Source organism: Rufibacter sp. XAAS-G3-1, assembly GCF_013623775.1.
GTDB lineage: Bacteria > Bacteroidota > Bacteroidia > Cytophagales > Hymenobacteraceae > Nibribacter.
In genome coordinates this window covers 57672-115342 of sequence record NZ_JABFAM010000001.1, presented here as the reverse complement: position 1 = coordinate 115342, position 57671 = coordinate 57672, and the positions used below count along the sequence as shown (strand labels likewise).

Annotated in this window: 49 protein-coding genes (2 of these 49 cut by a window edge); 28 read left to right on the top strand and 21 right to left on the bottom strand. The window is 51.8% G+C overall.

Annotated features, from left to right (window positions below; genetic code table 11):
* Nucleotides 1–283, top strand: the 3' portion of a protein-coding gene (locus HHO50_RS00455; RefSeq protein ID WP_181304039.1) for a cytochrome c. Its footprint begins 119 nt before the window's first position; 283 of the gene's 402 nt are visible here — the last part of the coding sequence; its start codon lies beyond the left edge, outside the window; it ends in the stop codon at nucleotides 281–283.
* A 261-nt stretch (nucleotides 284–544) separates the two neighbouring features.
* Here the strand turns inward: HHO50_RS00455 and HHO50_RS00450 are convergent, their stop codons facing one another.
* Nucleotides 545–979, bottom strand: a complete 435-nt coding sequence (locus HHO50_RS00450) for a hypothetical protein (protein WP_181304038.1) — start codon at nucleotides 977–979, stop codon at nucleotides 545–547.
* Nucleotides 980–1275: 296 nt separating this feature from the next.
* Here HHO50_RS00450 and HHO50_RS00445 point away from each other — a divergent pair, with 296 nt between their 5' ends.
* On the top strand, nucleotides 1276–2379 hold the full coding sequence (locus HHO50_RS00445) for a PA0069 family radical SAM protein (protein ID WP_181304037.1): 1104 nt from the start codon (nucleotides 1276–1278) through the stop codon (nucleotides 2377–2379).
* Nucleotides 2380–3413: 1034 nt separating this feature from the next.
* On the top strand, nucleotides 3414–4553 hold the full coding sequence (locus HHO50_RS00440; protein ID WP_181304036.1) for an endonuclease/exonuclease/phosphatase family protein: 1140 nt from the start codon (nucleotides 3414–3416) through the stop codon (nucleotides 4551–4553).
* 241 nt (nucleotides 4554–4794) lie between these two features.
* On the opposite strand, the gene HHO50_RS00435 is transcribed toward HHO50_RS00440, so the two are convergent.
* Nucleotides 4795–5790, bottom strand: a complete 996-nt coding sequence (locus HHO50_RS00435) for a cation diffusion facilitator family transporter (RefSeq protein ID WP_181304035.1) — start codon at nucleotides 5788–5790, stop codon at nucleotides 4795–4797.
* A 575-nt stretch (nucleotides 5791–6365) separates the two neighbouring features.
* Here HHO50_RS00435 and HHO50_RS00430 point away from each other — a divergent pair.
* Entirely contained in the window at nucleotides 6366–6557 is a 192-nt protein-coding gene (locus tag HHO50_RS00430; RefSeq protein ID WP_181304034.1) for a hypothetical protein, read from the top strand.
* A gap of 334 nt (nucleotides 6558–6891) precedes the next feature.
* On the opposite strand, the gene HHO50_RS00425 is transcribed toward HHO50_RS00430, so the two are convergent.
* Nucleotides 6892–7542 (bottom strand): response regulator transcription factor, encoded by a 651-nt coding sequence (locus HHO50_RS00425; protein WP_181304033.1) that lies wholly within the window; start codon nucleotides 7540–7542, stop codon nucleotides 6892–6894.
* Between the two features lie 297 nt (nucleotides 7543–7839).
* Between HHO50_RS00425 and HHO50_RS00420 the strand changes: the two genes are divergently transcribed.
* Together HHO50_RS00420 and HHO50_RS00415 are read left to right on the top strand one after the other, a co-directional pair.
* The gene (locus HHO50_RS00420; RefSeq protein ID WP_181304032.1) at nucleotides 7840–8202 is read left to right on the top strand and encodes an STAS domain-containing protein; all 363 of its coding nucleotides are present in this window, start codon (nucleotides 7840–7842) and stop codon (nucleotides 8200–8202) included.
* Nucleotides 8203–8253: 51 nt separating this feature from the next.
* A complete protein-coding gene (locus tag HHO50_RS00415) occupies nucleotides 8254–8589 on the top strand; it encodes an STAS domain-containing protein (protein ID WP_181304031.1) in 336 nt (111 codons plus the stop codon).
* A 1206-nt stretch (nucleotides 8590–9795) separates the two neighbouring features.
* Here HHO50_RS00415 and HHO50_RS00410 read toward each other — a convergent pair.
* Entirely contained in the window at nucleotides 9796–12885 is a 3090-nt protein-coding gene (locus HHO50_RS00410) for a PAS domain S-box protein (RefSeq protein ID WP_181304030.1), read from the bottom strand.
* A 431-nt stretch (nucleotides 12886–13316) separates the two neighbouring features.
* On the bottom strand, nucleotides 13317–16304 hold the full coding sequence (locus HHO50_RS00405; RefSeq protein WP_181304029.1) for a CheR family methyltransferase: 2988 nt from the start codon (nucleotides 16302–16304) through the stop codon (nucleotides 13317–13319).
* A 293-nt stretch (nucleotides 16305–16597) separates the two neighbouring features.
* On the opposite strand from HHO50_RS00405, the gene HHO50_RS00400 reads away from it, so the two are divergent.
* Nucleotides 16598–17638, top strand: a complete 1041-nt coding sequence (locus tag HHO50_RS00400) for a chemotaxis protein CheB (RefSeq protein ID WP_181304028.1) — start codon at nucleotides 16598–16600, stop codon at nucleotides 17636–17638.
* A 985-nt stretch (nucleotides 17639–18623) separates the two neighbouring features.
* Nucleotides 18624–18917: a hypothetical protein gene (locus tag HHO50_RS00395; protein ID WP_181304027.1), complete on the top strand. Its 294-nt coding sequence runs from the start codon at nucleotides 18624–18626 to the stop codon at nucleotides 18915–18917.
* Nucleotides 18918–19575: 658 nt separating this feature from the next.
* Here the strand turns inward: HHO50_RS00395 and HHO50_RS00390 are convergent.
* A complete protein-coding gene (locus HHO50_RS00390; RefSeq protein ID WP_181304026.1) occupies nucleotides 19576–20511 on the bottom strand; it encodes an isoaspartyl peptidase/L-asparaginase family protein in 936 nt (311 codons plus the stop codon).
* Nucleotides 20512–21048: 537 nt separating this feature from the next.
* On the opposite strand from HHO50_RS00390, the gene HHO50_RS00385 reads away from it, so the two are divergent.
* Nucleotides 21049–21393, top strand: a complete 345-nt coding sequence (locus HHO50_RS00385; protein WP_181304025.1) for an STAS domain-containing protein — start codon at nucleotides 21049–21051, stop codon at nucleotides 21391–21393.
* A 119-nt stretch (nucleotides 21394–21512) separates the two neighbouring features.
* Complete coding sequence (locus HHO50_RS00380) at nucleotides 21513–21842, top strand: hypothetical protein (RefSeq protein ID WP_181304024.1); 330 nt, start codon at nucleotides 21513–21515, stop codon at nucleotides 21840–21842.
* A 140-nt stretch (nucleotides 21843–21982) separates the two neighbouring features.
* Here HHO50_RS00380 and HHO50_RS00375 read toward each other — a convergent pair whose 3' ends face one another.
* Both HHO50_RS00375 and HHO50_RS00370 read right to left on the bottom strand, forming a co-directional pair.
* Entirely contained in the window at nucleotides 21983–22465 is a 483-nt protein-coding gene (locus HHO50_RS00375) for a phospholipase D-like domain-containing protein (protein ID WP_181304023.1), read from the bottom strand.
* A gap of 151 nt (nucleotides 22466–22616) precedes the next feature.
* The gene (locus HHO50_RS00370; RefSeq protein ID WP_181304022.1) at nucleotides 22617–23393 is read right to left on the bottom strand and encodes a helix-turn-helix domain-containing protein; all 777 of its coding nucleotides are present in this window, start codon (nucleotides 23391–23393) and stop codon (nucleotides 22617–22619) included.
* A gap of 299 nt (nucleotides 23394–23692) precedes the next feature.
* On the opposite strand from HHO50_RS00370, the gene HHO50_RS00365 reads away from it, so the two are divergent.
* The 14 genes from HHO50_RS00365 (at nucleotide 23693) to HHO50_RS00300 (ending at nucleotide 38918) form a co-directional block, all read left to right on the top strand.
* Nucleotides 23693–23914, top strand: a complete 222-nt coding sequence (locus HHO50_RS00365; protein ID WP_181304021.1) for a hypothetical protein — start codon at nucleotides 23693–23695, stop codon at nucleotides 23912–23914.
* Between the two features lie 40 nt (nucleotides 23915–23954).
* The gene (locus HHO50_RS00360) at nucleotides 23955–24353 is read left to right on the top strand and encodes a YbjN domain-containing protein (RefSeq protein WP_181304020.1); all 399 of its coding nucleotides are present in this window, start codon (nucleotides 23955–23957) and stop codon (nucleotides 24351–24353) included.
* A gap of 13 nt (nucleotides 24354–24366) precedes the next feature.
* Nucleotides 24367–24942 carry a hypothetical protein gene (locus tag HHO50_RS00355; protein ID WP_181304019.1) on the top strand — a complete coding sequence of 192 codons (576 nt, stop codon included), beginning with the start codon at nucleotides 24367–24369 and terminating at the stop codon, nucleotides 24940–24942.
* Nucleotides 24943–25229: 287 nt separating this feature from the next.
* Entirely contained in the window at nucleotides 25230–25424 is a 195-nt protein-coding gene (locus HHO50_RS00350) for a hypothetical protein (protein ID WP_181304018.1), read from the top strand.
* Between the two features lie 104 nt (nucleotides 25425–25528).
* On the top strand, nucleotides 25529–26149 hold the full coding sequence (locus HHO50_RS00345) for an OB-fold-containig protein (protein WP_181304017.1): 621 nt from the start codon (nucleotides 25529–25531) through the stop codon (nucleotides 26147–26149).
* Nucleotides 26150–26166: 17 nt separating this feature from the next.
* Complete coding sequence (locus tag HHO50_RS00340; RefSeq protein WP_255478531.1) at nucleotides 26167–28338, top strand: flotillin family protein; 2172 nt, start codon at nucleotides 26167–26169, stop codon at nucleotides 28336–28338.
* 300 nt (nucleotides 28339–28638) lie between these two features.
* On the top strand, nucleotides 28639–29307 hold the full coding sequence (locus HHO50_RS00335) for a hypothetical protein (RefSeq protein ID WP_181304016.1): 669 nt from the start codon (nucleotides 28639–28641) through the stop codon (nucleotides 29305–29307).
* A gap of 226 nt (nucleotides 29308–29533) precedes the next feature.
* Nucleotides 29534–29923, top strand: a complete 390-nt coding sequence (locus tag HHO50_RS00330) for a hypothetical protein (protein ID WP_181304015.1) — start codon at nucleotides 29534–29536, stop codon at nucleotides 29921–29923.
* A gap of 248 nt (nucleotides 29924–30171) precedes the next feature.
* Entirely contained in the window at nucleotides 30172–35163 is a 4992-nt protein-coding gene (locus HHO50_RS00325; protein ID WP_181304014.1) for a DNA repair ATPase, read from the top strand.
* A gap of 23 nt (nucleotides 35164–35186) precedes the next feature.
* Nucleotides 35187–35603, top strand: a complete 417-nt coding sequence (locus tag HHO50_RS00320; RefSeq protein ID WP_181304013.1) for a hypothetical protein — start codon at nucleotides 35187–35189, stop codon at nucleotides 35601–35603.
* A gap of 28 nt (nucleotides 35604–35631) precedes the next feature.
* On the top strand, nucleotides 35632–35982 hold the full coding sequence (locus HHO50_RS00315; RefSeq protein ID WP_181304012.1) for a hypothetical protein: 351 nt from the start codon (nucleotides 35632–35634) through the stop codon (nucleotides 35980–35982).
* 82 nt (nucleotides 35983–36064) lie between these two features.
* A complete protein-coding gene (locus HHO50_RS00310) occupies nucleotides 36065–36571 on the top strand; it encodes a DinB family protein (RefSeq protein WP_181304011.1) in 507 nt (168 codons plus the stop codon).
* Between the two features lie 105 nt (nucleotides 36572–36676).
* Nucleotides 36677–37615, top strand: coding sequence for an alpha/beta hydrolase (locus HHO50_RS00305; RefSeq protein WP_181304010.1), 939 nt, complete (start codon nucleotides 36677–36679; stop codon nucleotides 37613–37615).
* A 217-nt stretch (nucleotides 37616–37832) separates the two neighbouring features.
* Nucleotides 37833–38918: an acyl-CoA desaturase gene (locus HHO50_RS00300; protein WP_181304009.1), complete on the top strand. Its 1086-nt coding sequence runs from the start codon at nucleotides 37833–37835 to the stop codon at nucleotides 38916–38918.
* 319 nt (nucleotides 38919–39237) lie between these two features.
* On the opposite strand, the gene HHO50_RS00295 is transcribed toward HHO50_RS00300, so the two are convergent.
* The 10 genes from HHO50_RS00295 to HHO50_RS00250 all read right to left on the bottom strand — a co-directional run bounded on the left by HHO50_RS00295 (nucleotide 39238) and on the right by HHO50_RS00250 (nucleotide 48475).
* Nucleotides 39238–39663 (bottom strand): alpha/beta hydrolase family protein, encoded by a 426-nt coding sequence (locus HHO50_RS00295; protein ID WP_370457505.1) that lies wholly within the window; start codon nucleotides 39661–39663, stop codon nucleotides 39238–39240.
* Nucleotides 39664–40188: 525 nt separating this feature from the next.
* Nucleotides 40189–40434: a hypothetical protein gene (locus HHO50_RS00290; RefSeq protein WP_181304008.1), complete on the bottom strand. Its 246-nt coding sequence runs from the start codon at nucleotides 40432–40434 to the stop codon at nucleotides 40189–40191.
* A 150-nt stretch (nucleotides 40435–40584) separates the two neighbouring features.
* The gene (locus tag HHO50_RS00285; RefSeq protein ID WP_370457508.1) at nucleotides 40585–40788 is read right to left on the bottom strand and encodes a PIN domain-containing protein; all 204 of its coding nucleotides are present in this window, start codon (nucleotides 40786–40788) and stop codon (nucleotides 40585–40587) included.
* Nucleotides 40764–41039, bottom strand: coding sequence for a PIN domain-containing protein (locus HHO50_RS21465; protein ID WP_181304006.1), 276 nt, complete (start codon nucleotides 41037–41039; stop codon nucleotides 40764–40766). Before HHO50_RS21465 ends, HHO50_RS00285 begins: the two co-directional genes overlap by 25 nt.
* Nucleotides 41036–41239 (bottom strand): hypothetical protein, encoded by a 204-nt coding sequence (locus tag HHO50_RS00275; RefSeq protein ID WP_181304005.1) that lies wholly within the window; start codon nucleotides 41237–41239, stop codon nucleotides 41036–41038. The genes HHO50_RS21465 and HHO50_RS00275 overlap by 4 nt, the downstream gene beginning before the upstream one ends.
* Before the next feature lie 160 nt (nucleotides 41240–41399).
* Nucleotides 41400–41984 carry a hypothetical protein gene (locus HHO50_RS00270; protein WP_181304004.1) on the bottom strand — a complete coding sequence of 195 codons (585 nt, stop codon included), beginning with the start codon at nucleotides 41982–41984 and terminating at the stop codon, nucleotides 41400–41402.
* Nucleotides 41978–42487, bottom strand: a complete 510-nt coding sequence (locus tag HHO50_RS00265) for an RNA polymerase sigma factor (RefSeq protein WP_181304003.1) — start codon at nucleotides 42485–42487, stop codon at nucleotides 41978–41980. The genes HHO50_RS00270 and HHO50_RS00265 overlap by 7 nt, the downstream gene beginning before the upstream one ends.
* A gap of 396 nt (nucleotides 42488–42883) precedes the next feature.
* Complete coding sequence (locus HHO50_RS21150) at nucleotides 42884–45649, bottom strand: class I SAM-dependent DNA methyltransferase (protein WP_181304002.1); 2766 nt, start codon at nucleotides 45647–45649, stop codon at nucleotides 42884–42886.
* A gap of 1048 nt (nucleotides 45650–46697) precedes the next feature.
* Complete coding sequence (locus HHO50_RS00255; protein ID WP_181304001.1) at nucleotides 46698–47738, bottom strand: low specificity L-threonine aldolase; 1041 nt, start codon at nucleotides 47736–47738, stop codon at nucleotides 46698–46700.
* 302 nt (nucleotides 47739–48040) lie between these two features.
* On the bottom strand, nucleotides 48041–48475 hold the full coding sequence (locus tag HHO50_RS00250; RefSeq protein WP_181304000.1) for a hypothetical protein: 435 nt from the start codon (nucleotides 48473–48475) through the stop codon (nucleotides 48041–48043).
* Nucleotides 48476–49117: 642 nt separating this feature from the next.
* Here HHO50_RS00250 and arsC point away from each other — a divergent pair.
* Nucleotides 49118–49459 carry an arsenate reductase (glutaredoxin) gene (gene arsC, locus HHO50_RS00245; protein ID WP_181303999.1) on the top strand — a complete coding sequence of 114 codons (342 nt, stop codon included), beginning with the start codon at nucleotides 49118–49120 and terminating at the stop codon, nucleotides 49457–49459.
* Nucleotides 49460–49930: 471 nt separating this feature from the next.
* The gene (locus tag HHO50_RS00240) at nucleotides 49931–50245 is read left to right on the top strand and encodes a hypothetical protein (protein WP_181303998.1); all 315 of its coding nucleotides are present in this window, start codon (nucleotides 49931–49933) and stop codon (nucleotides 50243–50245) included.
* A gap of 756 nt (nucleotides 50246–51001) precedes the next feature.
* On the opposite strand, the gene HHO50_RS00235 is transcribed toward HHO50_RS00240, so the two are convergent.
* The 3 genes from HHO50_RS00235 to HHO50_RS00225 all read right to left on the bottom strand — a co-directional run bounded on the left by HHO50_RS00235 (nucleotide 51002) and on the right by HHO50_RS00225 (nucleotide 54730).
* Nucleotides 51002–51199 (bottom strand): CsbD family protein, encoded by a 198-nt coding sequence (locus HHO50_RS00235; protein ID WP_181303997.1) that lies wholly within the window; start codon nucleotides 51197–51199, stop codon nucleotides 51002–51004.
* Between the two features lie 163 nt (nucleotides 51200–51362).
* On the bottom strand, nucleotides 51363–52439 hold the full coding sequence (locus HHO50_RS00230; RefSeq protein ID WP_181303996.1) for a J domain-containing protein: 1077 nt from the start codon (nucleotides 52437–52439) through the stop codon (nucleotides 51363–51365).
* Nucleotides 52440–53266: 827 nt separating this feature from the next.
* The gene (locus HHO50_RS00225) at nucleotides 53267–54730 is read right to left on the bottom strand and encodes an aminoacyl-histidine dipeptidase (RefSeq protein ID WP_181303995.1); all 1464 of its coding nucleotides are present in this window, start codon (nucleotides 54728–54730) and stop codon (nucleotides 53267–53269) included.
* Between the two features lie 282 nt (nucleotides 54731–55012).
* On the opposite strand from HHO50_RS00225, the gene HHO50_RS00220 reads away from it, so the two are divergent.
* Together HHO50_RS00220 and HHO50_RS00215 are read left to right on the top strand one after the other, a co-directional pair.
* Nucleotides 55013–55963, top strand: a complete 951-nt coding sequence (locus HHO50_RS00220; protein ID WP_181303994.1) for an NADP-dependent oxidoreductase — start codon at nucleotides 55013–55015, stop codon at nucleotides 55961–55963.
* A 326-nt stretch (nucleotides 55964–56289) separates the two neighbouring features.
* Nucleotides 56290–57671 carry the 5' portion of a GH92 family glycosyl hydrolase gene (locus tag HHO50_RS00215; protein WP_181303993.1) on the top strand. Its footprint extends 913 nt past the window's final position, so the window shows 1382 of its 2295 coding nt (coding positions 1–1382); its start codon is at nucleotides 56290–56292; the stop codon falls past the right edge of the window.

Here is a 57671-nt window from a genome sequence, read left to right as displayed (position 1 = left end):
CCACCTGGAAAACGGAGAGGGGTTGCGAGGGATTATCCCCCCCTTGGTGAATTCTGATTATACAGAGAAAAACCGGGATATTCTGGCCTGTCTTATTCGGCAGGGAATCAAAGGCCCCATTATGGTGAATGGCCGGCAGTACAACCAGGACATGCCCGGCAACCCGCGGTTAACGGAAGCAGATCTCACCAATATCATCAACTACATGCAAAAGGAGTTCAAGTCCCCGGCGGAGCGGGTGTCGCTGGGGGAGATAAGGGAACAGATAAAGAATTGCCCTTAAGGGAAAGGAGGATTTTCCTTAGAGCTTGTTTAAATTTGAGGTTTGCTGGCGAAAACGGCCAGAGAAAGGTTCTGCGGAAGCGTTTTTGGAGCAGCGTAGCAGCGCTACGGTGCGAGAAAAAGGTGAACGCAGGTTCTTTTTATGGTCGTTTGTAGCGCAAAGATGAAATTTAAACATGCTCTTAAAATAAAAGAGCAGCTGGTTGCAAAACCAGCTGCTCTTTTATTTTAAGAGCATGTGAGACAGAAACTGTCTGTGGAATTAACGGCCAGTAGTAGTACCGCCGCCAGTGGTGGTGCCAGTTGTGCCTGTGGTTCCACCGCCAGTCATGCCACCACCGGTTGTACCAGTAGTACCACCACCGGTTGTTCCAGTTGTGCCGCCACCGGTGGTACCCGTAGTTCCGGTTCCGCCGCCGGTCATGCCACCGGTTGTGCCAGTACCACCGCCAGTTGTGCCACCACCGGTAGTACCTCCACCAGTAGTTCCGGTTCCACCGCCAGTGCCCATGGTGTCAGAGCCCATGTCGGTGGTGGTGCTAGTGCCATCATCCATGCCGCCACTTTCTACGGTAGTGTTGTCAGTGGTAGTGCCGTTTGCCTGGTCTTCCTGGTTGCCACCGCCGCCACAAGAAGAGAAGGCCATCATGCCTGCAAGAGCGCAAGCAGCACCCCAATTTAATCCGTTAATTTTCATAGCTAAGTGAAAGGTTAAGTTTGAATATGGTTGATATGACTCTTCCTACGTGATTGCAATTTATTTAGTCTGATTCTTATGGAAATAATCTTATAAAGTAAAGAAAAATACGTATTTACCGTATACGGCCATCCGTGAAAAACCAGAAAAAATTATCATTTTAAACAGTTTAGGCTTCTCCTTTGCCAAGGTCTCAAAGGTGTTCCTCAAAAGCAAGCAAGCTTGTGTCTAGGATCTCTGTTGCTAAAAATAATGGCATAACTTGTTTATGGTGTAAAAAGCTAATATTTTTAGTTATGGAAAACGACCCGTCTACAAACAAGAAAGCAAGCAGGCCCTTCCAGGAGAAGGATCTCACCAAAGGCAGGGGTGCCCAGTACAACCCAACCAATCCTTTCCTGAAGAACGAATATGTGGTGGAGCACCTAGAGGGATTGGATGAGCCCTGGGAGCAGAAATCAACCACCCAGTTTTTCAAGGAATTCCCTAAAACCATTGTGAACGCCATTGACTCGCCAGATCTGGGGCAAGGTTATTCCATGAATCCGTACCAGGGGTGTGAACACGGGTGTGTCTACTGCTACGCCCGCAACACCCATGCATATTGGGGCCTGGGGGCGGGAGTAGATTTTGAGCAGAAGATTATTGTAAAGGAGAATGCCCCTCAGGTGCTGCGCGCGCAGTTGGAGCATCCTAAATGGGTAGTGAAGCCCATCATGCTGGCGGGTAACACAGACTGCTACCAACCCATTGAAGCCAAAAAGAAAATTACCCGGCGCTTGCTGGAAGTGCTTTTGGAGTACCGGCACCCGGTGAGTATTATCACCAAAAACGCCCTTGTCTTACGAGATCTCGATGTGCTTTCTGAACTGCACAGGCACCAGTTGGTACACGTCAATATCTCCGTCACCACACTGGAAGAATCACTGCGGCAAAAGCTGGAACCCCGTACCTCCACCGGTGCCAAACGCCTACAGGTAGTGAAGGCTTTGTCTGAGGCCGGAATCCCGGTGAATGTGATGGTGGCACCCATCATCCCCGGTCTGAACGACCATGAAGTGCCCGCTATCCTGGAAGCCGCCGCCGCCGCCGGTGCCTTGTCGGCGGCCTACACCATTGTACGGTTGAACGGTGCCGTGGGCGAGACGTTTGAAGACTGGATCCACAAAGCCTACCCAGACCGCGCCACCAAAGTGCTGAACCAAATCAAAGCCTGCCACGGCGGAACCCTCAATGACAGCCAGTTCGGGAGACGGATGGCAGGGGAGGGGAGATGGGCCGAGATCATCAAGTCGCTTTTCAAGGTTTCGCTGCACAAACACTTCAAGGGCCGAAGCATGCCCCCTTATGACCTGACCGCCTTCACACCCAGATCAGGAAAACAACTTTTCATGTTCTAAAAGGCACCGACAGAGAGTTTCGCAGTACTTTTCTTAAAACATGCTCCAGGCAAGATTTACGGTTTAAAGTTCTTGTTCAATCAAGAAGTGGCAAATGCCTGGGTTAAAAAGTGGTGGTATGTCAACGATGACAGCATGTCAGGATCTGTTTTGATGCTACCATTGCATGATTGGCGCGCCTTTGAAGGAGCTGGTAGAGTGCCAAAACCCACCCCTCCTAGGAGGGGAATACGCCTTTGCAGGAGATGGGAACGTGTGACAGAGACAAGGCAGTGCCTGGTCTCTACGGGTTCCATCATCACCGCTTCTGCTCCTTTCCCCCGTTCCAGTCTTCCCCGAGCGCGCCTCGCTTTTGGCCCTGGACAGACACTAGCTAAGAGCTAATATCTTCTCAGGCCGAAAGGGCAGTGCGGGAGGGGAAGGCGGGGCCTCGCGGTCGTGAGCGCTTACCGCCAAAGATGGAACAATGCAGCACCTACACCCACGAGAAAAGCGGACAAGCCAAGGGAACAGCAAACTGCGTGCACCTATCTCTCCAAGGAAGCCAGTCCCAGGCAAAGGCCAAAGCGCAGAAAGGAACCGATAAGGCTATGAGGCTGATTTAAGGAAAGTAACCGCTTTTTGGAAATAGCCAAGCAAAGAAACCACTTGGTATAGGCTTTCAAAGCCTTGCCTCAAATGTGCCCTGTAAAGAACCGTTTCCGTAAAGAAGAATCACAAGACAGCGGAAGCAAAAAAAGGGCGTTCCACAGTTAATGGAAAGCAATAATTGGTGAGGGATAAACTATATTGAGTCAGTCCACTAGTCTACCTTAATTGTATTTTTGATTGAAGCAAAGAAAGACGATTCCGCGGGAAAGAAAATAAACCGTGAGGAAAGAAATTTGTTTCCAGTACGTTACTCAAGAAGGTTAGTGATGGAAGCTGTTCTCTGGGAGTACTTTGTTTCGTTTCTTTCTGAATATAACTATTTCTAAAAAGGCGGGCTCTTTGTATCTTTAGGCATGGGCAATACCCTCACTCAAGCAAGTACTGTGGCAGGGAAGAAAATCAAAAGAAGCTTCTTGTTTAAACTCATTGTGTTTTTGAACATTGGTGCGGCGGCTTTATTGATTCTCTCCCATGTGGCCTCTTATGTTAGCCCCAGTGTTTTCTGGGTAGCGAGCCTGGTGGCGTTGGCGTACCCGGGGCTGCTGCTGGTGAACATGCTCTTCGTGCTGTACTGGCTTCTGATCAAAAGCCGGGCCTTGTTCATCTCGCTTTTTGCCATCCTCATCGGGTTCGATAACCTGCGCAGCCAGATCCAGCTGAACCTGTTCAAAACCGAAGTGCCCACCAATGCCCAGAAGCTGCGGGTGCTTAGTTTCAATGCCCGTTTGTTTGACTTGTACGAGTGGACTGGTAACCCCCGCACCCGCGACAAGATCTTTGAGATGGTGCGGGAAGAGGCGCCCAACATTCTCTGCTTTCAGGAATTCTACACCTCCAACCGGCCGGGCCGAAACAACCTGGACACCTTGCTGCTCCTGCAAAAAGCCACCAACTCCCACGTAGCCTACACCGAAACCTTGCGCGAAAGCGATCACTGGGGCATTGCCACTTTCAGTACCTACCCGGTGGTGAACAAAGGGAATATCCTCTTCCATGAGGAAACCAACAACCTCTGTATTTTCACAGACCTTAAAGTAGGGGAAGACACGGTGCGGGTGTACAACGTCCATTTTCAGTCTAACCGGTTTAAACGCGAAGACTATGAGTTTCTGGGCAACCCCAACGCCAAACCGTCTAACGACGAGAAAATCATTGCCTCCAGAAACATCATCAGGCGGCTACAGGTAGGGGCTACCAAGCGCGCCCGGCAGGTGAAAGTAGTGGCAGACCATATTGAAAGCTCCCCTTATCCGGTCATCGTCTGCGGCGATTTCAATGACCCACCCGCCTCGTTCACGTATAATAAAATTAGCAAAGGCCTGGAAGATGCGTTCGGGGAAAGCGGCTGGGGCCTGGGGAACACCTACAACGGGCTCTTCTCCGTTCTCAGAATAGACTACCTGCTCCACGACCCGCGCATGGTAGGAACCGGCTATAAGACCATCAGGAAAAACCTGTCTGACCATTACGCCATTGTCAGTGATTTATGGCTGAAAAAGGCAGAGGCCACGCCGAAGGAATAGAATATTCCTGGGAAACCCAACCCGGCTTGGGCTTCCGTCTACTAACCAGTAGGCTATCCCTATTATCACGTTCCTCCTGACAGACCACCCTTGTGGTTGCCCTTTTCCGTTTGCCCTTCTTTTAGCGGAGCGTGCCTAGTGATGGGAGCAGGCGTTTTGCTGCTGTTTTACAAAATAGAGGCCAGAAACGCCTCTAGTGGCACGCTGATTCAATTGGAGCAGGAAACTTTGAGAATAAGTCCTAAAGCGTGTGTTTCTTGTCTGCGCCCACGTTGGCCAGGCTCCATTCCACGCGGCCTACAAATTCGTGTTCGCGTACGTGGCAGTCTGATTTGGTGCAGAGGCGGCAACTGAGGGGCGGAAGGCAAGGATCCAAGTGCACGAAGAGTTCTACCACATCGCCCATCTCCTCGGTGATCATCTCCTGGAGCAGCTCTACCTCTTTGTGGGCCTCTACCAGGTTGAAATACCAGGGCAGGGTAAGGTGGCTGTCTATGTGCAGTTGGCTGCCGTACTTGATCACGCGCATGTTGTGGAGGTCAATCCAGTTCTCGCGGCGACGCTGGTTCAGGACGGTGATAATGCGCTCCATGAGTTCATGGTCAGCCTCGTCCATTACCCCCGAAATGGAATTGCGCATAATGCCGTACCCCGTGTACGTAATGAAAGAACCGAAAATGACAGCCACCACAGAGTCCATCCACAAGATCTGGGTGAAGTAGATGCAGCCCAAACCAATGACCAGGCCCAGGCTGGAGTACGCGTCTGAAAGCAGGTGCTTGCCGTTGGCGATGATGGTGAGCGAATGGTGCTGCGTGCCCCTCCTGATCAGGTACTTCCCGGCCACGTAATTAACCACGCCCGCTACCAGGGTCAGAAGAATGCCCACATCCATTTTCTGGATAGGTTGCGGGTACAGCAGATTGTAAACAGATTTGCAAATAATGGCGATGCCGGCCACGGTTATGAGCGTTCCTTCCAGGCCAGAGGAGATGAATTCAATTTTGCCGTGCCCGTACGGGTGGTCTTTGTCTTTGGGCTTGGCCGCCAGAAAAACGCTGTACAGGGCCACGCCGCCGGTCACAAAATTAATGATGGACTCCAGGGCATCCGTCAGGATGGCGTTGGAATTGGTCAGGAAGTAAGCGCCAAATTTTACACTGAGCAGCACCAGCGCCACTACCAGCATCAGGGCCATGATGCGAATAGAATTTACCGCCGACGAAGTGGAGGTCATAAGATTGCGGGTTAAAGGAGCTTTCGCCTTTCAAACGAGATGAGAAATGAAAGGGGGTGCAAAAGTACTGCTTTTTTTAACCCGCCCCAGCAAAGGACAAGAAGTTGCCGTGTATCTCTTAAAAGAGTTTACAGATGCGCAGAGATAGAAAGGGCAGTTAAGCGCATGTTTCACCTTTGGTTTTTAGGCTGCAAACGGCCATAGAGAGAACCTTCCTTCGCACTTTTATCTCCTTCATAGTGCTGCTACGAGGCTCAAAAACTGCTTGGCCGCCTGGCTCTTGGGCGGTTGAGCCCACAAACCTTAAACTTTAAACATGCCTTAAGCGGTGGGGCTTAGCTAAAAGATAAGGGACAACAGCCAGGAGACCAAAGAGGCGAGTAAACCCAAAAAGAAAAACAGAAAACCTAATACAGGGTGCATACGTGTGGGCCGTTAGTTAAGTAAAGATAAAAATTTTATTTTGTGCAACAAATTCCTTGAATGAATCATATAAGGACTGTTGTGGGAACAGAACCCATCCCCTAATTTCGCTGTCGGTACATAAATTGAATATTTATATCTGGGAAACGTATATGAACACTTCTGTGAAAAAGGCTGTGGCAGGTAAACCTATCGAAAAGTTATTGAAAAACAGCCTGCTACTGCCCGTAGATGCCGGCAGTATCAATGATTCGCTGTCCAGATTGCAGGAGTTGCGCCAAACGTACATTCAAGCGCCCGTTTCCGGCAAAAATGTTCTAAAACTACCTTCGCTCAAGAAGTAGCCGGTTCCTGCCTAAGAAGCATGTTTTATTTTCCTATCCTATAAACAGGCTTTGCTGCGTATCAGCGGAGCCTGTTCCTTTTTTACGGATGTCTTTTGCGGTAGGTAAGTAGGAGGGAAAATGTGATGCCCTAATTGCTTCTTTCTACGCTTTGGCCTCTGCCAAGAGGCCAAAGCGTAGAAAGAAGCTAAAGCGCAAAAAGGAACCAATAGATTGCCTCACTCATGCAGAGCAGAAAACTTGGTAGATAGAAAACGGGTGCTTCGGTTTCAAGGCCGTTTTCTCAAAAGAAGCCCTAAAACCGAAGCACCCGTTTCAAACAAGAGAAGGAAACTTAATCTATCAAGCCTTCCTGAATGGCGTACTTGATTAACGTGGCAGTGTTGCGGGCCTTTGTTTTCTCAATCAAGTGCTGGCGGTGAGACTCAATGGTGCGTTTGCTGGCAAAGAGTTTATCCGCGATCTCGGCGTTGGTGTACCCTTCGGCAATGAGTTTCAACACTTCCATCTCCCGTTTAGAAAGCTCCGGATTGTTCTTGGAATTGGTGCTATGCGTGGCTCCCTCCGGCTGGTTGGCTTTGTTCAGTAAATTAAGCGCCACTTCAGAAGAAATGAAGGAGTTGTCATTGGCCACGGTTTTAATGGCGTGCACCAACTCGTCACGGCCCGCTGTTTTCAAGACATAGCCCATGGCCCCCGCAGATCTGACCTTGTGGACGTAGCTTTCCTGATCCAGCATGGTCAGAATCAAGACCTTGATAGTAGGGTGTTTCTGCTGCAGGTGCTGCAGGGTTTCAAAACCGTCCATCACGGGCATGTTCAAGTCTAGCATGATCACATCTGGGGTAACGGTTTCCAGAAGATCCAGCAGTTGTTGCCCATTCTCTGCTTCCCCAACAATTTGTATAGTTCTTTCAGATTTAAGTAAAGACTTTAACCCATCTCTGATCAGCGTATGATCATCTACTAAGATTACTTTTATCATCACCTGTTTTTATTATATGACTGAGAGGTTAAATAAATTAAGAAATTTTAATTATATCTAATTGTTGCGGGTTTCCTGCCAAAAGGGAGGCAATAAATATAGTACTAATACGTAGTCGCTTTTAATTAGTCTCAACCTTATGAGTGTTTTTGTTATTAATGCCAGATAATCAGTATTTCTACCATGGATTAAATGGAGTATTAATGACCTTTTTTGGGGAGTTACACCTGCCTACTTTTGGAGAAAGGTTGCGCCTGCTCTGGTATTTCGCAAAGAGATAGGACGTTACGGAAGTTAATGGAAATTTACACCCAACTAACAAGCGCAGGTTTACTGGTGTCCATTAAGGGAGCGTTGGACGGGCTTTCTGAAGATAGAGTAAAGAGGCAGTTAACATCTGTGCTTCAGATGGATAGGAAATATCTGCTCCTTGATTTCTCTGGCGTGACCGAGGTGACACCCGCCGGGTTACGCAACCTGCTGCCCTATGTGCAGCAGGTACAGCAACTCAAGAAAGAACTTATTCTTTTTAACCTGGAAGGCAATATTCATGGGCTCATAAATTCCTCTGGGTTTGATTCTTTGGTAAAAGTGGTAGATTCTTTGGATACTGCCATTAAGTATGCTAAAGGCAGAGATTCAGGCGGATATAACAAATAATTAATTTACTTTTTCCCAGAATAATTGCTTACTTTAAATAAAAAAGAAACCATGAACATAGCCATAGAAGAAGAGTCTAACGCGTATATTCTGCGCCTTAGCGGAGAGCTGGATGCCTCTACTTGCCTGGATTTAGACCAGGAAATACAATTGGCTTTGGGCAAACCTATAGAACAACTCTGGATTGACTTTGAAGCGCTATCGTACATTTCTTCGGCGGGGTTAGGGGTGCTCATCTCCCATATGGGAACATTAGAAGACAGAAACATTCCTCTGGTGCTGTACGGCATGAGCGAGCATGTCAGAAACGTGTTTGAGTTGTTGGGCCTGCACCTAATCATGTGCATTGTCCCTTCCAAAAAAGACGCCATCCTGCAGGAAAAGTAAATGCACAAGTGGACTCTACCCTTAGCCAAAAACTTTTCTTTGTTAGATGGTGGTGGAGATAGTTATATTTTTAGACAGCTCTTTTGTCAAGATCTGAGCCGTTCGCCTCTATTCTTCTGCGTGCATTTCTCCACCAGAACAGAAAAAAGTACGCCCGCCTGGTTATCCAATAAGCAACCCCTTGCTTGCCCCAGGTTCTGGATGATCTACCTATTACCCCTCTATTTTCTGGCCTTCACTACCCAGCCAGACTAAAGGAATTTTGCTTGATTTTAGCATGGGCATTTCTGATTATTCTATTACTGTTTTAGGGCTCCTTTTCTAAAAGAAGGCCGAAAACAGCGGCGTGCCTGGTTCCCTTAGCAGGAGATGGCGGAGCGCCAGAACCCATCCCTTCCAGGAGCTACTCATGTAGGGAATAATGAGCGGCCATTTAGTTTCCGAAACCTCTAAAAACCCAACCTGTTCGCCGCTCTTCCGGAGTTCCACTCCGGGAGCAACCTGCCGGGGAGTTCCATTCCCCTTCTTTGGCCCGCGGTTCCCGGCGGAGTGGGACTCCGCCGCAGGCAGGTTCGGGAGTAGAACTCCCGAACAGCAAGGAAAGGATTTTTCCCTACAAGATCAGCCCAGGAGGGGAATACGCTTTTGCAGGAAAATACAGGTAATGCAACATATACAACCACTCACTAGGGCGCAGATTTACTTCCGTGACTTTCTAAGCATCCATAAGTCACGGAAGTAAATCCGCACCATAGTGCCATAGAAAAAGGGTTCCACTTCTTTCCCCCGTTCCAGTCTTCCCCGAGCGCGCCTCGCTTTTGGCCTTAGATGAACCCCCACTAAGAGAGACAGACTTCCCGGGCCGAAAGGGCAGTGCGAGAGGGGAAGACGGGGCCCCGCGGCCGTGAGCGCATACCGCCAAAGATGAAACAGCAAAGTATTTGCACCCACGCAAAAAGCAGCCAAGCCAAGGGAACAGCAAACTGCATGCACATGCTAATAGCCTACACAACAAGCCGACAAGCCTAGGGAATAGCATAAGGCACGCACCTGCCAATCGCAATATCAATAAACACCCAAACCTCTTCCTAAAGCAGCCAGTTCCAGGCAGAGGCCAAACCACAGAAAACAACCAATAAAAACCTCAAAATAAAGAAAAAAAGAAAGGTGTTTTACCGCTGTTTTCTGTAAAACAGCGGTAAAACACTAATGAGGAATGTCAATGGTGATGCACACGCCTTCACCGGGCGAAGAGTCAATGGACATGGTGCCTTGCAGGAGCTTTACCCGGTTCCGGATGGTGGTGAGGCCCATGCCGCGGGAGGCGGATTTCTCCAGACTGTTTTTAGGCATGCCTTTGCCGTTGTCCTGCACGCGCACGCGCACGGCGGTGCCGCGGTCTACCACCTGCACCAGGGCTTCCGTGCCCTCGGCGTGCTTCATGATGTTGTTGAGGAGTTCCTGCACAAACCCGAACAGGTGGGTTTCCAGGCCAGCGTTGGTGGGTTGGTCAAAGCCGGTGATCACGCAGCGTACCGAAAAGGAGTTGGTGGTAAGGCGGGTGGCCATGTCTTTGAGCGCCGATTTGAGTCCGAAGTCTACCAGCACCCTCGGGATTAGCTCGTGGGCCAGGGTGCGGGTTTCTCTGATGGCTTCCTCCAGAAAGCCCGAGACTTTTTTGAGCGGCGTCTTGCTTTGGCTGGTGCTCTGCTGCTCAGTTTCTATTTCTTCCAGGTTGAGTTTGGCGGCGTACAGGAGTTGGGCCAAGCTGTTGTGCAGGGCCTCGGCAATGCGCTTGCGTTCCTCGTTCTGGGTGGAAAGAATGGCGTCCATGACCAGTTTTTGCTGCGACAGACGGTATTGGGTTTCTTCTTTCTGCCGCAGTTTCTGGTGCGTGGTGTCCCGCACAATGCCTAAGACCCCGGTCACTTCTTGGGCGGCATTGTACAAGGGCGTGAGGTTTACCTCAAAAGAGCGGTCTTGGGGTAGAAAGGGCAGTTTGAAAAGCGTTACCTGTTCACCTTGCAGCACCCGCTCCAGCTTCTTTCTAAGCCTGATTCTGCAAGGAGCCGGAAAAAGGGCCTGTACAGGGGTTCCAATCACCTTTTCATGGTCAATAGAAGTCATTTGCGCAAGGGCGCGGTTCCAGGCGGTTAGGTGCAGGTGGTGGTCTACGGCAAGAATGCCGTGGATGTGGGTTTCCAACAGGTTTTCAGAAAACTCTTTCTCTTGCGTAAGTTGGTTCTGAACCTCATGTAGGTCGGTGACGTCAATGCCGAAGGCAATACAATTCTCTTGGTTCTGATCCAGAAACCCGAAGTTCTGGAAGTAGATTTCCTTGCCTTGGTGCAGAAAAGAGGTGGTGAAGGTTTTTACCTGCCCGCCCAGTATTGCTTCAATGTTCTCTTTTAAGCTGGGTAAAGAATCATTGACTATTTTTCCTTTCAGTTCATTGTCATCAATGCCCATCCTTCTAAGGCCGTTGCCTTTTATTTCCAGGTACCTGCCCTCTTTGTCTATCACGGCCAACACCAGAGGCAGGTATTGGAGCAACTGTTCCACGAGCATGTTGCGGTAACGGGCCTCTTCGGCGGCTTGTTTTTGCTCGGTTATGTCTAAACAGAAACCAATGGCTTCGCCAGAGTGGGTGTCCTGAAACAGGTAAACCTGGTGGTGCACTTGCTCACCGTTAACATCAAACTGGGTCTGAGTGGTGACTTTAGGGCCTTGCAAAGCCTGTTTGATCTGGAGATCCAGTTCTGGGTGAACGTGGGCGAGGGTATTGCCTATTATCTGGTGCTCTTGCAGGCCCAAGGCTTTTAATCCGGCACCTCTTGACTCCAGAATGTGGCCGTCTTTGTCTATGCGCCACAGCGTGACGGGCAGGTTTTGCAGAATAGCGGTGACGGTCTCGTGCAGTTGCTTTAATTGCCGGTCTTTCTTCTTTTTTTCGGTTAAGTCCATGGCCACGCCCACCAGTTGGATAGGCCTGCCGGAAGCCCCACGTTTGAAGACCGTTTCCCTAAACATGATGTTGCGCCAGGTGCCGTCTTTGGCTTTAATGCGCACATGAGATTTCAAGTATTCCCCGTCCTTTACTTCGGCAAACCGGTTGGTGCGGTCAAAAATCAGGTGCGCATCCTCGGGGTGGTAGAGGGTGTCCAGCAGTTCGCGGGGGTGGCCTTTGATATCTGAAGGGGTGTAGCCCAGAAAGGTGAGAAAGTCACGGTTGTTGTAGAGGTTGCGGCCTTGGGTAAGATCTTCCACGTACAGAAAATCGGGCATGGCCTCGGCGGTTTTCCTGATGAGCAGCTGGCTTTCCTGGAGCTTTTCATTGGCAATGCGCTGCTGGGTCACGTTTTCAAAGGTGAGCACAAAGCCATCGCCCAGTTTTACGGCCACGCAGTTGAGCCACTGTTCTTGCCTGTTTTCTTTGAAATGGGCGGTAAACGTAGTGGGCTGGCCGGTTTCCACCACGTTCACAAAAGCATGGAAGTGCCCTTCGGTTAACATGGTGGGCATAATCTCGGTGAGACGGTGGCGGCGCAGTTGCTCCAGGGTGTAATCCAGGAACAGCTCGGCGGTTCTGTTCAGCATGAGCCACTCAAAATCAAGCAGGGTGCCTTTGCTGTCGCGGGTAGCCTTGAACACCTGGATGCCGTTGAGCGAAGAATTGAAGATGGCCGAGAGCAACGCCTCTTTGTTGGACAGTTCTACGTGGGCCGTTTTACGCTCGGTTACGTCTACAAACGCAATGCGGCACTGGTCTGTGTCGTTTTCGCGGCGCAGCAGCATGCCTTCCAGCTGGGCATAGAAAACGGTGCCCTCATGGGAGACTACCTGCAGTTCTACGGTCTGGGTGATGTTGCCAGAGAGCAGTACCTTCTGGAAGAAGCCGTAGTAGGCATCAAGGCTGTCTGGGTGCACAAACTGGCTGAACCGGCGCGCCTTCAGTTGGCTCAGGGAAGAGGCCAGCAGTTCTATTCCCTTGGCATTGGCTTCCTCAATCACGCCGTGCTCGTCTAGGGTTACGTACCCAAACGGCGAGTACTGGTACAGGTCATGGTACTTGGCCCGGGCGGCTTCCAGTTCCTGCGTGGCCAGCTGCAGTTGGTGGTTCTGCATCTCCAGTTCTACCTGGTGGATCTGCAGTTCCTGGATAAGCAAGCGCACGTCATCTGGTGACATCTTCTGCACGTCTGCGGCACTCACGGGCTTTTGCGACTTCTCTGCCCGCTGCCGGAGCAGGGAGAAATCATGGGCCATGCCAATGGGCTCTTTCTTCTCGTCACTCATAAGGAAGGTACTTCTGTGTGAAATTGCTACCCAACCAGGCAGGAACGTTACTTTTATACGCTGAAGTTGTTTAGAGTTTCCTGCCTGTTTCATAAAAACAGGCAGGAAACGGCGGCGCCGGCAGCTGCTTGCGGCAGTGTACAGACAAACCACCTGTTTAAGGCCTGTTTTTATGAAAGTAGCCTAAAAACGACAGCCCAGGCAGACGCTGGCACCAGGGTAATTGCTCTAAGAGCTTGTTTAAATTTGAGGTTTGCCAGCGAAAATGGCTAGAGAAAGGTTATGCGAAAGCGTTTTTTGAGCAGCGTAGCAGCGCTACGGTGCGAGAAAAAGGCGAACGCAGGTTCTTTCTATGGCCGTTTGCAGCGCAAAGATGAAATTTAAACAAGCTCTAAATGCCGGTTTATGAAAAACTCTAAACAGGTTCGCGGTTATTTCTCAAATACCTCTATGGCCAGCAGAATCTTGAACGGTTTGTTCTCTGTCTGCTCTACCCGGCGGGTGTTCAGAATCATTCGGCGGTACCCCAGTACCGGGAACTCGTGTTCCAGGGGCTCGTTTTTGATTTCTTTGCCTTCTTTCAGCACTTTGTTCATGAGGTCTCTAAGCCTGGGAATGTCCCACTGGCCATTGCCCAGGTGGTAGAGCCACTGGCCTTTCAGCTGCTCTGGGATGAGCTGGAACGTTTGGGCGAAGGCGTTGCTGGTGCTCTCTACGCGTAGTTGCCCGTCTAGCACCACCAAGGGCTGCTGAATGATGTCAATGATGTTGGCGGCGTACAGGCTGGTGGCGGCCACGCTTATTTCCAGGTCTTTGAAACTGGTGATGTTGGTGAACGTGACCACCGCGCCGTCTATGAAATTGTCGGCCGTGCGGTAGGGGAGCACCCGCATGGAGTACCACTGCTGCTCGTCTTTGGTTTGCAGGTGCACTTCTTTGCTGCGCAACCGGTCCAGCACTTCTTTCACATCTTCCTGAAAGTTCTGGTACTTGAGGTTGGAGGCAATGTGCGTGATGGAACGCCCAATGTCTGCCCTGATGAGGTTGAATATCTGGGTGGCCTGCGGCGTGAAGTTTCTGACGTTCAGGTCGTTGTCCAGGAAGATGGTGGCCACCTCGGTGCTGTCCAGCAGGTTTTTCATGTCATTGTTGGAGCTGATCAGCTCTTCGGCCTTGAGCTGGTACTGGAGGTTGATGGTCATGAGTTCTTCGTTCAAAGACTGCATCTCCTCTTTGTTGGTCATGGCCTCTTCATTGGTGCTTTGCATTTCCTCATTGGTGCTCTGGAGTTCTTCATTGGTAGACTTAAGCTCTTCCAGCGAGGAGTGCATTTCTTCAATGGTGGTTTGCAGGCGCTGTTTGGTGTAGAGCAGTTCCTTTTCCAGTTCGGCTATGCGGGCGTCTTTCTGCGAGGCTTCTTCAGCGGAGTATTTGCGCCCTTTGAGGGGTTTGGGCGGGGGCATGTCTTCCAAGGCCACCATGAACATATCCGTCAGCAAGTCTGCTTCCTGCAACGGGGTCACGGTCACTTTCACGTACTGGTTGCCGTGGTCTGTTTTTACCAGAATGCCTTGGCCTACGGTTTGTTCATGCAGTACCGCCGCCCGACTCACCAGGTTGTTCAGTTCAAAGGAGAGGCCTTCCCGGGCCATCTCAAACATATTTAGGTTGGCCTGGCCCTGGGCCGGCTCCAGGTATTTGCCGGTGCGCCCGTGTACGTAGTAAATGTTGCCTTTAGGGTCTATAATTAAGGTAGGCGGGGCAAACTGTTGCAGCAGCACGCGTTGTACTACCCGGCTCAGGTTGCTTTCGCGCTTCACGGCAGGGGCCTGCGTTTCTGGTAATGGTTTCAAGGTTGGGAAAGAAGTAAAAGAGAAAGGGAATTCTGTGAGGCGCGTCACCGGCACGGTGCTCTCATCACGGCGCGATATTTTCCATTTGGTGTCTAGGGCGGTAAACATATCTGGGAAGCCCGAAAGCGTTTCTGAGGGGCCCAGGAACAGCAGTCCGTTGGGGTTGAGCGCGTAATGGAACACGGGGAACAGCTTCTTTTGCAGTTCCGCGGAAAGATAAATGAGCAGGTTGCGGCAGGAAAGCAGGTCCAGCTTGGTAAAGGGAGCGTCACGGTTAAGGTTGTGCACCGCAAACACCACCTTTTCGCGCAGTTCTTTTTTGACCGTGTACTCGTTGTCTGCGTACGTGAAAAAGCGTTTCAGGCGCTCTGGCGAGACATCGGCGGCAATGTTTTCCTGGTAGCAGGCGGCCCGGGCCTTGTCAATGGCCACGGGGTCAATATCTGTGGCGAACAGCTGTATTTTCAGGTGCTTGCCCCGTTTCTCTATCGCCTCCTGCAGCAGAATGGCAATGGAATACACTTCCTCGCCGGTAGAGCAGCCCGCTACCCAGGCCCGTACGTAGTCGCCGTCTTGCTTGTGCTGGAGCAACTGGGGCAGGTATTGTTCCTCCAGCAGGGCAAAAGCCTCGGCATCCCTGAAAAACTTGGTTACCCCAATGAGCAGTTCCTTGAAGAGCTGCTCCACCTCCAGCGGGTTGTCTTGCAGGTACTGCACGTACTCAGAGAACTGGGTAATCTGGTGGCTGTTCATGCGCCGCTCAATGCGCCGGAAAATGGTGTTGCGCTTGTACTGCGAGAAATCATGGCCCGTTTTGTCCCGGATAAGGTCAAAGATCTTCTGCAACATCTGGGTAGACCTATGTGACTCTATGAGGGTACTGCTCTTGACGGTGGGCATCTTGGCGTACGCCAGCAGCTTGTTGGGCATTTCCTCTACGGGCAGCACGTAGTCCACAAACTCGGTTTTGATGGCGTTGCGCGGCATGGCGTCAAAGCGGGCGGTGCCGGGGTCCTGCACCATCACCATCCCAAAGTTCTCCATGATCATTTTCACGCCCATCGTGCCGTCTGCGCCCATACCCGACAGGATGGCCCCAATGGCGTGCTCGCGGCGGTTGACGGCCAGGCTCTGGAAGAAGAAGTCAATGGGCATGCGCTGGCCGTTGGGCAGTTCTGGGGCTACCAACCTGAAATGGTTTCTTTCCAGCGCGGTTTCTTTGTGCGACGGCACCACGTACACATGCTCTGGTTCTACTTTAAGGCCATCTGTCACCTCCTGCACGGGCATGGTGGTGTAGCGCCTGATAATCTCGGTCATCATGCCTTGCTGCGAAGGGTCCAGGTGGGGGACTACCACGTAGGCCATGCCGGTGCCCGCCGGCAAATGCTGGAAGAACGCTTCAAACCCTTCCAAAGAACCCGCAGAACCGCCCAAGGCCACAACCTGGAAATCTTGGCTGGGTTTGTCAATCGGGACAAGCTCCTTATGAAACGCCTTCGGCTTGGCCCTCTGGGAATCTGAAGGGGTAGGGGCCCTCGGGTTCCCTGTTTCTGTTCTCTCCATATCGTCTGTACGTAAAAGGAAGCGCCTGGTCTCTTGCCGGTTAGGGCCTGCACAAGATCAACAACGCCGGGGTGGGCGGCATAGACCGGTACGTGGCCTTTCCTTCACTTTTCAAGATACACTAAATACCCCGTAAACTCTCAGGAATGCGGTTTGCCCGCCAGAAAAACCGCATTAATACGTAGCCGGGCCTCATAAATACTTTAACGGTCTAAAAAGAAATTTGCGGGGAGAAGAAAATGGTTGTTTCTGCGTTCTGGCACGTACAAACAAAACAAGCAAACCCAACCAACATGAAACTTCCGCATCACGATATCATTGTGATTGGCACCTCGGCCGGAGGCATGGCCGTTCTCTGTGAGCTGATGGAGCAACTGCCCGCCGATTTGCCCGCTTCCATCTTTATTGTGCAGCACCTGGCCAGAAACTCAAATTCTGATGTACTGGTAGACCGGCTGAACAAGACTTCCAAGCTTATCTGCCAGGTAGCCGCCCACGAACAAACCATTGAACACGGTAACGTGTACTTTGTACCCCAAGACCACCACCTGCTGCTGCAGAAAGGCCGCATGCTGGTGACCAAAGGCCCGCGCGAGAACCTGTTCCGGCCCGCCATTGACCCTTTGTTCCGCTCAGCGGCGGCGGCGTACGGCCCCCGGGTCATTGGCATTGTGCTCACGGGCATGCTGCAGGACGGCACTGTGGGCATGGAAATGATCAAGCGCAGCGGCGGCATCACCCTGGTGCAGCACCCCGAAGAAGCCGAATACCCCGACATGCCCCTGAGCGTGCTGAACGAGATTGAGGTAGATTACGTGGTCAGCGTAGCTGAAATGGGGCAATTACTGCAAGAGCTGGTCTTTGTGCCCGCCTCCTCCTCCGCAGAGGTTCCCGAAGATGTGACCTATGAAGCCACCATTGCCGAGCGCCTCATGCTGGACACCGGCGAGATTGAAGACACCGAGTTAATGGGGCCCCGTTCCCAATTTTCTTGCCCCAGTTGCGGCGGCGCGCTGTGGGAAGTGACCAAAGGCAACGTGACCCATTTCCGGTGCCACGTGGGGCACGCCTTTACCCCAGACGCGTACCTCAACGCCAACGTAGAATCCATTGAGGAAACCCTCTGGATTGCCATGCGCATGCTGGAGGAACGCCGCACCATGCTCAGCGCCCTGGCCGACCAGGACAAGCGCAAAGGCCACAACACCTGGTCAGAAGCCCAGGAAGAGCGCGCCCAGGAACTGAAACAACATATCGCCCGCATTCGGCACCTACTCATGGCCAACGCCAACGCCCGCCACCGCCATGATGCAGAAGAAAAAGAGGTAGGCTGATGGTAGACCCCGTTTAGAGCCTGCTTTCCAGAAAACAGGCGTGAAACGGCTTCTGGTAAGTACGGAGACAGCATTGTATTTGTCCTCCTGAAAGGATCTTGTGGGCGAACTAGAATAGCTTTGATGGAGCGCTATTGCCGTTCGTGACCCAGGCTCCTCTTGTAGGGAAACTTTTGCTGCTGTTCGGGAGTTCCACTCCGCCGGGAGCCACGGGCAAAAGAAGGGGAGTGGAACTCCCCGACCGAGTGCTTCCGGAGTGGAACTCCGAAAGAGCAGGGATGGTGTTTTGGGGAAACGCACCAACCACCCGCTTCCCAGTTTTGCTGAAGGTCACGCTTCTTTCCGCATATGCCACCATTGGTTTAGTTCTGCGCCGTAGTAACTGACGTTGCGCCATCCGGCCAGTGGTTCCCGGCGAGTCTGGAGACTCGCTTCCTCCTTTGGCACGAGATTAAAGTCTCGCGCCAGTTGGTTCTAAACCTGTGAGGTCTCCAAGACCTCACAGGTTTAAGTATTTCCGGCCTGTTTTCCGTAATGCCGCTTGCTCCAAAGACCTCGTAGTGCGCGCCGCTCCTACGAGTGTCTACGCCGATCTCGTTTCCGGCCTGTTTTTACCAAAACGGTTCTAAACCTGTGAGGTCTCCAAGACCTCACAGGTTTCCGCGTTTCCGGCCCGTTTTCCTTGAAACAGCCCTAAAACGCTGGGGCGAAGGGAGGCTATCTGCGCCCGCAGAAAAAAAACAACCGTAGAAAGCAATGCATGCCCTAGACAAGGCAGTGCCTGGTCTCTACTTCTCTCTGACACTCCGCAAAATGAGAACTCTTTCACTGAAATCCTTGTGGGCTGCCCATACGCGCAGTCATGTTGGTAGCCAGATAGTTGGTTTCTGGTGTATACCGTATTTTCTCCATGAAAATGTCCGTATAACTACAACCTAATCGGGGGATGTTCGTTAAGATGGGCATAAAGCATAAAAGGAGAGGTATGAGAGAGGAAGAGAAAGTGCTGAAGACGGTGTATGGCTTAGTGAAAGGAGATCCATCGCCGGTGCATTTGCCGGTGTCACTGGTGACCATGAGCCAGATCGCCGATTTACCGTTGGAACAAGTGCAGAAGTGCTGCCGTGTTCTGGAAAACCACGGTTGCCTCATCAGCGGCAAAGGCATCTCTGAACCCATCTACTACATCACAAGAATGGGCGTGAATGAAGCGCTGAACCCCACCTTGCCTTTCTATATTTATTCATCTGCCATGCCGCAGCTTAGAAAGCGGGCATAAGACTTTTTATTCTTACTGGTAACCTCAACGGCTCGCGTTTAGGGGGTGTTTTCAGGAAAACACCCCCTAAACGCGAGCCGTTGAGGTTTTAAACAGCTTCTCTCGCTCGCCTCCGGCGAGGGTGGGCTACTTTCGGCCTCTGGCCGCTGGGAACATCTTTCTGCCTGGTCACGGATTACCTTAGTAGCGGCGGGACGCCGCGGGTAACCCACCCTCGCCAGAGGTAAGCGAGGGATTTACCTGCCTACGCCTACCGAAATGGAATGGTCGTTTATGACCTGTTTTCTGAAAAACAGGTCATAAACGACCATTGTTAGCGAAACATGCAAGATGTATAAACCGCTCTCGGAGCGGGATTCTGGAGGCAACCTTCCGGGGGTGGAACTCCCAAACAGCAAAGACAGGTGGTTGTATTGCCTTATTCCCCTCCTGAGGCTCATCTTGCAGGGAAAAAGGAACTCTCTTCCTTGGCGTTTCCCCTGACAAGCCAAAATCCATGGATGGCAGGCTGGAAGGCTTTTTTTCCGTCCCGTCTGGGGGGAGGCCGGAGAAGCGGAATAGCTTTCTAGTTTTTGGAGTTTTCCGCTAAAACCTGCGTCATTTCACCTAAAGGCACTTCTTGTTCTTCCCTACATGATGAGTTGGGGTGTTTCTGGGTTTATTCTTCCTTTTCCCAACTGTCCTCTTCTTCCCGCCACAGGGCAAGGTAGGTAGGTTCGTCATTGCGTTTGCAGGCCCTGAACATGAGGCTGGTTTCAAAGCTGAACTCTACGTTGCCTGTGGGGTCTACGGCTATAAAGTTGCGGTCGCCTTCAATGCGATCCCGGTAGATGGTCATGGCTTCTTTGGCGGCTTCTTTGAGCGGAAGCCCTTTGTATTTCATGAGGGCGTACACTTCATGGGCTACGTTAGAGCGCATGATGCCTTCGCCGTCGCCGGTGCAGGAAACGGCCACCACGTCATTGTTCGCGTACACGCCGCTGCCAATAATGGGAGAGTCGCCCACCCGGCCCGGAAGCTGGTTAACCAAACCTCCGGTAGAGGTGGCGGCGGCCAGGTTGCCGTGCATGTCCAGGGCTACGGCGCCCACGGTGTCATGGCCTGTCACAGAGGCTTCCTTCTTCGCCTCTTTGAGGGATTTCTCTTTTTCATCGGTCAGGAAATAGGCGTCTGCTTTCAGCTCCAGGTGATGGTCGCGGGCAAATTCCTCGGCCCCGGGGCCAACCAGCATCACGTGTTTAGATTGTTCCATGACGGCTCTGGCCAGCGTAATGGGGTTCTTGACGTGTTGTACGCCCGCCACCGCGCCTGCCTGCATGGTTTTCCCGTCCATAATGGCGGCATCAAACTCGGTGGTGTGGGCACTGGTGAGGCTGCCCCCTTTGCCGGCGTTAAAAAGCGGGTTGTTTTCCATGCTGTTCACGGCCGCCTCTACGGCATCCAAGGCGTTGCCGCCGTTCTTTAAGATATGCCAGCCGGCCATGAGCGCATTTTCCAGGCCTTGCTCATAGGCGGCCTGCTTGGTTTCACTTAACTCCTCCTTGCTCTGGTTCTCGGCTCCGCCGTGAATGGCAATCACCCACTTGTTCTCCATAGGTTGTTGTGTCTTTAGGTTGGGTTGTCTGGTCTGGGGCTGGTGCCCAGGGTGCTTGAATGTACGGCAGAGTGCTGGGCCGGTTGGCCTGATAAATACGGAAAAGGGACGGGTGTTTTACGGATGCGGGTTCAGTTTTGCTTTCATCAACCGTTAAAATTGAATAATGGCAGAATGTACCTCCTTCTGCAAGCCAGATCTGGCTGTTTATGCGGCTGGGTGTAGAAAAATTCCGTGTTTTATCGGCTAGAATGCCGTGTTTTTTCAGCCGCTGCACAAGGGTGAAACCGCGTATACCTACCTATAGCTAAGACGCCATGGTGGCGTGTGCAGCGGTTCAGCTGGAGGCAGCCTTCACCCACAGTAGTATGACCCAACATCCCAGATATTATAAAACGTGGAGAAAAAGACCGGCAACCGGAAAGATAGGAGAACGCCGGAAACCTTGGCGCGCGCTGTCGGCGGGCCTGTTGGGTGCGGAGGAAAAATCCGGGGCGGGCGACTTGTTCCACGCTCACGTAAAACCTGAATAACGGTATGCAGAAGATCATTACAGAAAAGATTGGCGGGAAAGTGATTCTTCTGTTGCAGGAAGATCTTGATACCGCTGACCAGCGGTTGACCCGGTGTTTGCCAAGTCTGTGCCAGGCCGCCCCGGAGTTGAGTGTCTGGATTGACTGCTCCAGCCTGGAGTGCATCAAGGCTTATGGGTTCTGCCACTTCGTGAACCAGTTGTTGGTGCTCAAATCTTACGGGATCTCTGTGACGCTGCTGCACCTGAGCAGGCAACAACAGCAGCTTTTACGCTTGCTGCAGGTAGATGCTCTGGTTGCGGTAGTGCCAGATGTTGCGGAGGCGTACCAGTTGGCGCAGGCTTCTTAGTTTTGGATGGCCTTTCCTGGGGCACGCAGCAGGGCAACGGAATAGCACAGAGCAAAAGGAGGTGAAAAGACGCTACAGTCAATAACTTAGAGCGAGAGGAGCAAAGAGGCAGTATGGGGTTGGATCAGTTCAACGATTTAGAGGAGGCGCTCACTTATTTAGGGAAGCAGGGGTATTCCCATTCATTTACCTGCTGCCCCCAAGGGTGGCAGTGCAAAGAAACCAAAGAGATCTTCTCGCCAGATGAGTTGCGGGTGGAGAAATGCCACCGGTTCCATCAAAGCCGTGGGGCTCACAAAGTAGCGGTTCTGTACGTGGTCGCCGCCCCCAACGGTACCAAAGGGCTTATCATTGATAATTTCTCTACCTACGGCAACGCCCTGTTCGGGGAGTTTCTGGTGCGCATGAAACTCTATCAAATTCCCGCAGACAGGCGTAGAAAGGCATAGACTTTATCCCGTACCCAGTGTCATTCTGTGAGCTTTTATGCTCACTTACTTTAGCGTCTTTTGGCCTGTTTTCCTAAAAACAGGCCTAAAACGAAGGCGCAAGCAGACGTTCTCGCCAGAAGGCACCTTTTGCTTGGCTTTTATTTATAGAAGGACATCTCCTCCCATAACCGGTTGAATTCTTCGGCATAGCTAGCCACCACGTGGGCATCTGAGGTAACCAGTACGTTTTCATGGTTGTACAAAGCCGCGCTGCGCGTCCAGTTATAGGAGCCGGTGAGGACGTGCGTGTGGTCAATTATGGCAAATTTGTGGTGCATGTGGTTGGAGGTGTTGTCTACTTTGACCTTCAGGCCCGCCTGCGCCAACTGCCTGATGTCTGAGCCTTTGTCAAACAGTTTCTCGTTGTCGGTGAGCAGTTGTATTTTAACGCCTTTGCGGTGCGCCAACAGAAGAGCGTTGGTAATGCGGTCATCTGAGATGGTGAACACGCAGATTTTCAAGGAGGACGTGGCCGCGTGAATGCACTCCAAGATGGCAGTCAGACATTCTTCGCCGGGGCTGAAATAAACCGCATTCTGAATAGCAGAAGTGTTCTTAAAGAGGGAGAAGACAGTTTTCAAGCAAAAGGAATTAAGTGGTTCAGCCGGAAAGATACAAACTAACCGCAGACTTGCGCTTTCACCTCAAACAATGTCAATTCAGGCCTGCCCCTTTTCCGCCTCCTTTTCAAAAAACAAGCCAAAATCTACCTTCACTCCATCATTCCATCTCTCACTCACTCGTAAACTTCTGCACCAAGCTTTCCAGTCTAGTCAAACGTTCTTCCAGAGAGGACGGTGATTTCAGATAGGTGCTGTATACGCCGTCAACATGCCAGATTTCGGTGGCATCCGCTACCGGCACGGAAAGGTGGTCATAATCCGGGTTGTCTGCTTTGAGCAGGAGAGCGCTGTCTTCGGTGAGGCCCTGGAAACGGCGGGTAATCAGTTTGTGCTGCGTGACTACTACATAGACTTCATTCGGCTTTAGCAGGGAAGCATCTGTGCCCACCGCGGAACAGTACAGGATATCGCCGTGGCGCAGGCCGTGTTGCTGGTACTGCATTTCTGAACCGGTGTGCTCAAAGGCGCGGTGCAGTTGTTGTGCTTCGCCGGGCAAGATCAAGGAGGGCAGGGCGTCTATGAATTGCTTTTCCTGGCGGTGCGCGAAATACGCCAGTTGCTGGTTTGCCATCACCAATGCCGTACGGTAGGCAGGGGCTTCTGCGGATTCTGCTACTTTTATGAGCAGGTGGTCAGGTTGTAAATCCCGTTTAAAGATATCAAAGCCGTATAAATCATTAACGGTCAGTTCTTTGGTGATTAAAAGATCCAGGCTGATGCCGAAGTGCCGGGCTATCTGAACCAGCGTTTCAATCTTGGGTTCTGATCTTCCTTCCTCGTAGGCTCCTACGCTAGGGCGCGCCAAATCAAAGAGTTGCGCAAAAGCAGCTTGGCTCAAATTCTTGACCGTCCTGATCTTCTTGATGTTCTTCCCGATGCACGACATAAAAAATATTTTAAAAATAAACCTGCTACAATTTTGAGCGTATCTATTTTTTGTAGTATAATTGCCTTTGAAATCAGGGCAAGATAAGCAGTAAAATTGATAGATGCTATAAGTATGAGCAGAAGCAGCGTTTCTAGGCTATATTCTTGAAACTAGGCGAAAACTAGAAGGGCAGGAAATATTGTCAGGATTATGAGCCATTTAGCTTGAGAATAGGAGGAGGCGCTTCTTTGCGAGTAAGATCGGCTATTCAGAGGAATAGAATGAAAATTGATGTCGTCACTAAAGTCAGAAACCAAATGGAAAATAGTACCTGGAAAACTCGATTACTTCCCCTTCTTATCACCTTCGTGGTGGTAAAGCTGGTGCATCACCTGGCCGGGTTTGACTATGATATCTTCCTGGAAGGGGTATTCACCGTGAGGTTTTTGCTTGATATTGGGACTTGGGTGGCGGTGTATGTAGTGGTCTCTTTCCTATTGAAGAAAGTATTCCCATCAAAGGAGGCAACGGATAAATGAATTGGCTGGCGTAGCTTAGAAACAGAATTATAGATAAACGATGAAACAAAACTACTTTCTGCAAGTGAGAAACTACTTGGTGGAACTGGACTACCAGATTACCCTGGAAGACACGCACAACTGCGTGTTTGTGGTGGAGAAGGAGAGCCTGGGCATCAAGAACCTGGTCATTGGCTGTACCGATCCGCTTTTGATCATGGAGCAGTACATTCTGGAACTGCCCAAAATCACCGTGGAGATCTGCCAGAACCTGCTCCAGAAAAACCGCGACATCATTCACGGGGCCTTTGTGCTGGATGAAACGGGCCGGCGGCTCATCTTCCGTGACACCCTGCAAATGAGCAAACTGGACTTACATGAATTGGAGGCTTCGCTTAATTCCCTCGCCCTCTTGTTGAGCGAATATGCCCAGCAACTCCATCAATTCTCTAAAAGCTAACACCCTGCCTACCATGAATATTCTGCAACGAATTCTAAAAACCACCCAAAAAGAAGCGCACCCCACGGTGGAGGAACTCAAAACGTCCATTCAGAAGATGGAGGAAGACCTCCAGAGCTTGCGGGCTGAACTGGAAAAAAGCCTACTCTCCTTAGAAGCGCTGGAAAAGAAAGAGGAAAGCCCGACTAGGCCGCTGGCCGCTGGGCAAGAAACCGCACCCACTAAAACCCAAACAGAGCAGGGCATCGGGGTACTGAAAGACAGCATCAGTGAGTTGGAAGTACAGGTGCGGGTGCTCCGGGCACGGGTCATGGTGAGTTCTACCACCAACACCATCAAAAAGCAGATGGCGCAACTCAGCTCCATGGGCTCGGTGACCTTGCTTGAAAACCAGAAAGAAAAAGAAGCAACCCGGGGTGAGAGGCCATCTTCCGGTGACAGCACCGGCACGCCCCAGAAACCCAACCAAGAACCCGGCCAACCTCTGGCCGCATGCACGCCCCAGGCATTTACCCCCAAAGCAGATGCCTTGCAAGAGAAATCCGGCCTAACGCCTAACGGCCCAGAGTCAGCCGCAGAACGGCCATAGAAAGAGAAGTGGTTTCAGGCCTCTTTTTCTGAAACCCGGCTGAAATCAGAAGATTCCCTGCCTTGCCGGTGGCGAGTGAAGGAAAGAGGCTCCCACCGTTTTTGGCCTTATTCCCTAAAACAAGGCCAAAAACGAAATTGCAACCGAACGCACGACTTAGAGCTTGTCTAAATTTTGGCTTCGTAAGCGAAAACGGCAAGAGTGAGGTTCTCTCCATGGCCGTTTGCAGCACGAAAGACAAAGTTTGAACATGCTCTTAGAACTCAAGACTCAGCACTCTTTTTAAAATGGGACAATTAGGATTTATCTTTTTCGCGGCGGTGGGCTTCTGGGTAGGCATGAGTGGAGTAGTGGAGGCGAACCAACTTGTAAATGCCCTGGTGCCGATGCTGGCAGAAATAGGGCCTTCGCTCGTGGAGACGGAAGGGCAGGCCTGGCAAACCGCCTGCCTGAGACTGGTGACGGCTAAGTTATTCCCCTAAACCCAGCCAGTCCTTGCATTGAAAAATATAGGTTTAGTGCTAGAAGCAAGGGTTGCGGGAAACCACAAAATTTGTATATTTAGACAACAGAGAACAACCCGCCTATGCAAGAACTTCTACACGCTTCCCTTTCCAGTGCCAACGTATTTGCCAGTGGCCTGCTCGTTTTTGTGCTCCTTTATTGGCTCACGGTTATGGCGGGCGTTCTGGATATCAGTTCGTTAGATGTTGACATTGACTTGGAGGCTGACGCAGACACAGCGGTGGCTGGGTTTGACGCGGTGCTGGCGTTTTTCCATCTGGGCCGGGTGCCGCTCATGGTCTTCTTGTCTTTTTTCGCGCTGCCGTATTGGGCTTTTTCGGTGGGTGTCAATCATGTGCTGGGCACGCAGTCCAATTGGGTGGGGCTTTTGCTGGTGCTGCCGCTCATGTTTTGCTGCCTCTTCGTGGCTAAATTCCTGACTTTGCCCTTCGTGAAGTTGTTTGCGACCATGCAGAAGGAAGAAGCCCCCAACGCCGCTTTCATTGGGCAAATGTGTACCGTGTTGTTGCCCACCACGCACACGCAAATTGGCCAGGCCGCCCTGAAAACCAAAGGCGCACCGGTGCTTTTGAACGTGAAAACGGCCCAGAACAACTTAGTCCAGAAAGGCCAGACAGCCGTGGTAATTGAGTATTTTCCAGAAAACAACCTGTATTTAATAGAACCTTACCCCTCACTTTAACCCTTTATCAACCTTCTATGTTTCAAACCCTTACTCTAACATCTGTCATTCTACTGGCGGTGCTGGCCTTCGGGATGTTTGTGGTCATCATCAAAATGTACCGCAAAGCCATTCAGGGCGAAGCCATGGTGCGCACCGGCATGGGCGACACCAAAGTCTCTTTCTCCGGTATCTTCGTGGTGCCCGTCATCCACAAACTGGAAGTGATGGACATCACCCTCAAAACCATCGTGATTGCCCGCACCGGGGCAGAAGGGTTGATTTGCAAAGACAACCTGCGCGCCGACATTAAGGTGAACTTCTTTCTGCGCGTGAACAAAACCCAGGAAGACGTGGTGCAGGTGGCGCAGTCCATTGGGTGTAAGCGGGCCTCAGACCCGGGTGCGCTGGAAAGCCTTTTTGACGCGAAATTCTCAGAAGCCCTCAAAACCGTGGGCAAGCACTTTGACTTCGTGGAACTCTACCAAAGCCGCGAGGACTTCAAACGCCAGATTCTGCAAACCATTGGCACCGACTTGAACGGCTATGTGCTGGACGACTGCGCCATTGATTACCTGGAGCAGACGCCGCTTTCAAGCCTGAACGAAAACAACATTCTGGATGCCGAGGGTATCAAGAAAATAATTGACCTCACCGCCCGTCAGAAAGTGCAGGCCAATCTCATTGAGCGTGAACGCGAGAAAACCATCAAGAAACAGAACGTAGAGGCGCAGGAAACCATTTTGGAACTGGAGAAGCAACTCGCTGAAAACCAGGAAAAACAGCGCCGCGAGATTGCCAGCATCAAAGCCAGAGAGTCGGCGGAGATTGAGAAAGTCACCCAGGAGCAACGCATGATTTCGGAACGCGCCCGCATCGCTACAGATGAGGAAGTCATGATTTCGGAGCAGAACCGCGAGCGCCAGGTGTTGGTGGCCGAACGCAGCAAGCAACGCACCGACGCCGTGGAAACGGTGCGCGTGGAGCAGGCTAAAATGCTGGAAGAAAACGAGATGCAGCGCATTGTGGCCCTGGCTCAGATTGAGAAAGAGAAAGCCATAGAAGAAGAGCGCAAGAACATTCAAGGCATCATTCGGGAGCGGATCACCGTGGAGAAAGCCGTGGTAGAAGAGGAAGAGAAAATCAAAGACACCAAAGCCTTTGCCGAAGCCGAACGTCTGAAATCAGTCGCCATCACCACGGCCACCATGGTGGCCGAGGAAGCGCTGGTGAAAGAAATAAAAGGCGCCGAAGCCGCCCGGAAAGCCGCTGAATTCCACGCGGAAGAACTTTTGATTAACGCCGAGGCCGAGAAAACCTCCAGCGTGAACCGCGCCCAAGCCATGAAAGTAATGGCCGAGGCCGAAGCCACCCAAGCCGCCGCCAAAGGGTTGTCAGAAGCTCAGGTGATGGAAGCCAAAGCCGCCGCCCGCCAGAAAGAAGGGGAAGCCGAAGCCAACGTCACCGAACGCCAGGCCGTGGCCACCGCCAAAGCCACCCGCGTACAAGCCGAGGCCCAGGCCGAAGCCGACGAGAAGTTAGGATTAGTCGCCGCCAAAGTAACCCAGGAGCAAGGCTTGGCAGACGCGTCTATCATTGCCAGCCTGGCTGCCGCCGAAGAAAAACGCGGCCTAGCCGAAGCCCGCGTGAGCGGCGAGAAGTTCACCGTGGAAGCCAAAGGCATCGAAGAAAAAGCCGATGCCATGAAGAAACTGGACGGCGTGGGCAAAGAGCACGAAGAGTTCAAACTGCGTCTGGAGAAAGACAAAGCCATTGAACTGGCCCAGATTGACATCCAGAAAGACATTGCCGCCTCACAAGCCGCCGTCCTTTCTGAAGCTTTGAAAGCCGCCAAAATAGACATTGTGGGCGGCGAGACTATGTTCTTTGATCAGATTGTGGGCTCCATCACCAAAGGCAAACAGGTAGATAGGTTGGTCACCAACAGCGAAGTGCTGGGCACCGTCAAAGACGCGTTCTTCCAGAAAGACAGCAACGGCCACATTGACTTCAAAGCCAACCTGCAGCGCTTCATCCAGCACTTCGGCATGAACTCAGAGGATGTGCGCAACCTCAGCGTTTCTGCCCTGCTTTTGAAAATGATGCAGCAAAAGACCCTGGACGAAGCCACCACCAACACCCTGAAAGAACTGACCTCCACGGCCTCGGCTTTGGGGTTGGGCGACAAACCAGTCTACACGTTGAATTAACATTCCCTATTCCCCTCTCCAACATACAGGAGAGGGGAGCAGGAAGGTTAGTAAGATGCGGAGCTGGGCCCATAAAATGCGTTTTCAGCCTGTTTTCAGCAATTCAGAGGAAAAGCATTTTCCGTTTTAGGGCAGTTTTTAGAAAAGCAGCCTTGAAATGAAAAGGAAGGAAGTTAAAATGGGATTATGGTCAAAAACTCTCTATGCGTGGGAAAACTATCGGGCATTGTCTTTCTAGCTTGGTATTAAATCAGTAATTTTAATTTCAGCCGTAAAATTATTGACGCAAAGTATCCTTTTATGAAAGCTATTTCTTTTTCTCTTCTCTTGAGTGTTTTGGTGATGACCGCCGGTCAGGCGCAGGCGCCTACTACGGTCAAAGACCGGGCGAACTACAGCTTGCAGCAGCAGTTCAGTTCGTTGAAGTTCAGATCCTCAACTGAGATGAAATACAACCAACCGCATAAGGTAGTAAAGCAAGCCAGTCTGGATGCCTTCTTCAAAAATGTACAGGACACGCTGCGGGCCCGGCAACAAAGCATCAAAAACGCCGGAAAAGAGACGGCCGTCAAACTGGCCCAGACCCAGAAAGAACTAGCCGACCAGAAAGCCCAGGTACAGGCTTTGCAGGAGGTAAATGCCCAAAAAGAAAGACAGATTCAGCAAGGTGCGCATGACGTGGCCAGCCTGTCGGTGCTGGGCATAGACATGGACAAGCAGGTGTACGTGATTCTGAGCTTGGTCATTATCCTGGCCTTGGCCGCCGTGGCCGCCGTCTTCGCGGTCATGTACAAAAACAGCAACCGCGTCACCGAAGAGAAAATCCAAGCCTATGATGAGCTTACGGAGGAATTCAAAGCCCACAAACAACTGGCCCGTGAAAGAGAAATCAAACTGAAGCGAGAGCAGCAGTCTGAAGCCAACAAAGTAGAAGAACTGAAACAGCAACTTGCCCAGTTGAGAAATTAGCGGGTAGGGAAAGCAGTAAAGGCAAATCTACTTTTGCTCCTTATTTTGATACTCCCCCGTTGAAGCTAATCTTGTAGGGGAATTTTTACTAAAGTTGCTGTTCGGGATTGGAAAGCGCCTCTTCTTTCATTGGAATGGCTAATGCTTTTTCCCCACAAGATGAGCTTTGAAGAGGGTAGGGGGATGTTGACACAGAAGGTCACGCATTGTACAACTAGGGAATAGGATGCAGGAAAGACTAAGAATTCTCGTCGAGTATGGAGCAACAGGCCTCATAGTTACGTTCTTGCTGCTCTTTTTCGCCCCTTTGTGCATGGTCTTCCTTCCTGTTGTTTTTAATCTGCTGCTTTGGAAAAAATTGAAAACTTTAGGAGGGGGGAAGCAATGTGTATCACTTGGAATAATAATCGGGTTTTTCACAACTTCAGTGTTTTTCCTTCAGGTATTGTATGTTGAAGCAGATTGGTGGAGTTGCACAGAACGTATCTCTGACCAACAGGCTAATATTGGGTATGCCTCTACCATGATTTTGTTCTCACTGTTGTGCTGGGGCTATGGCACGGCTTTCCTTGACAGAAGAAATAAAAACTTGGAAACCGCAGACCAGCTGATGTAAACATTCCCCTCGATCCCTTCAAAGGGGGAGTATCAGATAAAGTAGAAAAAGCAAAATAAATACCTGGTAAAGACCTCACAGGATTTCAAAACCTGTGAGGTCTCCATCAAACCCGTTTCCCGCCTGTTTTCCCAAAAACAAGCCTGAAACGCACCTATAACACATCACTGCTTCACCCCGCATCAGCGGAAAAGCTTCCTCTCCATGGGAGAGGGGGTTGGGGGTGAGGCTCTTACATAACCACCAACATGTCTACCGCACCCACTTTTACCGCTTCAGACGCCACCAACCCCGTTCAACTGGAAGGCGGCACCTATGAAATCCTGCGTAATCGCTTATCTAAAAGCGGAGGCGAATTGCGGGGCCTGTTAGACCAACTGAACCAGGAGCGCAAAGAAGTCTTCGGGGCGATTGAGACGAAACTGCTGACCACGGAGCGGGTGACCACCGAGCACAACTGCGTGCCCTATGACATGGTGCCGGTGGGGGAGCAATTGCTGTTCGGCTACAACGTGCACCTGGGCCTGAAAACGGAGGTGGAACTGAGCGATGTGTTCAGCGTCTATTCGTATGAAAACCACCAATTCCACCAACAAGGGCTGGAGTTAATAGACCACGCAGAGTTTAGGGACGAGTTTCAGAAGCTGTACAAGTACTACAAGAACACGCAGTTTGTGAAGTTCGCCGTGCAGGGCGTGCACCTGTTCATGGTGTTCCGGGTGGGCAAGGGCGTCAATGACATCAAAACCTTCAAGTGGGCCCTGCAGGCAGGAAAACTGACCTACCTGGACAACCGCTCTGACCACGAGTACACCTTCCCTAACCAGCACGACTTCGTCTGGAAGCGCGTCACCCGCGAGGCGCACCGCAAAGGCAAGCACCCGCACATCTCCATTGAGGACAAGGTGTTCGTGGAGACCATAGGGGGCGATCTGACCATCAAAGTAGAGGACAACACCGAGTCCGGCCACGGCATCTACTCAGAGCCGGTAGACGACAAGGATCAGACGCTGGATGACTCGGAACTCTATTATTCCATCATCGGCAACCTGATTCTGCTCAAGATAAAGCCGTACCGCGAGAACAACTACCGCTACTTGGTCTACAACGCCAAATTGAAAGAGGCGCGCCGCATAGATGCCATCCAGGATTGCTGCGTGTTCCTGCCCGAAAACCAGGGTTTGATCTACGCCTACGGCTATTACCTGCAAACCGGCGAGTTCAAGAGTTTTGACAACGGCCTGCAGGAGATGCTGTTTGAGAAGCGCATCGCCTCGCCCAACGGCGAAGATTACCTGTACGTCTTCTACAACAAGCAGAGCGGCGTGTACCTGTTGCTCAGCTACAACCTCATCACCCAGAAGATAGAAAGCCCCATCATCTGCCACGGTTACGCCATCTACGAGAACGGCGAGCTCTGTTATTTCAGGGCCGATGAGGAACCCAAAAAACACCACGCCCTCCAGATCTGGCAGACGCCCTACATTGGCAGCAACTTCACCATTCCGGTCACCAAAGAAAGTTACCTGTACAAGATAGGCAACAAAGAGATTGTGCAAGCCATGGCCGAGTGTACCGAGATTCTGACGCTGCTCAACAAAGAGGATTCCTACGACAACCTGTACCTGGATCTCATCAAAATCACCACCGATTTACTGGACAGCTACCATTGGCTTGGCAAAAAGGAGACGTTTGAACTGGCGCAGCCCCTCGCGGCTATTAAGCAGACGGCTACGGCAGCAGTGGAGGAATATGAGAAGGTCATCAGCATCAGAAAGAGCACGCAGGCGCAGGTAGAACAGGTGCTTGGCTCCGCCGATGCCTTGCTTTCTAAACTCAAAATGCAGGCCAACGGCCACATCAACGACTACGTGAAGTCACTGGCCGATTTGCGGTCGGTGCGCGGCGAGGTGATTTCCCTGAAAGAACTCCGCTACGCAGATGTGGGGCGAATTGAAACGTACGAGGCGCAGTTGCAAAGCTTCAGCCAGGAAATCGCGAACCAAACGGTAGACTTCCTGTTGAAGCCCGATGCGTTGGTGCCCTATGAGCAGCACGTGGCTCAAATCACGGCGGGCATAGATACCATTGGCAAAGTGGTAGAGGCCGATGCCACCGAGAAGGAAATCTCGGGCGTGAGCACCGAGCTGGAGATGCTGATTGAGATTGTGAGCAACCTCAAGATGGAGGACGCCACCCAGACCACGCGCATCGTGGACGCCATCTCCACCATCTACGCCACGTTCAACAAAACCAAAGCCACCCTCAAACGCAAACGGCAGGAGCTGTTGAGCGCCGAGGGCCAGGCCGAGTTCAACGCCCAAATCAAGCTCATCAGCCAGAGCGTCATCAATTTCCTGGACATCTGCGACACGCCCCAGAAGTGCGAGGAATACCTCACCAAACTCATGGTGCAGCTGGAGGAACTGGAAGGCCGCTTCTCGGAGTTTGACGCTTTTCTGGAAATAATAGCCGATAAACGGGAGGAAATTTACTCTGCCTTCGAGAGCAAGAAAGTAGTCCTGCAGGAAGCCCGCAACAAACGCGCCACCACCCTGCAACAAGCCGCCGACCGTATTCTCAAAGCCGTTCAAAGCCGCATCAGCAAGCTGGAAACCGTGGCCGACATCAACGGCTATTACGCCTCAGATTTGATGCTGGAAAAGGTGCGCACCACCGTAGCCGAGCTCCTGGCCATGGGCGACACCGTGAAAGCCGATGCCATCCAGAGCCGCCTCAAAACCCTGCGCGAAGACGCCGTGCGCCAGCTCAAAGACAAAAGCGAGCTGTTCGTGGACGGGCAGAACGTGCTCAAGTTCGGGACGCACCACTTCACCGTGAACACCCAGCCGCTGGAGCTCAGCATTGTGCACCGCGACGACGCGATGTACTACCATCTCACCGGCACCAGCTTCTTCGAGAAAATCACCGACGAGCGTTTCCTGAGCTTCCGTCCCGTTTGGGAGCAGTCGCTTATCTCTGAGAACAACCAGGTGTACCGCGCCGAGTACCTAGCGTTCCAGATTTTGCAGGCGGCTCAAAATGTGAAGAATACATCCGCCCCGGCGGAAGTCCAGGAGGGAAGTTTGCAACTCTTGACGGTAGACCAACTGCACAAACTACCGCAGCAAGAATTAGTGGCCTACGTGCAGAAATTCATGGCTTCCCGCTTCAACGAAGGCTATCTCAAAGGCGTGCACGACCATGATGCGGCGGTGATTCTAAGCTCCTTGGTACGCCTCTTCAAGACCGCGGATTTACTCCGTTACCCCGCCGTAGACCGCGCTGCTGCCCGCTGTTTCTGGGCCGTTTTCGCGAAAGAAGGCCAAAAACAGCTGTTCCATCATCAACTAAAAGGTGTGAGCGCCATTCTGCAGGTCTTCCCCGAGACGCACCAGTTTGACAACATCAAAGCTGATTTACAACGCGAGGTGCAGGCATTTCAGCAAGAGACAGGTTTGTTGCCAGAGGCGAATGCGGTTGCCGCAGGGGAGTACCTGTTCTTTGAGCTGACCCGTGGCGACCACTTCATTTCCAGTTCTCAGGCGGCTGAGTTGGTGCAGAACTTCCACCAATACCTTTCGGAGAAAAACGCGTGGCCAATGTTTGAGGCCTCGGCGCAAGCCTTGGAGGAAAACAAAGTTGAGCAGTTTGAATTACTGCTGCATTGGCTAAAGGCGTATCTGGCGCAAGCGAACTTGCTAGAAGAAAGTGAATACATACCCGAGGCCGCGGTGCTGTTGCTGTTGCAGGAACTGCAGCCGAAGCAAGTAGTGCACGCCAACCTGCGCGAGACCTTGAGTGGCTTGCAGGGCACGCACCCGCTGTTGCAGGAGCAACAATATCCGCTGCACTTCCACCAGTTCCAACAGAAACTAAGCCATTATGAAACCCACGTGGTGAGCCAGTACAAGGCTTTCCACGCGCTGAAACACCGGTTGACAGTTGAATTTGAAGAAGAGCTGCGCTTGCAGGAATTCAAACCGCGGGTCATGTCTTCGTTTGTGCGGAACAAGCTGATTGACCAGGTGTATTTGCCGCTCATCGGCGCGAACCTGGCCAAACAAATGGGCACCGCCGGGGAGACCAAGCGCACTGATTTGATGGGCATGTTGCTGTTGCTGTCGCCGCCGGGTTACGGCAAAACCACGCTCATGGAGTACATCGCCAACCGGCTGGGCATCATCTTTATGAAAATCAACGGGCCTGCCATTGGGCACCAGGTCACCGCACTTGACCCTGCGGAGGCCCCCAACGCCGCCGCCCGTGAGGAACTGGAGAAGCTGAACCTGTCCTTCGAGATGGGCGACAACGTGATGATTTACCTGGACGACATCCAACACTGCCACCCTGAGTTCCTGCAGAAATTCATCTCGCTCTGTGATGCCCAGCGCAAGATTGAGGGTGTGTACAAAGGCCGCCCCCGCACCTATGATTTCCGGGGCAAAAAAGTGTGCGTGGTCATGGCCGGGAATCCCTACACCGAGACCGGCGACAAATTCCGCATCCCGGACATGCTCGCCAACCGCGCCGACATCTACAACCTGGGCGACATCATAGGCGACACCGAAGACGTGTTCAAGCTGAGTTACCTGGAAAACTCGCTCACCTCCAACGCCGTGCTAGCCAAGCTGAGTGCCAAAAGCCAGAAAGACGTGTACGCGCTGGTGACCCTGGCCGAGACCGGCAACAGCGAAGGCCTGGAACTGGAGGGCAACCACACCGCCGCCGAGATCAGCGAGTACGTGGCCGTCCTCAAGAAGCTCCTGTCCATCCGCGACGTGATTCTGAAGGTGAACCTGGAGTACATCCGCTCTGCCGCCCAAGCCGACGAATACCGCACCGAGCCGCCGTTCAAGATGCAGGGCTCGTACCGCAACATGAACAAGCTCACGGAGAAGGTCATGCCCATCATGAATGACGCCGAACTGCACACGCTCATCTTATCCCACTATCAAGCAGAGTCCCAAACTTTGACCACTGGCGCCGAGGCCAATCTACTCAAGTTCAAACAGCTCATCGGCGTAGCCACGCCCGAGGAAAAACAGCGCTGGGAAGACATCAAAGCAGCCTTCGTGCGGAACAACAAGCTGAAAGGCTTCGGGGACGGGAACCAGGTAGGGCAGGTGCTGGCGCAGATGGAGAACATCTCTGACGGTTTGGCGGGGATTAAGCAAGTGTTGGGAGAGAGGCAGACGGAAAAGGTGTTGATTACGCCACCAAGTCCTTTGTCAAATTAGAAGAAAGTTTAGAGCATACATTTATGCAAGTCTTCCACTACACCTTTTCAAGTCCATTGCAAGCAGAGAATATTGATCTAGGGACTATTGAAGGCGAAAGAATGGTTTCTTATTTCTTGGATTATCCTTGGGCAGATTGGCTTCTAAAGATGGAAGGAGTGAAGGAAGGAGACATTTACTTTTCTCCTACCCTAAACTTTGAAAATAAAGAGACGAAGCAGAAAATCCTGGTTTCAGCAGTAGGGGATAGGGCAGGTTTTGTGTTTTATGTCTTCTACCAGCGACCTATAATGGTTAACCATTTCTTTGGGCTACGACAGAAATATAAGGAAGACCACACCACTGAAGTGTTACATCAGTCAAAAGAAAAGACTGCCTTATTAGTTGAGGCTTTTGCAAAAGGGAACAATACTTACCTGGAAGAAGAAATTAAGTATTGACGCCATTGTCCAACTAGGAAACTGCGTTGTGCGTAGAGTACTGGCGCCAGCGCACAACAACAACAACAACAACAACAACAACAACAACAACAACAACAACAACAACAAGCGGCAACCGCCGGCCCGCAGTGTGGCCCTGATGATGGGAATCTGGTCTTGTGCGAGTGCCGTGGGCGAGTTTTTGGCCTGTAAGATTGGGGCTTTGATGAGCGTGCCCGCCAACGTAGTGGATAATCTGGTGCTGTCGCTGCCGTATTACGCTCAGATCCTGAACCAGATTGGGCGTTGGTCGTTGGGCATTGGCGTGGTGCTGATCTTGTTCAGCAGAGTGATCAGGAAGTGGCTGGGCGAGGTGCGGGAAGCAAAGCCACTGCGCTAAATTCAAAAACGGGGGCGGGACTATTTCCTGCTCCCGTTCTTTTTTCTAACTTGGAGCAACCACACCAAAACCCGAACGAACGATGGAGTTAAACCAAAAGCTACTACGGCAGTTTGAACAGGAAGCCGCCAACACCCGAAAAATGCTGGAACGGGTGCCCGAAGAACATTTTGACTGGAAACCGCATGCCAAAAGTATGTCCCTGAAAGCGTTGGCGGCCCACGTGGCTGAGTTGCCGGGTATGTTCATTGCCTACGTGCTAAAATCTGAGGAACTGGATTTCAGCACCCAGAAATACACGCCCTTCGCCGGAACTTCCCACCAGGAGTTAATGGCCCATTTTGAGGAAAACTACCAAAAAGCAGTGAAGGCCTTAAATGATACCAACGTGGTGGAAATCGCCAAGAACTGGACGCTGCGGAGCGGGGAGCACGTGATTGTTTCCATGCCAAAACAAGCGGTCATCAGAAACCTGGCCATGAACCACCTCATCCACCACCGGGGTCAATTGAGTGTGTACCTGCGCCTGTTAGATGTACCGGTGCCGGGCATGTACGGCCCATCGGCCGATGAAGGCTTTGGCGGCTAAATCTCACTTGCCCCAGATTTTCTTCGTCTAAACTAATAGAAGCTGTTTTAGGGCTATTTCCCAGGAAATAGCCCCAAAACAGCTTGTCCTTTCTTTGTATTGCCTATGAAAAAGCCCATCATCTTACTGCTCTCGCTGGTTTGCGTGGCATTAACCGGTTTCAGCCAAAACAAACCCATGGAATTGCCGCTGTACGAGGGTAAAATCCCGAACGAGGTGCCCGGTGCCAACCTGGAGAATACGGAGGTTCGGCCAAACAAATCCCTCAGCATTACCAAGGTGCGGCAACCTACGTTGACGGTGTTTCTGCCGGCAAAGGAGAAAGCCAACGGCACGGCGGTGGTCATCTGCCCGGGCGGCGGGTACGCCAAACTTGCCTTCAGCCATGAAGGAACAGATGTGGCGCGGAAATTGGCCGAGCAGGGCGTGGCGGCCTTCGTAGTGAAGTACAGATTACCGGATGCCGCCGTTAGCTCCCAGCCACAGATTGCACCGCTGCAAGATGCCCAGCAGGCACTCTACCTGGTGCGCAAACGCGCGAAGGAATACAACGTCAATCCCCAGCGGGTGGGCATGATGGGCTTCTCGGCGGGCGGGCACTTGGCTTCTACTGCCGGTACGCATTTCACCCAAACCCACATCCAGAACCCCGAGAAACTTTCCCTGCGGCCCGATTTCATGCTGCTGATTTATCCGGTGATCAGCAGTGACCCGGCGGTGTGGCACAAAGGTTCCTTTGACTTGTTGTTGGGCAAAGACGCACCGGCCGAGAAACGCCAGGCTTATTCCAACGACCGGCAAGTGACGCCCCAAACGCCGCCCACGTTTCTGGTGCATGCCTCAGACGATAAAACGGTGCCGGCCCAAAACAGCATTTTATTTTACCAGGCCCTGCTCCAGCATAAAATTCCGGCCGAGTTGCACATTTACCAGAAAGGAGGCCACGGGTTCGGGCTGAACAACGCCACCACGCAAGACCAATGGTTTGAGCGGTGCCTGAATTGGTTGAACAGCAACGGGTTGCTTGCCGCTGCAAAACAATAGCGGGGCATACTGGTCATACTACCATAGGGTTTTGCTTTCCCCTAAAAGTGATGTATCTGTCATGCGGTAAGTACGTATACCTAATTATTATTTGCTGTTTCAGGGGTAACTGAATTAATACGCACGTAGAAAGCGTTATCTTTCCAAGATGTTATGGATTTGATTGACGATTCCCGTTGAGATAGCTCTATAGCCTGTTTTCAACTTAATCGTCCGTATGGCCACACCCAAATTCATAGCACCCTCTACTTCTTTTTACTTTGAGCTGAAGAAGCGTACCAACGCCTATTTTGAAGAAATAGGAAGTCATCCCTCCGGAAACTACAAACTCTACATCAAGGCGGTGGTACTGGTTTCCAGTCTGGTACTTTTATACACGCACCTGGTTTTTTTCACTCCTCCCGCCTGGCTTGCCCTCATGGAATGTATTGTGATGGGCGGTGTGACCGCAGCCATTGGGTTCAACGTGATGCACGATGGCGGGCACGGCAGTTTCAGCAAGAAGAAATGGCTGAACGAACTGGCCGGCTTGTCTTTGAACATGTTGGGCGCCAACATCCACATGTGGACCACCAAGCACAACGTCATTCACCACACCTACACCAACATTGACGGCGTAGACGATGACCTGGACGCCAAACCGTTCCTGCGCCTCTGCGAAAACCAGGAGCACCTGAAAATCCACCGCTACCAGCATTTCTATTTCTGGGGCGCGTACGCCATGCTGTACCTGTACTGGGTTTTCTTCACAGATTACATGAAGTACTTTACCCAGAAAGTAGGCGATATTCCCATCAAGAAAATGACCCGCAAAGACCATCTGTCATTCTGGGCGTTTAAAGGCATGCACTTTGTTTTGTTTGTGCTGCTACCCATCTACACCGTTGGTTTCTTGCCGTGGCTGGTGGGGTTCTTGGTGTACGGCATGTTTACCGGGCTGGTCATGAGCATCGTGTTCCAGTTGGCCCATACCGTGGAGCACGCGCATTTTCCAATCCCTACCCAAACCACCAACCGCATTGAAGACGAGTGGGCGCTGCACCAACTCAAAACCACCGCCAATTTCGCGACCAACAACAAGGTAGTGTCCTGGCTAACCGGCGGCCTGAATTTCCAGATAGAGCACCATCTGTTCCCCAAGATCTCGCACGTGCATTACCCGGCCATCAGCAAGATCATCAAGGAAGCCTGCGCCGAGTTTGGCGTCACGTACCATGAATTTCCGAAGACCAGGAACGCCATCATGTCGCATATCTCGCATCTACGGCAGCTGGCGCTACAGCCGGTGATGGTGCAACGGTAGAGAAGATACTGTTAGTTAAAACAAGAACCCCGCTCTGGTCTACAGAGCGGGGTTCTTGTTTTAGGGCCGTTTTCTAAAAAAAAAGGCGAAAAGGGCCGTTGAGCAGATTGTTCAAGCCGAAAGAGCGTTGTAGGCAGACTGTAGGGGCAATCCTTGTGGTTGCCCTTTTTGGCGTCCTTCTATCCTGCACGAGAAGGGCAACCACAAGGATTGCCCCTACAGTCTGCCGCACCCGTAGAGAAAGGCATGGCCCACATCTGCATTATCTGGGCACGAAACCTGCACCCTTTACTTCGCCTGCAAATACCGCCCAAAAAACTCACAGGTGCGGGTTGTTTCCGGCGCGGGTGATCTCGTGGGGGGCCCGGGGTGACGGACGTATTCTACGGGGCGGTTCAGGACTTTGAGGCTTTTGTAGAGCATTTCGCTTTGAATCACGCCGGTGCGCAGGTAATTCTCGCCGTGGAAGATGATAAGGGGCGTGGTGATGTTCTGGCACGGAGGTCAACGGTGATTCACTTTGGAGGAGGCCTCTGTGGGCCTCTTCCCACGGATAGCCGCCAAAGTAGTTAGGTACCAACCGCCAGGCGTTCCCTTCCCCAAAAAAGGTGCTCAGGTCATACCCGCCGCGCTGCGAACAGGTCGCTTTGACCCGTTTGTCATGGCCCAGAATCCAGAAAACCAGATAGCCGCCGTAAGAACCGCCCGTAATGGCCGTAGCCGCCCGAACCGCGCGGGTTGGCATACACCACGCCGTAGCCTCTGCTGGTGAGCCCTACTCAACCCGTCCCCCCTAAGAAGGCAATTTCTCTTTTTTTTGCGGAATTCCCCTCCTGGGAGCTCCTCTTGTAGGGGAAAAGGAAGTCCCTTCCTTAGCTTGTCCCCCTGACAAGCCAACGTATATAAATTGTAGGCCTGAACGCTTTTCTTCCGTCCTGCCGGGAGACAGGCTGGGGAAGCGGGTTCAGTTTACTGGTGGTTTTGAGAAGGGAGCCGATAAAGGATTTTTGGTGTTGTCACCACAGCCGTCAGGGAAAGGAGGAATGTGTGCGACGTTACAGGGAAACGTCGCTACGGAATACCCGGCCATGTAGCCTCGTTACGCTGTAACGAGGTACTTGTGCAAGGGGAATACGACCTGCCTTTCCTTAGCCAGACGGCTATGGTGATCACACGAACAAGGGCACAAATGAACGCCACTGCCGTTCGCCACCAAGATCTTTCTGGGAGGACAAAGAAAAAGAATGTAGCATTATTTGCGTCTCAGTACTTATGGCCGGCCTTGCTCTATCTGTTGCAGCAACTCTTCATCTGAGGTTTCTTCCAGCCAGTTGCTGGGCAGTTCCAGGCGTACGGTCTGGGCCTGGCCGCTGGGCGTGCAAACCACGGTGACGGTGCCTTGGTTGGTTTCAGAGAGTTCGGCGGCTTTCTCCCCGGCTTTGCCTTGCAGGCCTGCGTAGGCCTGTACGCAAGTCCAGGTGAGGTTCTCTTGATCGGTTACTTCCCGTTGATTCATGTTAAATTAGGGATTAAGAATTAGGAATTAAGAATGGTTTGGGAAGTAACGGATTTAAAAAGGAAAGGGTGAAGGAGAGAGGGCAAACTTTCTTTTTTAGGGCTGATTTTTTGAAAACAGGCCGAAAATGGAATTGCTTCTGTGGTTTAACTATGCACGGGTTTGTTTTCCACTAACAATAAGTTTATACAACTCGTCGGTGGTGATGGCTTTATTCCATTTTTTCTTTTTAAGCCCTTTTAGCAGTTCCTTGTCCCCACTCCAGAATCTTGCCTTTGCATGTTCGGTGAGGGCTACGAACTCGGTGTCATCTATATCTACATCTTTGGTCAAAGCCTCTGCTTTTTGGTAGATTTCTTTGGGAATGAGCTAACGTTGATGAATCTTATTCTGCGCGTGATAATGGAAACCGCCCGTTGTAGTTCTGCGTCTGAATAGTGTGAGATTTTCTTGAGTTTGTCTTTATGTTCTTCAATCTCTGTTAAAAGCTGTTCCGTTGCGTAGAAATTCAGCCGGGATTTTGGTTGAAGGAATATCCGGGCTATTCGGCTGTTGGTATTCAGGATGGCACTAAAGGCAATATTGGTGTCAACAACAATTCTCATAGGCCGGTTTTGGCCTTTGTTTCAGCCCAACGGCCTTTCTTTATTTCCTTCACCAAACTATCAACCTCTTTTTGGGTTGCTTTTGATTTCTTTGACGTTTCTTCAAACTCCAGCAAATCTGCTATGTCCTGCAAATCATCTACGTTGGTAGTGCTGGGCAGCCTAAAGATCACTTCGTCCTCTGTCCTGTCAATCATCATAGCTTTTTTATGGAATATACGCATTTTACCAATATGGTTCCATTGTTCCCTTACCCTTGCAACTAGTTTATGTACTAAGAACACCTAGAAACAGGAAGCCTGTATTTGGGCCGTTTTTCTAAAAACAGCCTGAATACGGGAAACAGCTTAGAAGCAACGCTTATTCTTTCTCCAGCGTGGCAATGGTACGGTCTATTTTGTCTAGCAGCGGTTGCAGTTCTTTCTTGACGGCATGCCGGTTGTGGAAATAGATGAACGCATTGATGGCCATGATAATGGCCAAATGCGTCAACAACCTTCCTGTGCTGGATGGAAAACCCGCGAAATACAGCCCCAAACACACACTAAACGGCAGCAGGTACCAGTACAGCACGCCTTTGAGCAGCTGCACCTGGTGTTGCAGATAGTGGCGGTACTGTAACAGGTACTCTTGCAGCGGGGCCGAGAAGTTCTGTACCCTATGGCGGCGGGCGCGCCTTAACTGGTAGATGATAAGCAGACACCACGGAATGACCAGAGCGGCGCCTAGTTTGGTGAGCGGAAACGGCATGCGCCAAGCCACCAGCCCGAACAGCGGGATCATGAACAGCGCTACCCTCGTTTCCAGGCGATCCCGTTGGCGTATTTTCTGGTCAAGGGCGTTGGCCTCTGCGCCTACTTCCTGCAACAGCAGGTCTTGGTTCAGGCGGATATGGTCTTGCGGAGCGGCGTTCTGCCACAGATCTTTCAGGTCTTGGTCTAGCATGGGGCGGGGCTTAAACAGGTGAACAGTTTCTCTCTGATGCGTTTCATCTTCACGGCCACGTGGTTTTCGGTGAGGCCCGTCACGGCGGCGATGTCTTTGTAGGGCAAATCCTCCAGGTAGAGCAGCACCAGCGACCGGTCTGCGTCATTCAGTTTCTGGATGCAGGCGTGCAGGGCCTGAAGCTGGGCTTCTTTCTCGGGTTCCGGCGGGGCCTCGGGCAGGTTCGCGAACTGGATGCTGTCCAGGGAACGGGTGCGTTTCTGCTGTTTCTGGCTTTTGTGGCGCGCCTGCAAACACACGTTGAGCGTGATGCGGTACACCCAGGTACGTACCTGCGCCTCGCCCCTGAACGTGGGCCACGACTTCCAGACTTGCAGCACCGTCTCCTGGAAAAGATCCTGGGCTTCTATAGGGTCTTGCGCATAAGAGCGGCAGATGCGGTACATCCGTTCTTTGTCGGTTTGCAGCAGTTGCAGGAAAAGCGTCTCTACCTGTGGTTCCATGGGCGGGGCTCTGGCCGGGTTCAACAAGTTAGTGTAGCCCCCAGGGTAAATATGACAGGAAACAGAAAGATTTTTTTTGAAGGACGAAAAAGCGGTTTCGGGCCGGTTTTCTGGAAAGAAGGCTAAAAACCGGAAGCAGGTGCGCCACTGGTGAAACCTCGCAGGCAGCCCACCCTCGCGGGACGCGAGCAAGGGGAGAATTCACCCATCGGAAAGCACGCTTTGGGGATTTCCTACTGCCCGCAGCTGCTTAACCGGCGCAACGGGGATTGATACATCCCCCACAGCGGCAAACCAGCGGCCAGCGGCCCGTGGCCCAAACGCGTCTGAGCGGCGGGCAGGAGAAAAGGCGTTTAGGGGCTGAATTTAAGAAAACAGCCCCTAAACGGAGCTAGGTTACGCTTGGGCCGGGGCAGCTGGTTTTCGGGTTTTCTTGGGTTTCTCTTTCGCAAACAACCCTGCCGTGTACTTCTCATACAGCTCAAACAGGAACTCCATGCGCTTGGCCTCGCTCACAAACGCCTGCGGACGGTAACACAAATCTACGGCTTTGTCCAGGTCTTGGTGGGCTTTCACCAGTTTGGGCGGCATGGTGAGCGGGTCATACAAATCTGCCAACGAACTGCCTTCAAACTCCGCCCGAACCGCCAGCACGTGCTGCGCGGCGGCTTCTACGGCTTTGGTTTGCTTCTCCGAAGGGTTCTCCGGCCAGGGAAAGTTGTTGTAAACGATAGAGTTTGAGTATCTTAGTCTACTTTCTAATTTACCGCAAGTTGAATTAACCCAAACCATATGCATTTTAGATGTTAGAATTCCGAAATGAAAAGTTGTAGCCTCTGGAATAATTTGCAATGTGTTACTTGGTATAATATCTGCATTTAGGAAAGCTATTGGGATATAGGCTCTTTTCTCTGAAGATACTTCTGGAATAGCGATAAAACTTGATGCTGGCTGAGAAATTTGAGCAAATAAAGTAGGTGTCAACGCTTTTTTTCTTGTTGCTTCAGCTGAACTTTCTAATCGCATTTTCTTTACTGCATCAATACGTTTCTTAGTTTCAGGTAATTTTTTCAGCTCTTGTGGCATGATATCTTTCAACCATAAGCAATATCTATAATGACCTTGAATAAAATCATCACCGCTCATAAAAGGTCTAATCCATTTTTCTGCTTCCGGCTCTTGATGAAGAAAAACTTCTTTTTCTTCAATATTCTTGAAAAGAAAGTTGCCTCCATCTGTTGGTTTATTTCCCCATATCATTCTAGGTACATTGCAAATTGGCTCTCTCCGGGTTGGTATAAGAAGATCTTTAGCATCAACTAAATATGGGTTGATATTTTTGGATTTTATTTCATGTGGTTCGCCTTTGATATCCTCATATTCATAAAGTAATTTTTCATCTGTTTCATAATTAGCAAAGCCAATTATAACTACATGGACAGCTGCGTTACCTTTTGCTTCATTACTCCAACTAAAAGTCCGGTGAGCAAAATGAATTTTAATTTTGTACTTATTAATTAATTCGTTCCATAGTAAGCCTATTTGTTCACCCTGCGAAATGGAATTAGTTGATACAAAGGCCGATTTGATTTTTGTGTCTTTTATATATTGAGCTGCTTTTATATACCAAGCAGAGACATAATCTAGAACTCCAAACCCCTTTACCCCAACAAAAACTTTCGCCATATCAGACTTTTGTTGGGCAGACTGCATGTGATGTCCAATAAACGGCGGATTTCCCAGAATGTAGGTGAGTTGGTCTTTGGGCACCACGGTTTCCCAGTCTAGTTGCAGGGCGTTTCCGTGGGTGATGTGGGCAGATTTCTTGAGCGGCAACCGCGCGAAGTACTGCCCGAACTCCTGGCTGATGCGCATGTTCATCTGGTGGTCAATGAGCCACATGGCCACCTCGGCAATGCGCGCCGGAAACTCCTCGTACTCAATGCCATAGACCATGTCCACGTCCAGCCAGATAATGTCGCGCACGTCCAGAATGAGCTGCCCAGATTTGTTCATGGCCCGCAGAATCTCCAGCTCCAGCAAACGCAGTTCGCGGTACGTGATAATGAGAAAGTTGCCGCAGCCGCAGGCCGGGTCAAGGAATTTGAGCGTGCTCAGCTTCTTGTGGAACTCGGGCAGGCGGTTCTTGTTCGTTTTCACGCCCTCAAACTCGCGCCAGAGCTCGTCTAAGAACAGCGGCTTTATGAGTTTGAGAATGTTCTTCTCAGAGGTGTAGTGCGCGCCCAGGTTGCGGCGCTCCTTGGGGTTCATGACGCTCTGGAACAAAGAGCCAAAGATAGCAGGCGAGATCTTGCTCCAGTCCAGGGCGCAGCAGTCCAGCAGCTGTTGCCGCATTTTCAAGTCAAAGGCCGCGGGCGGAAGCGGTTCCTCAAACAGTTTGCCGTTCACGTAGGGGAACTGGTTCAGGGTTTCGTCTATGTTCTTGAGCCGTTTCTCTACCGGCGTGTTCAAGATGTAAAATAGCTGCGCCAGGTGCGCGGCCAGGTCAGAGCCGTCTTCACTGGTTTTCTGCTCAATGTAATCCTGAAAGAGGCGCTTGTCAAAAATGCTGGTGTCCTCGGCGAACAAACAGAACAGCACCCGCACCAGGTACACCTCCAGCACGTGCCCTTCATAGCCAATCTCCTGGAGGCGGTCGTGCAGCTTGCCCATGCGCTCGGCGGCCAGAATGTTCACCGGGTCTTCAGACTTGTAGGTTTTGGTCTGGTAGCCCAGCAGAAACCCGAACAGCTTCACGTTCTTGTACAGGTCTGGTAACCGGAACTCCTGCTGCGTGCCGTCTTCCAGGTCATACAGCCTAAAGTGCTCAAAGTCGCTCACCAGAATGCACTTGGGCAGGTCATACTCTTTGAGGCCCGCAAAATAGTCGGTGGCTTGTTTGTAGGCCTTGTCCAGGTCTTTGCCCCTGCTTTTCATCTCCACCAGCAATACCCCCTTCCAGAGCAGGTCAATGTAGCCGTCTTTCTCGCCCAATTTCTTCACCCGGTGCTCAAACGTAGACACCCGCTTGCTGCTGATGCCAAACACGTTGAAAAACTCCACCAGAAACGGCTTCGCATCGGCCTCTTCCCGCGCCGTGTCCTGCCACTCCTTTGAAAACCGGATGGCCCGGTCTTTTATCTCGTTCCAGCTTAACGCCATATTCTCTTGTCTAGATCTAAGGAGGGAAGATAGCAAATTTCTGCCGATGCTGCGCCTAAGAAACGCCCCGGCCCGCCTCCCCAACGCGTGTGGGTTACCTTGGCCTTTGGCCGAGTGAGAGTACTTTTGCTGCGTTATGGGCCTGTTTTGCGGAAAGCGGGCTGTAAACGGCATTGGCGCAGACACTCATAGGAGCTGCGCGCACTACGAGGTCTTTGATGCTGGCGATATTGCGGAAGCAGGCTGGAATCGCAAAAACCTGTGAGGTCTCCAAGACCTCACAGGTTTAGAATCTACTGGCGCGAGTCTCCCGTTGCGTGCCTTGGGATGAAGCGAGTCTCCAGACTCGCCGGGAACCACCGGCACTAGTGCGTGACACCTTGCTGTTCAAAAGTTCTACCCCCGAACCTGTCTGCTGCGGAGTTTCGCTCCGCCAGGAACCACGGGCAAAAGAAGGGGAGTGGAACTCCCCGGCAGGGTGCTTCCGAAGTGGAACTCCGAAAGGGCTGGAGTAAGTTTCTTTGGTGGGGTTAGGTGGCGGGTTGGTGATGTGAAGTTTGGGGTTGTTTTTGGGAAAAGAAGTAAAAAACGCCCCCCTCGCCTCTGGCGAGCGAGGCGTGAACGGGATGTTGGATTGTTCGCTTGGCTGTTTTCGGATAGTTCTGGCGAAAGGAACGGGTTGCTGTTCGGGAGTTCTACTCCCGAACAGCAAGCAATGATAAGATGCAAGAGTTAGGTAGGCATTTCGTCCCCCTTTGAAGGGGGTAGGGGGATGATTACACGTGCTCATGATGGCGCTCCCGAGAACCACTCTTCCTCGCGTTTGGTGTTTATTTCCGGTTCTTCTTCTGCCCTTGTCATCCCCCTACCCCCTTCAAAGGGGGACGAGATGCGTGGTGTAACCTTTGGAATTGGTGGAGCATTAAGGGGAGAATCACTGTACGTGAATAAAATGCAGGTAATTACTCCTCTCAGACAGAACGCCCGTTTAGGGGCTGTTTTCTGAAAAACAGCCCCTAAACGGGCGTAGATGAATTCTGGCAACCGTTTACTTCGCCTTTTTAGCAAGGGCGGTGGCATCTTGCAGGAACTGGTCTACATACTCGGCTGGCGTGGCCCACGAAGTGATAATCCTGATGGCGGAATACCCTTCCTGCATTTTCTTCCAGACAAAGAACCCGTACGTTTTAGAGAGTTCCTGAATAAGGGCATCGGGGAGAACAGGGAAAATCTGGTTTGTCTCAGATTGGGTTAAGAACGTGAACCCCAACTCCTGCAAACGCTGCGCAATGCGCTGCGCCGACGCGTTCGCATGGGCCCCGAGGTCAAACATTAGGTTGTCACGCAGCAACTCGGCAAACTGAATCCCGAACAGCCTGCCTTTGGCCATAAGGGCACCCCGTTGCTTGATGAAGTATTTGAAGTCTTTCCGGAGCGCCTCATTCCCCATCACAATGGCTTCGCCAATCAAGCCGCCGCACTTGGTGGCACCCAGGTAAAAGATATCGGTGAGCGAGGCGATATCTGCCAGGGTAAGGTCGTTGCTTTGGGCAGATAAGGCCATGGCCAGTCTGGCCCCATCCAGGTACAGCAACAGGTTGTTCTGCCGGCAAAAGTGGGACAGTTCTACCAGTTCCTGCCTATGGTAAATAGTCCCAATCTCGGTGGAGTTGGAGATGTAGACAATTCTGGGTTTTACGGTATGGTACTCCGGAAACTTGTTGATGAGCGGCCTTATATCCTCGGGGCGCAGTTTCCCGTCTGGGGTAGCCACGGTTTCTATTTTGTGCCCGGTCGCTTCAATGGCCCCCGCCTCGTGGTTATTGATATGCCCCGTCTCGGCGCAAATCACCGACTCGTACGATTTCAGGAAGGCGCTCAGCACAATCAGGTTCGCCAGCGTGCCCCCGGCCACCAAATGCACCTCCAGATCTGGCTTCCCGCACAACGCCCTAATGGCGGCCACAGATTCCTGGGAGAATTCATCGTTCCCATAGCCTGGCTGCTGCGTCAGGTTTGAGTCCGTTAACCGTTGCAGAATGTTAGGGTGGCAGCCTTCGCTGTAGTCGTTGGTGAAACTGTAAAGCATACGCGGGTTTTTAAGATACTACTGAACCAGGCCAAAGATACGCCTGAATTCCAACATGCCGCAGGAGAACCACCGTCAACTTGGCAAGCTTTTAAAGGTAAACGCGCCGGCCCTTTCTGATTTACCAATCCGGAAGCACCCCCATTTCACTCGCTCGCCAGAGGCGAGCGAGTGAAATGGGGCAGACGAGAACACGTAACTACCGTGGAACTGGCAAGACCATTTCCCCGTAAAACAACCTTTCCCATGGGCCAAACGGGGGAAAGGCTGCATGGGAAAGGCAGTGGGGAAATATGATTTTGTTAGGCGACGGCTCTGCCCCCTGATCGGGAAGACGAGTGGAAGAGCCAATCAAAGGCGTCTGCCGTGGAATGAAAGAACTGAAGGTCATAACATCCCCCAGAGGTCATCAGGCAGCACTCCAGACTGCGGGCGTGGTGCGGGTCATGGGGCACTACCATGGCCAATTGCTCCACATTTTCCTGGCAAAGAACGGGTATTACTTTATGCGTTAACCAGAGCAAATCCTGGGGCAGCGGATTCCCGCGTTTGCTGTTATCTGAGATCAGTTTTTTAGGCTTGTGCTGCTGAACCGTCTCCAGGAACGCTTGAGTGCCCGCTTTGTATTCTTCCTGGGAGGGGGGCGTGGCCCAGGTTAATTGTAGTATTCGGCTAGCAGCGAAATAGGAGATCTCATACCATGGGGTATGCCGCAGAAGTTTAGGTTCATGTTTCATGGTGGGGGACTTTAATGATTAGAATTAGAATTGCAGCATAAGATGAACTATAAAGAGATGATAGGATAGTATAGGGCGTCTGGCAAATGGTTTACTTATATAATCATGTATTTAAGCCAGACGGGTAAGTATGGTTTTATACTTTATTTCAGGAAAAAAGATAGGTGTTTTGCCATACAAATTTGAAAAAAGCTAAGAGCTTGTTCAAATTTCAGGTTTGCAGGCTCAACTAACCAAAGAAAGGTTCTGCGGAAGCGTTTTTTGAGCAGCGTAGCAGCGCTACGGTGCGACGCAACCGTGAACGCAGGTTCTTTTTATGGTCATTTGCAGCGCAAAGATGAAATTTAAACATGCTCTAAGATCTCTTGGACAACAGGTATGAATTCTTTTAAATAGATAGCGGCTAGGGCGTTGTTTTGCCCGGAAACAAACAAGAAGCACCTTCCGTCTTTTTCTTTTTCACTGGGTTTTGGACTATTCACTGCCAGGAGGGAGGGTGTTGAAGCCAAATAGAGGCTTCCAGTGCTGCCTCCATTCCTTAAGTTGCGCCGGGAGAAATTGCTTGAAAGAAAAGACCATGGCACGGGTCATTGGAAATAAAAGCCTGTATTCCGTCTTTTGTGTTCACATTATTTTTTGTCTATGCTAACCATTTACCACAACAACCGCTGCGGCAAGAGCCGCCAAACCTTAGATCTGCTGCAGAATGCCGGGCAAGAAGTGCAGGTGATCTCCTACCTCACCAATCCGCCGTCTGCGGAAGAACTGAAAGCCGTACTGGCCAAATTACAGGTAGGGCCCCAGGATATCATCAGAAAAGGGGAGCGGCTGTACAAAGAGCAGTACGCCGGCCAACACCTCACCCCAGACGAATGGATACAGGTGCTCGTCCAGAACCCGGTGCTCATAGAACGGCCTATAGTGGTCAATGGAGACAAAGCAGTGATGGGCCGCCCACCCGAAAACGTCTTCTCTATTCTGTAAGGCCAAGCATGAAGGCGGGGCCTTGCTCTGGCGGCAGTACTGGGTTTGGGTTACCCTGGGCAAGCCGGAAATAATGCCAATCTGGGGAACAAACGGCCAGTACGACCCTAGCAGAGCGGCGCAAAAACGGCACCGTTCCATCAAACTACCCCAATCATAAACCCTAACCCAAGGGTATCCAGCAGCGATATCACCGGAGTGAACCCTCAAGCGGCCTTGCGCGGGCTTTCATAGTTGGGCTCTAGTTTACAGATTGGGCAATAAAAACAGAAATCAGGCAAAAACGGTAAGTGCGTTTTAACCCCTGAAAAGCCGGCTTCAACCTCTTTCTAAGTACGGAGGAAAACAATTCACCGAGGAATACCAGAGGTTCGGCGGGCAAAGGTTCTGCTCGGGCTAATAACCAAGAGGGAAAATGTTTAAAAGATCATATTTGCCTAATCGCTGAAAAAGGATAGATAACCTTAGAATATGAAAAAATACATTTTAGCTCTTGCACTTTCCTTCTCTTTTGTTAGTATTTCAGTAGCAGATACAACGCCAACTCCTACGGAAACCGCCCGCGGAATTGTCAATGCGTTACAACTGAACGAAGCGCAATACCTCAGAATCAAAAACCTGATTACTGTTAGAATGGAAGAATTAAGAAGCGGCAAAACAGAGGTAACTGCCGTTGATGAGAAGTTTACAGCAGCCCTGCTTCAGCTATTGAATGCGGAGCAGCAGAAAACGTATCAGGCCTTTGTTAAAGCGCACCCGCTGCCGCAAATAGCACAGGCGAAATAACTAGCCTTACGGCTCAATTCAGCAGACCTGCTTCTCAAAAGGGCAGGCTTTTCTTTTTATGCCATCATGAACGTGACTGGGGATTGAGCGGTTCACTTAGCCGAAGAAGTGCCGTTTCCTCGTCCTGATTCTCCTGAACTACCCGCGGTCTTTTATTGCATTTCGTCCCCCTTTGAAGGCCTAGGATGATTTCTCGTGCTGATCAGGCATTCCCGAGAATCATCTTTATACTTCCATGTATCTGCAGATAGTTCTTCAACCGCCTTTGTCATCCCCCTACCCCCTTCAAAGGGGGACGAAATGCGTGCCTGATGGGGAGCCCCAAAACGGGGCTGGTACAAAGGAGGGAAAGGACAGCTTGACCCGCTTTTCTCCCGTTCTGTCGGGGGACAGGCCAGGGAAGCGGGGTTCAGCGTTTTGGGCCCGTTTTCCGCAAAACAGGCCCAAAACGCGCAAAACACCATCCCCGCTCTTTCAAGTTCCCTACAAGATTAGCCTCTGAGGGGTAGGGGTGGTAGTGTTCAATATCGTGAGTAAATAGCAACTTTGAGTTAGTTAATCTAGTTAGATGCTTCTGTGCGGCATTTGTGGCTCCTCTATTCCTCTTGCAATGCCCAAGTTCACGTGGGCATACGCAAACACGATCTGCTTGGGGAATCCTGACAGTATAGAAAGATAGAAGGGAAGGGCCTAAAAAAAGAAATCCCCCCTCTACCGAACAGGCCGAGTTGGGGATTCAACTTAAAAAGAAAAGTCTTACAGGGAGTTCAACCAGGTTTTGAGTTCATGTTCAGTCTTCCCCAGTTTCTGCTGGAGCTTTCCAATCCACTTGTCTTCCTGACCTTCGTCATACGTTAGATCGTCGTCTGTGAGGTCTGCGTAGGCCATCTTCATTTTGCCTTTTAGCTCGTTCCAGGTACCTCTTGATCTATATTCTGCTTCGTGCGTGCTCATATATGTCTATGGTTAGATATAGGAATGTAAGTATATACGTAGCCGCGCGTTTCAGGTTATTTTAAAACCAGAATCCTGCGGGGGAAGACAGCCGCTTTCTAGGGTGAAAAATCAAAAGAGCTTGTTAAACAGGAAGTTGTTTTTTGCATTTTTTTCAGGGGCACTAACTTTTTAAGTTTTTTAGGAATTCCCGCAGGGCAGCGGGGTCTTTGAAATCAGTTAAGGCGTAGTCCAGGTGCTGTATTTCCTCGCGGAGTCCTTTTTTGGCGCTCCTGAACTTGGTTTCCATCTGCTTAGACGTGCCGCCGAATTCACTGTAAAGCTGCGCATCTGGGCCCATGTAGTAGCTGCTGTGCTCGTCTTCCATTTCCTGGATCTGTTCCTGCAACAGGTGCACGTAATAGGTTAGTTGGTCTTCGGGCACTTGCTGCAACAACTGCTCCTGTTCGTGCATGAACTCCATCTGGAGGCGCAGTAATTCAAAGAAATCGTCCTGGTGGTAGGCGATGGTCACCTTCTTCATGGCCTCTTCCTTCCAGATACGGGCAGTGGCGTCCCTTTCCCTGTCGGGGTGCAGGAGTTTGGCCAGGGTGGTATACAAACGGCGGCTGGCCTTGCTGATGTTCTGGAGTTGGGCCTTCAGTTTGGCTTCTTTGGCCTGCTGCGCCTTTGATTTCTGCCGATGCGCCCGTTGGGCTTCCCGTCTCTCTTGTTCTGCCTGCATCTGCTGTTCCAGCCTGGCCTGAAACGCCTCCAGATTAGAAAGGTCTTCCAGGTTTACGTCTAGCCCCAGCACGTTTTTGAGCAGGTTTCGGGTTTCGGCCTTGGTAGCAGTTGCCGTATTTTCTGCTATTGGCGCAGGGGGTGTGTACCGTTGCCAAAGTTCGGTCAGTTCCTCCGCGCCATAGTGATGTACAAGGGATGTCGCCTGTTCTTTTATAAAAGAGGCCAGTTTTTCCTTCTCCAGTTTCTGAACGTTCTCCTGTAGGTAAGCTTGGTCTAAGAGTTGCACCAAGGCCACCCGCCGTTTCACCATTTCCCGCACCAAGGGCTGAATTTCCTTCTGCACCCGCGCCCGCGCCACTTCTATGATACGCGCCCGCTCCGCCAGTTGCGACTTGAGTTGGTCAATGGTCTGGATGCTGGCATTGAACTGTTGCTGTAGCTGTGACAGAGAGACTTTGGCCTGCGGGGTGAATTGGGGGAGATGGTTGAACTCAGGGTTTCCGGTTGGTGACATAGGACTTAAGTAGATGCTTTTTGATTGGTGGTTGGTGGGAATGGCTTTTGCTGATGCTTTGGAGGAGCGGTCTTTTGCGTTAGTTATGCGCTGTGCTGTTTCATTTTTTCTCTCCGTGCGCTCACGGCCGCGGGGCCCCGCCTTCCGCCCTCAAGCAAAAGGCTGGAACTGGTGCGTTTAGGAAGAGCTATTACGGCTTGAGCTAGCGAACCACCCCTGCCCCTCTTCCCACCTAAACTTATAGGGAAAATCTCTTTCCTTCCTGTTCGGGAGTTCTACCCCCCGAACCTGCCTGCTGTGGAGTTCCCCTCCGCCGGGAGCCACGGGCAAAAGAAGGGGAGTGGAACTCCCCGGCAGCAAGCTTCCGGAGTGGAACTCCGAAAGAGCGGTTTGACTCTCTGAAATCTTTTGGAAATAGAAATAAATAACCGTTCATTTTTCCATACAAGATGAGCCTTAGCCAAGGAGAGAAGCCTGCCCAAGGCGTACTGCTTTTGGCGTACTGCTGCCCTATGGCCCGGATGTACTTCCGTGACTTGTTCTTTTGTGTAAGTCACGGAAGTACATCTGCGCCATACAAACCCTGTTACCTGCTCTCCATTTAATCTCCCAATAGCGTCTGCCAAGCAGAGACTTTCCCTTTGAAGGGGGCGAAGGGGATGTTCACACCAGCAGGGCCACGCATTTCAAGACTACAGGCACAGACGCCCGCCGGTCTACCAGACGCTACGAGGTCATTGGGGCCGCCGTAAAGCGGCAGGCAAAAACTCCCCTCCTAATTTAGGACGGGTGCCCAAAGGGCGGGGTGGTTACTGGTGCGTTCCCGCTTAAGCCTTTACCGGAATCTGCTTCAGCGTCTCCAGCAGGAAACCCCAGAACTTCTGTACGGAACTGATCTGTACTTTCTCATCTGGCGAGTGCGCTCCGGTAATGTTTGGGCCGAAGGAGATCATTTCCAGTTGGGGGTAGTGGGTGCCCAGAATTCCGCATTCCAAGCCGGCGTGGCAGGCGTTCACGTGGGGCGTTTCCTGGAACAGCTCACGGTAGAGGTTGGTCATGGTTTTGACAATGGTGGCATCTGGGTTGGGTGTCCAGCCGGGGTAGGCGCCTTTCTGGGTGACGCTGGCACCCACCAGTTCAAAGGTGCTCTGGATAGCCTGGGCCAGATCAGACTTTTCGGTATCTACCGAAGAGCGGGTGAGGCACTGAATGCTGTAGGTGCCGTCTTTCACCTGCACCCGGGCCAGGTTGTTTGACGTCTGCACCAGCCCCGCTATGGCCGGGCTCATGCGGTAAATGCCGTTGGGGCAGGCATAGAGCGCGCGCAACAACTGGTTCTGGAAATCATAGGAGATGGCGGCCTCCGGTAAATCAGCAGGCTCGGCCAGCAGTTGCAGGTTGGGATCTGTCTGGGCGTATTCGCTTTGCAGGATTTCGGCCTGTTTTAGCAAAAACTGCTCAAAAACGTCGGCTCTGGCTTCCGGGACGGCAATCTCGGCAAACGACTCGCGGGGGATGGCGTTGCGCAGGCTGCCCCCGTCTATGCTGTGCACCCGGGCGTTGAATTTATCGGCGGCCTGGTACAGGATGCGGTTCATGAGTTTATTCGCGTTGGCCCGGCCCCGGTGAATGTCCATACCCGAGTGTCCGCCGGTGAGGCCCGTAATGCTTAAGCGGTAGGCGGCAAAGTCAAACGGGATGTTCTCTTCGCTGTAAGAACCGGCGGCGGTCACGTCCACGCCGCCCGCGCAGCCAATGGTGAGTTCGCGGTCATCCTCGGTATCCAAATTCAGCAGAATGCTGCCTTTGAGCAGGCCACCTTTCAGGCCCATGGCCCCGGTCATGCCGGTTTCCTCGTCAATGGTGAACAGCAGTTCCAGCGGCGGGTGCGCAATGTCACGGGAAACAAGCAGGGCCATCATGGTGGCTACGCCAATGCCGTTGTCGGCGCCCAGGGTAGTGCCTTTCGCTTTGACAAAATCGCCGTCCACGTACATGTCAATGCCCTGGCTGTTGAAATCGAACTCTGTGTCGGCGTTTTTCTGGTGCACCATGTCCAGGTGGCTTTGCAGGATGACGGTCTGGCGGTCTTCCATGCCCGGTGAGGCGGCTTTCCGGATGATGACGTTGCCCATCTCGTCGGTGATGGTGTCAAAGCCCTGGCTGTTGCCGAAGTCCTGGATGAACTTGATCACGCGTTCTTCTTTTTTGGACGGACGGGGCACGGAGTTCAGCGCCGCGAAATTCTGCCACAGGGCTTTCGGTTCTAAAGATTCTATCTGAGTGCTCATAATAACTCGTTGGGGTTTGCCCCCAGGAAAAAACCAAAGGCTTTCCTGCCGGGCGGTTGGGAGTACTTATTGCTAAGGTAAAGGTAGTAAACTGAACGGACTACCGGTGTGTAGGTTCAGGAAAACTGAAACGGGTTTTAGGCTCGTTTTCTTAAAATCAGGCCCAAAACAAGCTTTGAAAGTAGACAGACGCTTGCTGACCCATGGCGCTTCTGGCTAAACAAGTTTCTGGTTTATAAGTACACAAGATAGCATTGTGTGTACATTTAAACGAAGTGTCTTATGGCAAAACAGATGAAAGCGGCTTTTTACGACGAGTTTGGCGGGCCAGAAAAAATAAAGACTGGTGAATTGCCCATCCCTGATCTACAGGAAGGAGAGGTGCTGGTGCGCGTGAAAGCGGCGGGCGTAAACCCCGTAGATAATGCCGTGCTGGCAGGTTGGTTAAGCGGGAACATTCCGGTTCAGTTTCCGGCTATACCAGGGTGGGACGTGGCCGGGGTGGTGGAAGGCCGCGGCTTCAGTGCCCGTAGGTTCAACGTGGGGGACGAAGTGTACGCCTATGCCCGCAGACCCACCGTACAACACGGCACCTTCGCCGAGTACCTGGTGATTCCGGAAAGCTATCTGGCGCATCGGCCTAAAAACCTGTCTTGGGAAGAGACTGCCGGTATTCCGTTGGTGGGCCTCACGGCGTACCAGGCCATGTTTGATGCCGGACAGCTGCAAGCTGGTCAGACGGTTCTGATTTTAGGCGCTTCGGGGGGAATAGGCAATTTAGGCATCCAGTTGGCCAAGTGGAAAGGGGCCACGGTCATCGGCGTAGCCAGCCAGAGAAACCACGCGTTCATGAAAGAGCTAGGGGCAGACCACACGATTGATTACACCGGCACCCACGTGGGCGAAGCCGTGAAAGCCCTCTTTCCCGGCGGCGTAGACTTCATCTTTGACGCCGCCAGCGGCGAAACTCTGCAGCAAAGCCTATTGGCCCTGAAGCCGGGTGGCAAACTGGTTTCTATTCTGAACACCGGAGAGGACGTAGACAAGAGCATTGACTTCCAGTACGTGTTTGTGGAGCCCAACTCCACTGAACTGGAACACTTGCGGGAGCTAGCCGAGGCTGGTATCTTGAAAGTGCACGTGAGCGAGCAATACTCCCTTGACCAAGCCGCCGAAGCCCTGACGCAGATTGCCAGCCACCATACCAAAGGCAAAATTGTGGTGGTGCCGTAAGGAATTGAATAAATAATGTAGGGGCAATCCCTTGTGGTTGCCCTACACGTTTTGCCCGGTCACGTTATCTGCAATCCCAGGACAGGTCGCGACCTATCCGTACATTTTCTGGAAAATAGCAGGGGAATGGAAAAGGGCAACCACCAGGGTTGCCCCTACATTATCTGGTTTTATTCCCCTCCTGGGAGGGGTAGGGGTGGGTTAAACCGGAGTGATACAATTATCCAGTCTGTACATCGCAACATGCGGTAACTCATAGAGCCTTTCGGATTTAGGGGACGGTTCCTTATCTTTCAGTTTGCTAACTGCCTTCCTTGCCAAGCACCATGAGAAATCTTTTGCTCCTCATATTTCTTTTCTGCCAGCTAAGCGCCTTCTCCCAAAAACCGAAGTATGACTTAGTCCGCTGGGTAAACCCGATGATCGGGACGCACAAGATGGGCCACACGTACCCCGGCGCCACGGCCCCCTTCGGGATGGTGCAGCTCTCCCCCGATACCGATACCATTCCCTATGAGGTGAACGGCGGCTACAACAAAGACGTGTACAAATACTGTGCGGGCTACCAGTACGATGACCCTACCATCGTGGGCTTCAGCCACACGCACTTCAGCGGCACCGGCCACTCAGATCTCGGCGATTTCCTGCTCATGCCCACCACCGGCAAACTGCAACTGAACCCCGGCACTGAGGCCAAGCCGGAAAGCGGCTACCGGTCCAAGTTCTCGCATACCAACGAACGCGCGGAGCCGGCCTACTACCGCGTGCAACTGGACGACCACAATATTCAAGCGGAGCTCACGGCCACCAACCGCGTGGGCATGCACCAGTACACGTTCCCCCAATCAGATGAGGCGCACATCATCCTAGACCTGATGCACGGCATCTACAACTACGAAGACAAAAACACCTGGGTCTTCCTGCGCATTGAGAACGATACCTTGGTTACCGGTTACCGCCAGACCAACGGCTGGGCCCGCACCCGCACCGTGTACTTTGCCATGTCGTTTTCGAAGCCTTTTTCCCAATACGGCAACAAAGACTACTCCAAGGCGCAGGTGTACCGCGGCTTCTGGCGCAAGTTTGACCAGACCAAGAACTTCCCTGAGATGGCCGGCAAACAGCTGCGCGCTTATTTCGATTTCAAGACCACCGAAGGGGAGAAGATCAAGGTGAAATTCGCGTTGTCACCGGTGAGCACCCAGGGTGCGGTGGCCAACATGCGCGCCGAGATTCCGCACTGGGACTTTGACCGCGTGAAAGACGAAAGTCAGGCCCAATGGAACCAGGAACTGGGCAAAGTGCGCGCCACCCTGCCCACCAAAGACGATTACATCAACTTCTACACCGCGCTGTACCACACTTTCCTGGGCCCCACCACTTACATGGACGTGACCGGTCAGTACCGCGGCCTTGACCAGAACAACCACCAGGCGCAGGGCTTCACTAATTACACCACCTTCTCCCTCTGGGATACGTACCGCGCCCTGCACCCTTGGTTCAACGTGGTGCAGCCCAAACGCAATGCTGATATGGTGGAGTCCATGCTGGCGCACTATGACCAGAGCGTGCACCACATGCTGCCCGTCTGGTCGCACCACGCCAACGAGAACTGGTGCATGATTGGCTACCACAGCGTGTCAGTAATTGCAGATGCCATCATGAAAGGCACCTACCCCGGCAATGCCAACCGCGCGCTGGATGCCTG

Coding starts and splice junctions, on each gene's coding strand:
- HHO50_RS00450 (WP_181304038.1), bottom strand. CDS start 979: ATGAAAATTAACGGATTAAATTGGGGTGCTGCTTGCGCTCTTGCAGGC.
- HHO50_RS00445 (WP_181304037.1), top strand. CDS start 1,276: ATGGAAAACGACCCGTCTACAAACAAGAAAGCAAGCAGGCCCTTCCAG.
- HHO50_RS00435 (WP_181304035.1), bottom strand. CDS start 5,790: ATGACCTCCACTTCGTCGGCGGTAAATTCTATTCGCATCATGGCCCTG.
- HHO50_RS00430 (WP_181304034.1), top strand. CDS start 6,366: ATGAACACTTCTGTGAAAAAGGCTGTGGCAGGTAAACCTATCGAAAAG.
- HHO50_RS00425 (WP_181304033.1), bottom strand. CDS start 7,542: ATGATAAAAGTAATCTTAGTAGATGATCATACGCTGATCAGAGATGGG.
- HHO50_RS00420 (WP_181304032.1), top strand. CDS start 7,840: ATGGAAATTTACACCCAACTAACAAGCGCAGGTTTACTGGTGTCCATT.
- HHO50_RS00415 (WP_181304031.1), top strand. CDS start 8,254: ATGAACATAGCCATAGAAGAAGAGTCTAACGCGTATATTCTGCGCCTT.
- HHO50_RS00410 (WP_181304030.1), bottom strand. CDS start 12,885: ATGAGTGACGAGAAGAAAGAGCCCATTGGCATGGCCCATGATTTCTCC.
- HHO50_RS00405 (WP_181304029.1), bottom strand. CDS start 16,304: ATGGAGAGAACAGAAACAGGGAACCCGAGGGCCCCTACCCCTTCAGAT.
- HHO50_RS00400 (WP_181304028.1), top strand. CDS start 16,598: ATGAAACTTCCGCATCACGATATCATTGTGATTGGCACCTCGGCCGGA.
- HHO50_RS00395 (WP_181304027.1), top strand. CDS start 18,624: ATGAGAGAGGAAGAGAAAGTGCTGAAGACGGTGTATGGCTTAGTGAAA.
- HHO50_RS00390 (WP_181304026.1), bottom strand. CDS start 20,511: ATGGAGAACAAGTGGGTGATTGCCATTCACGGCGGAGCCGAGAACCAG.
- HHO50_RS00385 (WP_181304025.1), top strand. CDS start 21,049: ATGCAGAAGATCATTACAGAAAAGATTGGCGGGAAAGTGATTCTTCTG.
- HHO50_RS00370 (WP_181304022.1), bottom strand. CDS start 23,393: ATGTCGTGCATCGGGAAGAACATCAAGAAGATCAGGACGGTCAAGAAT.
- HHO50_RS00365 (WP_181304021.1), top strand. CDS start 23,693: ATGGAAAATAGTACCTGGAAAACTCGATTACTTCCCCTTCTTATCACC.
- HHO50_RS00360 (WP_181304020.1), top strand. CDS start 23,955: ATGAAACAAAACTACTTTCTGCAAGTGAGAAACTACTTGGTGGAACTG.
- HHO50_RS00355 (WP_181304019.1), top strand. CDS start 24,367: ATGAATATTCTGCAACGAATTCTAAAAACCACCCAAAAAGAAGCGCAC.
- HHO50_RS00350 (WP_181304018.1), top strand. CDS start 25,230: ATGGGACAATTAGGATTTATCTTTTTCGCGGCGGTGGGCTTCTGGGTA.
- HHO50_RS00345 (WP_181304017.1), top strand. CDS start 25,529: ATGCAAGAACTTCTACACGCTTCCCTTTCCAGTGCCAACGTATTTGCC.
- HHO50_RS00340 (WP_255478531.1), top strand. CDS start 26,167: ATGTTTCAAACCCTTACTCTAACATCTGTCATTCTACTGGCGGTGCTG.
- HHO50_RS00335 (WP_181304016.1), top strand. CDS start 28,639: ATGAAAGCTATTTCTTTTTCTCTTCTCTTGAGTGTTTTGGTGATGACC.
- HHO50_RS00330 (WP_181304015.1), top strand. CDS start 29,534: ATGCAGGAAAGACTAAGAATTCTCGTCGAGTATGGAGCAACAGGCCTC.
- HHO50_RS00325 (WP_181304014.1), top strand. CDS start 30,172: ATGTCTACCGCACCCACTTTTACCGCTTCAGACGCCACCAACCCCGTT.
- HHO50_RS00320 (WP_181304013.1), top strand. CDS start 35,187: ATGCAAGTCTTCCACTACACCTTTTCAAGTCCATTGCAAGCAGAGAAT.
- HHO50_RS00310 (WP_181304011.1), top strand. CDS start 36,065: ATGGAGTTAAACCAAAAGCTACTACGGCAGTTTGAACAGGAAGCCGCC.
- HHO50_RS00305 (WP_181304010.1), top strand. CDS start 36,677: ATGAAAAAGCCCATCATCTTACTGCTCTCGCTGGTTTGCGTGGCATTA.
- HHO50_RS00300 (WP_181304009.1), top strand. CDS start 37,833: ATGGCCACACCCAAATTCATAGCACCCTCTACTTCTTTTTACTTTGAG.
- HHO50_RS00295 (WP_370457505.1), bottom strand. CDS start 39,663: ATGCCAACCCGCGCGGTTCGGGCGGCTACGGCCATTACGGGCGGTTCT.
- HHO50_RS00290 (WP_181304008.1), bottom strand. CDS start 40,434: ATGAATCAACGGGAAGTAACCGATCAAGAGAACCTCACCTGGACTTGC.
- HHO50_RS21465 (WP_181304006.1), bottom strand. CDS start 41,039: ATGAGAATTGTTGTTGACACCAATATTGCCTTTAGTGCCATCCTGAAT.
- HHO50_RS00275 (WP_181304005.1), bottom strand. CDS start 41,239: ATGATGATTGACAGGACAGAGGACGAAGTGATCTTTAGGCTGCCCAGC.
- HHO50_RS00270 (WP_181304004.1), bottom strand. CDS start 41,984: ATGCTAGACCAAGACCTGAAAGATCTGTGGCAGAACGCCGCTCCGCAA.
- HHO50_RS00265 (WP_181304003.1), bottom strand. CDS start 42,487: ATGGAACCACAGGTAGAGACGCTTTTCCTGCAACTGCTGCAAACCGAC.
- HHO50_RS21150 (WP_181304002.1), bottom strand. CDS start 45,649: ATGGCGTTAAGCTGGAACGAGATAAAAGACCGGGCCATCCGGTTTTCA.
- HHO50_RS00255 (WP_181304001.1), bottom strand. CDS start 47,738: ATGCTTTACAGTTTCACCAACGACTACAGCGAAGGCTGCCACCCTAAC.
- HHO50_RS00250 (WP_181304000.1), bottom strand. CDS start 48,475: ATGAAACATGAACCTAAACTTCTGCGGCATACCCCATGGTATGAGATC.
- arsC (WP_181303999.1), top strand. CDS start 49,118: ATGCTAACCATTTACCACAACAACCGCTGCGGCAAGAGCCGCCAAACC.
- HHO50_RS00240 (WP_181303998.1), top strand. CDS start 49,931: ATGAAAAAATACATTTTAGCTCTTGCACTTTCCTTCTCTTTTGTTAGT.
- HHO50_RS00235 (WP_181303997.1), bottom strand. CDS start 51,199: ATGAGCACGCACGAAGCAGAATATAGATCAAGAGGTACCTGGAACGAG.
- HHO50_RS00230 (WP_181303996.1), bottom strand. CDS start 52,439: ATGTCACCAACCGGAAACCCTGAGTTCAACCATCTCCCCCAATTCACC.
- HHO50_RS00225 (WP_181303995.1), bottom strand. CDS start 54,730: ATGAGCACTCAGATAGAATCTTTAGAACCGAAAGCCCTGTGGCAGAAT.
- HHO50_RS00220 (WP_181303994.1), top strand. CDS start 55,013: ATGGCAAAACAGATGAAAGCGGCTTTTTACGACGAGTTTGGCGGGCCA.